The sequence below is a fragment of the Pantoea brenneri genome (genome assembly GCF_038594305.1).
Lineage (GTDB): Bacteria > Pseudomonadota > Gammaproteobacteria > Enterobacterales > Enterobacteriaceae > Pantoea > Pantoea brenneri.
The window spans coordinates 1-56176 of the sequence record NZ_JBCGBG010000010.1 but is presented as its reverse complement, the minus strand read 5'-3'; the positions used below and the strand labels follow the sequence as shown (position 1 = coordinate 56176).

Below are 56176 nucleotides of genomic sequence, written 5' to 3'. Positions count from 1 at the left end.
CGTCACCTCTCACTCGTTCCTGCCTGTCCGTTCACGCTCGCCGTCAGCCTCGCCATTGCCGACGTTGAAAAGCGCCAGAAGGGCAGGGCGGCACGCGGTACGCACCCTTACGCCAGCGCCTTTGTGCGCTATTACTGCGATACCCGTACGATCAAAGCAGACCATCTGCGCCGGGTAATGCCAGAATATTCCCCGCGTGACCGCTTTGCGCCTGCTGCCGTAGAGTACATGACAGCGCTCGATACGCTGATTGCTTCCCGGGGGGAGCGCTGTCCGTCGCCGCTTTCACAGGACACCGGATCCAGGCTGTTTTCGATGACTGCGTTAAGGCTGCGTGAACGCCTCGATAAGCGCAGTTCTCACCGGGTTAACCGCCAAATTAATCAGGAAGGAAGGCTGCATGATCAGAAGCTCAGGCGCTATCAGCAGCGTCTCGCACAGGCTAAAATCGATCTGACGTTTCAGACGCCGCTGACGGTTGGGGCATGGTATACCCGACAGCAGGAACATGAGTTCTTTGAGTTCGACATTCTGCACATGGTGATGGCGTGGTTGCCGCAGTTTGTATCCTGTCAGTATCTCGATCCTGCCTGGTACTGGGAAGAGCCACTCTGGCTGCTCATGCTGGACATTCAGGCAGAGGTAAAAGCCGCGACGCCGGAGGCGCTGAATGCTGACAGGCTGGTTCTGCCAAACCGACTGACGTTTACACGCTGAATCCGGATGTCCCGCGCGCTTTCGGCTTGCGGGGCATTCTGTTGTAATAGCAGAAACTTAGCCTGATATGCAGTTTGTAGAACAGGCAATTTAATCAGGAATTTCTATTTATGAGCTTTTGGCTTCTGGCGGTGGTGCTGAACGGCATCTGGATCGGCATTTTTCAATTTGCGTTACCGGATGCGCTCAGCGTGACCGAGTTTTCGATGGGCATAATAATCTGTTTGCTGCTGGCGCGTGTGATGGCCTCGAAGGCGGAGAAGTCTACGGGCGACAAGATACTAATACCTGTTACCGGGCTGGGATTGCTCGTCTAGGGTATCTTGCTTTCAAGCAGTGGTGAAGCATTGCCGGAGGTAACGGACAGCTTTGAAGCAGTGAACACCACGATGGATGTCTGGTTAGCTTACGTAATGATGGCGCTGGGCATCATGCTGATGGCTATGGGTTACCGAATACTGCGGCGTTAAACCCGGCGGCACTGCGGGTCGTGAAAAACCGGTGCTGACGCACTGGTCGTCCCCCTTCGCCTGCGCTTTCTCTCTCCGGGGCGCTGTCTCATGTTCTTCTCTTTCTGCTACCTGCATCTGTTGATACCTCTGCTGTGGCAGAGCTGATAGTCCTGATTTTCTTTTCTCAAAACTTAAAGCATTAATAACCTGATTGCCCCCTCCGGCTCCCCGGCGTTGCCGGGTCGTCAAGACCCACTCCGCTAACCGGCAAAGCCGGGAAGCTCCGCCGGACCACGCGGCGTTCCGGGCCTTCCGGCTAGGGTCTGATGGCCGCCAGCATGCAGTGAAGATGAAATCTGGTAGTTTAAGGAATGAGTGTATTGATGTATAAAACGTCAACACAGCATGAAGAAAACATAACAATGAGAACGCATTACGATAATTTAAAGGTGTCAATGGATGCACCGATCGAAGTCATTCAGGCAGCCTATCGCACGCTTGCCAAGAAATACCATCCAGATAAAAACCCGAATAATCCCGATGCAGAGCGCATCATGCAGATTATTAATACTGCCTATGAGGTCTTATCGGACCCGGTTAAACGCCGTGAGCATGACAGCTGGATAGGAAAGGAAAACTGGCGACGTAAAGTTGAAGCTGGAAAAGGAACCTCGGAGACAGCCCAGCCTGCTTATGAACCAACCGCCACGGCAGCCCCGAGGCAGGAGCCCAAGGGTAAGCCTGAGGCGCGGTCAGCAGATCCCGGGCCGGTAAAAAAGTATGACGGGGCTTCAAACCTGAAACTGGCGGGATACTGTGTGCTTGGGCTGGTTCTCTTAATGGGCGCAGTGAAGTTTTTGGATGATAAATCCTCAGCGCAACAGGGAAGGCTGGCAGCAAGAGAAAATGATCGGATTATTATCCCTTCAGACCTCAAATTACCCACCCGTGATCCCAGTTGTGCAGGGCAGCAGGTATCCTATGCGGGCGGTGTTCTCTGGCCATCTTTCGCAAGGGTGATGTCTGTCCGTGACAAGCATACAGGTTTATCCAGCCTGACGCTCGATAACTCCCGGAACGATCAGGATCTTTACGTCAAGCTCGTTCATTCTCTGGACAGGATGAATGGCAACTTTGCCCGAGATGTCTTTATTCCTGCGCATCAGCAACTGAAGTTAATAAATATCTCAGCTGGCGATTACATCATCAAAATGATGAACATTGCCGACGGATGTGCCCAGGTATCTCCGGTTATCAGTCTGACAGAGACGAGAACTGACCGGGGGATTGAATACCAGGATCACTCTCTGACTTTCTACCGGGTGGTTAACGGTAATACACACCTTCAGTCTATGCCTTCTTCCCAGTTCTAGCCGCGGTAATCTTGCAGCGGTGGGGAATGTGTATTCAACAAATTTCAAAAAAATCAGAACGGAATTTCTTTAGCTGGCGGCACAACCTTAGGTGATTTCTGATAGGTAAAAGCGTTACCTGCTCCAGCAGCCATGTAAAAATAAAATGAGTCGTGAAAAATCTCAGTATACGTTTGTTCCACTACCTTCTGCTTTACGGCTTTGAGTAGCCCGATATGGATCAAGTAGGTGATGGCTTTGTTCAGAACATGAAGTCTGCAGTGCAGCTTTTCCATAATCGTAAATTTTCTTGCGAGCGTGTAATCGTTTCGGTTGTCTCTGGCATATAGCAGGTAGACATAAAGCTGGAGTGCGACAAGTTCAAAAGGATACCTGTTATGCATCGACTTGAAAGCGACGATAGACCGGTCCTCTGAAACAACACCCGCAAAAGGTAATTTGCACCAGCCATCCAGTAGTTCCCCCGCTACATCTACGGTATATAACTTTTTCCTGGGTGTCGGTGATAAATTTTTAATCATCTCCTTCTGGTACAGAACCTTTAGTCCTTCGTTTACCAGGGCGCGACTCAGCGATGCCGTCTCACTGATTTCAGTAAACGTCATCGCAATCGTTCTGACGCCGTCTTCGCGAGACTTGGAGAATAAAGAGAAAACGATATAGATCTTCAATGCCGCGATTGCATGAGCCGTTTCAAGATCGTTAAAGCTGGCAATACTGTTACCAACCCATAGTGAGGGCATTTTTTTCCAGTAAAGCATAACCATTCCCTCTTCAGGATTTAACGAGGTAATACATCATAATTAAAACGCTCGTCGATAATATGATGTGTGCGAGAGGCAAAGCTACCTTTGCAAGACGTTCCGCAAGCGCCACAAAATCTGATAACTTATTCATCTTTAAGTCCTCATATTTACTGTCCGATATGAGGATTATCTCAGCATCAGATTATCTTGTATCTACTCGACAAAAAACCTATCTAGAAAGATATCAAAACGACCTAAACATACAATATTATGATAATTAAGAACTATTATGAATTTTATGGTTTAGATATTCACTCTAATATGGTTCGCCGTGAACTCTAAATCCAGTGAGTATGACAGATTAACCGATATCTTTAATGAGATCGGCACCTTGATTTTTAGGGCTCCCTACCTTGCAGGAAACAGGATGCCATCTGAAATCGCTTTCCGGCAGCGCGACCTTCTTGGCAATTTCCTCTGCACGTTCCGGCGAGGTGTCTTCACTCAGCCATTCAGCTACGGCTGATGCCTTCAGCACCAGCGGCCTGCGATCGTGTATGTCTACCATGCCTTTGCTGCTGGCAGCAGTGACGATCAGGAAACCTTCTTTCCCGTGAGGGTCGTCATAGGGGGCTTTGCCTATCGCTGCAAAGAACAGCGGCTCATGGCTTTTCTGGTAAATAAAGTAAGGCTGCTTTTTGTCACCGCTTCGCTGCCACTCGTACCAGCCGTCTGCAAACACAACGGCGCGGCCATGGTTCCAGAGTGGCTTAAACATCCGGCTGGAGGCGGCGGTTTCACCGCGTGCGTTAATCAGCGGCTGTTTATCCCACCATTCAGGGCCATAACCTCAGTACACCGGGTCTAGTTTCAGTTCGCCGTCACGCTGGTTCAGCAGTAACACATTCGTCCCTGGCGCGACGTTGTAGCGACCGATGGGTTCCGGATCGTGAACATAGTCGCTGTCGGCTATGCCGAGTGCGTCTAAGTACACGTCCCGACTCTGGTACTGCGCAAATCGTCCGCACATAGTTTGTTCCTCCTCCATTAAGGATAGTGGCTCCTGCAGCGGCGTCCTCATGATGTTATTCAGGATTAATCGCCCTTAACTCATGGCCCCCTCCGGCTCCCCGGCGCTGCCGGGTCGTCAAGCCCGACTCCGCTAACTGGCAAAGCCGGCAAGCTCCGCCGGACCGCGTTGCGTTCCGGGCCATTCGGCTGAGGTCTGATGGTAATAGCCAAATCAACTCCTGCAGCTGGCTGGCACCAGCGCGTTCACTGGCCACGAATGACCGTGGCCGCTGAGGGCCGGACCGGCGATGCGTCGTGCCGTCCGGGGCTGCTTCCTGTTCATCGCCTGCTGTTCTGTTTCGTTTCCCGATGTCCTCTGCCGTGCTGAAACCTGGCACGCGGGCGTCCTCACGCAAGGGTCGCTCACTAAACGGCTGCTCCCGGTCCCGTTGGGCTGCGGCCTTGCCGTTTCCCCTGCGTTCAGCCGGGTTCCCGCGCGCCGGTTATGCGCTTACGGCGACGGAACTCGGAGAAACATCACATGAAACTGAACGGGAGAAACAACATGTCACAGCAGAACGTCAACACCTCGGCTCCAGAATCTGAAGAATCATCACTGGAAAATGTCACGGATAACGTGCGCTTTTTCAGTCGGCTTCACGTGCGCGATACGCAGGGTAATTACGTGATGGCAACAGACAACCAGATCCTGGCCGAAGCGGTGCTGGCGATTGACTATCGTTATCCCACGGGCACCACTTTTGACTCATCTTCAGTGTCTGGCGAGTTTTTCCGGGCGAAACTTGCGGGGCGCTGCCGTGAAGTGTTTGCAGTGGCGTTTCTGAATAACCAGCATCAGCTGCTGGCCTATGAGGAGATATTTGAAGGATCCATCGCGAGTGTTGAAATCCACCCTCGCGAAATTGTTCGCCGGGCGCTTGAGCTAAATGCCGCCGCCGTTATTCTGAGCCACAACCATCCGTCGTTCACGCCAGAGCCATCCAGAGCAGACATCACTATCACGGGGCGCCTCAAAACGGCGCTAGAACTCGTGGCGGTGAGGGTTATCGATCACATTATCGTGGCTGGCAACGACACGGTATCACTGGCGGAGCGGGGGCACCTTAACGGCTGAGTCATCGCCTGGTCATTCCAGCAGGGCGGGGGCTACTCCGCCTTTTTTTGGCGCGCTGAACGGCGGGCGGCACTGCGTGCCGGGGAGAGCCGGTGCTGACGCACCGGTCATTCCCCTTTGCTTGCGCTTTTTCTCCCGGGGAAGTGTTCTTACTCTATTTTATCTTTGCAGCCTGTGGCTGTTTATCTCGCTGTGGGGCGACAACTGCTTATCTGATATTCAGTCACTTAAAGGCAAACGCATTAAAAGCCTGGTGGCCTCCTCCGGCTCCCCGGCAGACCGGGTCGTCAGCCCGACTGCGCTAACCGCCGGGCGGTAAGCTCCGCCGAACCGCGAAGAGATGCGTTTCGGGCCTGCGGCTTGGGTCTGATGGCTAATTCAATAAACAAAGGCACCATAATCAATGCCAAAAGGTTAATGCTTTTTTCATCCGAGTCGTTTGGGGGATTTAGGGCAGTACAAATGGCCGCTATGAGCGCATGCTGTGTGGAAACTGTTTTGGCCGCTTAATCTGCGTAAAACAGGATTGAAAACTGCGCTTATACGTAAATTTGGCTCAGCTAACCTGTCGATTAATTACAGATTTTTCGTAGATGCGCGCACTTCAGTTTTAGGTCAGAGTTTTCACACAGCCTGAGCGAAGAGCGGAAGTTCGCAATCATTACTCATTTCTAATGATTGGAATGACTCCAAGCCCATAGACAAATCTGCCTTAGATTTTGAGCATACAAGAAGTCTAAGGACTTGGTACCATTCCACTATAGCCCAGCATCAACAATTAAAGCCTGTTATTTCATTAGCAGGCTTTTTAATCTTAGCCTTGTGGCTTTTAACTTTCATTAAACAAAAAAATCAACAGCTAATGACTTAAATAACCTTATCCATTGAGATTCGGGGCGAATCTAGGTGTAAATTCACACGCTGGCGTATTTAATTTTCCCATCGTATAACGAGTCTGATTTATCTTTCTTTTTCGTATCGGTTATTATCATGTCTATATCAGAGATATTACAGACGTGTGAAAGCGCCCGATATCCTATTTTTGTTGTATCAGCCAATACAACGCGTTTAGTCGCGGAATTCAGAATGGCTTTCTTAGTGGGTATTTCAATTGCATTGATATTAGTGATCCCCGCTTCAGGATGCACCCCTTCAGCGCCGAGAAATGCCCAGTCGGCATGAACTTCGCTGAATTTCCTCGTGGCATCGGGTCCTACAAGGGTATATGAGTTCCCAACAACAACTCCACCCGTCACGTTCAGATTTATCGCGGGGTATTGGCTCAGCAGCATAGCGATATTGAGATCGTTCGTGATAACTGTCAGATCTTTTTTGTATAACAAACATGCAGCGAGCTCATAAACCGTTGAGCCATTGTCCAGAATAACTGAGTCACCGTCAGCTATCAGTGAAGCCGCAAAAGCGCCAATTGACACCTTCTGCTCATGGTTTCTGCCACGACGAATGCTGTAAGGCGTGTCTTGCCCTTCAGATGACAATACCGGCAATACGCCACCATGCGTCCTGACTATCTTCCGCCCTTTCTCAAGGTACATTAGATCCCTACGGATCGTTGAGCTATCCACCTCAAATACATCTGCTAATTGACTGGCATTCAGATAACCATTTGAAACTAGCATGGAAAGAATTTTTTCCCGTCTCTCAGGTGCAAGCATTCGTCTTCCTCTCACAGATGTGTGCAAAGCGTCTTAAATTTAAAAAATCATTCAAAAGATAATCTATTCATCTAGTTACATCAACAACGTAAAACATAAGTAAAAAGTATTATCACTGTCACATAAACGATATCGTGCATTGACATGCACGATATCGTGCATATACGTTGTAGGTGTTTTTCTAACCTAATGACGAGAATGCTATGAAAACCCCATACGAAAACGACATTTCAATGCAACCAGAAGCCGCTCTTGCGCAACTCAATACGCCGTTACCGGAAGGGCTTAAGTCTTTAAAATTAGATGATTATGACCGAATCATCCTGACCGGTATGGGGTCTTCTGACTATGGTCTGATCCCTATTGAGAGAGCGCTTGCTGCTAGGGGATATCCTGTATGGAGAATTGATGCAGGCCGACTGTTGGATATGCCTTCACTGGTAACTGAAAACACGCTTTTGTGGGCTACATCTCAATCAGGCATGAGCGGTGAAATTGTTGCTCTGCTTGAGCAAGGTATTCAACCACGCACGCTTATTGGATTAACCAATGATCCTAATAGTGTATTGGGTAAAAAGGCTGACATTCTCATCTCACTCAACAGCGGTGACGAAGCGACCGTAAGCTCAAAAAGCTATCTCAATACCTTAATCGCCAGTCACCGTGCTCTGGCTGTTTTGCTTGATGAGGATGAGCATGTAATTTGCAGCACCGTTAAAAACATCGTTCCGGTAATCCGTTCTCTTCTGACGGCTAATCAGCATGTTGCGGGGATGGCAGAATCTCTTTTCAGCCATACGCACCAACGCGTCGCATATATTGGCACCGGTTCATACGCCTCAAGTGCGCTGACCGGAGCACTGATCACTAAGGAAGCTTCAAAAGTTAGCGCGGAAGGTTTTGTTGGCGGAGAGTTTCGTCATGGTCCTTTGGAAACGTCTGGTAAAGGAATGCTTGCCGTTCTCCTTGGAAAGCCAGGCGATGAAACTCTGGAGCGCCTGTCTGCAGAAATGGTGGCGAATGGCACGAGCGTCGTCACAATTGGCGAAGCAGCTTTTGCAGGATCAACGCTGCTTTCCGTTCCTGAAGGTAACGAATTGTGCCAACTGCTGTGTGGCTTTATTTACATCGAACACCTGACTGTTGAATTAGCCGAACAGAATGGTTTTGTGCCAGGGCAGTTCCTGTTCGGTCAAAAAATCACGGTGGCGGTATGACAGAATTAATCAAAATGGTAAAAGCTGGTGTCGATATCGGAGGAACCGGTACTCGCATCATTATTCACGGTGAAGAGGGCACTCTGAGCACTAAAACCATTCCTACGGCTTTATTTAATGCGGTTGAACAGGAACAGCGCTCCGAGCTTCTGGCCTCACACATCCTCTCTTTAATTCCTGAGGGGACGAAACTGGTTAGCCTGGGAATAGGCGCAAGTGGACCTGTAGATACGAGTTCAGGGATTATTAATAACAAAGATACTCTTGAATGTTTTTCTTTTTTTCCTTTGGTTGATGAGCTAAAAAAATTACTCGATGTAGAAGTCGGCATAGATAATGACGCGGTTGCTGCTGTACTTGGCGAGTATTATTTTGGTGCAGGAAAGAATAGCAAACGGCTTTTAATGGTTACGCTTGGGACCGGAATCGGTGTCGCTTTGCTTGATGACGGAAAGCCTTTCCGCACCAGTGATGGTCACCATCCTGAGGCAGGACACATTCCTGTCTCAGGTAACCCTACAACTTGTTATTGCGGTTTACGAGGGTGTTGGGAAATGCTTGCGTCAAGAACATGGCTCCAGCAAAACTTAGAAGCGCTACTGCCTGAACATCCTTATGAAAAAAATGACATCAATTTTTATAAAGAGATGGCGAAAGAAAGAGAAGATATCGCGAGCGTATTTCATCGTTATGGAAATTATCTTGGAAGAGGTCTGGTAACGCTACTGACATTATATGGTCCAGATCTCACCATCCTGAGTGGAAGCGCTGCTCATTATTATCCATTGTTCAAAGAAGGATTGGAAGAATCTCTCACGCGTGCAGATGCGTATGCAATTAATATGAAAATTGTGCCATCAGAATTAGGTGATACTGCTGGGGCTCTCGGAGCAATCGTTATTCCTGCACTTAGTTAATTATAAATCACACACGGGTGGGTATCATGGGGAAATTAAAAAACAAAGAAGTCTCAAGCAGTCATCATGGAACAAAAGTAAGCATATTTATTATCATGTCGGTCATAATATCTTCCGTAGGAGGAATTATATTTGGTTATGACACGGGAATTATAGGAGGAGTAATCCCTCTTATTGGTAAAGAGTTTCAGATCAACGACCTTATGCAAGGCATTGTTGTAAGCATGTCACTCCTCGGCGCGATGTTGGGCTCTCTTGCCGCAGGCCCGCTTGCTGATAAATATGGTCGCAAAATTAACCTACTGGCTTCGGGCCTTTGCTTTGCAGCAGGTGCTGCGATTTCAGGGTTTAGTCACAGCATCGAGCTGCTCATCTTTGCTCGTATACTTCAGGGGATTGGTGTTGGTGCTTCATCCGTACTGGTACCCGTGTATATCGCTGAGCTTTCGCCTGCTAAAATTCGTGGTGTTCTCGTCACCTCATTTCAGCTGATGATCACCGTTGGTATTGTCATGGCTTACGGTGTAAACATGGTCGCAGATAGCCATGCTGAATGGCGTATGCCAGTTGGGATTGCTGGCGTCTTGGGCGTAATTCTTGCAATAGGCGTCATGTTTGTAACGGAATCCCCTCGCTGGTTAATTGCGACAAACCGTAAAGATACAGCGAAGCATACATTGATTAAATTGCGTGGGACCAGCGATGTCGATGAAGAAATCAATGAAACAGAACGGCTGAACGCTATTGAAAGTGTGGATATGCGTTGGCGTGACCTTTTCAGGGGGCATGTCAGACCAATGATTGCTATCGGGGTGTTGGTTGCATTCTTCTCCAATGCTTGCGGCATAAATTTGGTTATCTACTTCGCTCCTCAAATCCTCCAGTCCAGTGGGTTTACTTCCTCGGCATCATGGATTGGAACTTTTGGGCTTGGAATTACAAATGTTCTGTTTACTATTGTTGGCATGCTAATCGTCGAGAAAGTTGGTAGACGTCCATTGCTGATTCTGGGTGCTATCGGTTTGACGGTTAGTCTGGTTATTCTTGCGGTTATCTTTTCTATTCCTGCATTCCCCGGAAGCAACTGGCTTGCATTTAGTTCTTTAGTCTTTTACATCATCATGTATGCAATTAGTCCTGGCATGTTAGGTTTCTTGATTATTTCAGAAATCGCACCTTTGAGAGCCAGAGCTAAGGCGACGAGTTTGTCAATCTTCGTCATATTTGCCACTAACTTAGTCATCGCTATATTCTCCCTGCCGATGTTAAACGGATTGGGGGCGTCTACAACATTCTGGATTTTTTCTGCAATATGCATTGCTTACACCATATTCAGCTTCTTTGTTCCAGAAACTGGAGGCAAGAGTTTGGAGGAAGTTGAACTTTATTTTAAATTTAAGGCGGAAGGAGTGAGTACTGATGACCTCGAAGAAGCGAAAGGCTAAAAACTTTTAAGATAAATGTTAACTAAAGTGGCAAGCTCCGAATCAACGAAGGTGCTTGTCATTTTTATTATTCACCCATGACCTTCTACTCGTTAATTAATAAAAACTAACGGTAGCAACTTCCGTTCCTAGCACTCAGCCGTAGCTGGCTTGTACAAAGGCAGCTTTGAGCGAAAAGCGGACATTTTCAATCTTGATAAAGGTACGACTTACGCACCGGCATAATCCATGTCCCTGTGAGGTATCCCATCATCAAGGTATTCTCCGGATACCGTTTTAAACCCGAATCCTTCATAGAATCTGACGAGGTGAGACTGCGCCGAGAGCTTTATCGCCTTGTCCTGTTCATGATCGCGGACGAAGGACATCGTTTTTTCCATCAGCCTGACGCCCAGCTTCTGCCCTCTGACGGAATCATCAACAATGACACGTGTAATTTTTACCGCATCCGCTGAAGCATCCACATGCAGAACTCTTGTGTAAGCGACAAGCTTTTTGTTCAGGTATCCGGCGACGTGAAGTGTGCTTTCGTGCAGATCCTGTCCGTCAACATCCTGAAACGGGCACGTCTGCTCCACGACAAAGACCGCGATGCGCAGTGCCAGAATATCATGCAGCTGACGTGCGCTGAGGCTGCTGCCCCGCAATCCCTTCCAGCTTATTTCCATCTTTAACCCTCACATTGTTTCTTAACCATTCTGTTACGGCCATGCCGGCGTTAACGCGTCCGGCTGGCTAATGCAAGCAGCACGCCAAAAATCACCAGCAAGCCACCGAAAGTTCTGTCTATCCAGTGACGCACGGCCAGAAAGCGGTCGCGGACCCTGCCTGCAGAAAAGCACAGCCCCACCAGGCTGAACCAGACCATATGTGCCACCGAGATAAACAGTCCATAGCCAATCTGCACCATCAGCGGCGTCTCAGGGTTCACCACCTGCATAAACAGGCTGACGATAAAAATAGTCGTTTTGGGATTCAGCACATTTGTCAGGAATCCGGTGCGCAGAGCTCCCAGATCTGACAGGGGAGCAACCCGGCTGTCAGTCACCTTCCCACCGGCTTTTGTGCGAAGCATTTTTATGCCCAGCCAGATAAGGTAAACGGCGCCGGCCAGCTTGATGGCGTTAAACAGCCAGAGCGACTGCTGTATCAGCAGCCCCACGCCAAGCAGCGTGTACGAAACGTGAACAAGAACGCCCAGTCCGATCCCGAATGCCGTCAGCAGCCCCGCGCGGCGCGACAGCAACAGGCTGTTACGTGAGACCATGGCAAAATCGGGCCCGGGGCTGATGACGGCGAGTAATGTGATGGTGATAACAGCTAGCAGTTCAGTCATAATGTTTTCCGGTATAAATCAATGAATGTGCAGAATTTTACTGTGCGCATATCCGGGTGAATGACGATGTTTTCTGACAAAGATTGTGAGTCTGGCTCACCACTACTTTCTCCGCGTCTGCCCTCACTGATTGCCTTACGCAGTTTTGAAGCCGCGGCGCGGCTTGAGAACTTCAGCCGGGCGGCCGCTGAACTTCATATTACCCACGGCGCGGTCAGCCGTGCAGTACGACTGCTCGAAGACGAACTGGGCGTGCTTCTCTTTGAAAGACGCAGTCGTCGCGTATTTCTGACCGATGCCGGCCACAGGCTTGCCCGTGCGGTTAGCGAAGGGCTTGATGTCATGCAGCAGGCCGTTGACGCCCTGCGCGCCAGCGTGCGACAGCGCCAGCGGTGGGTACTGTCCTGCGAACCCACGCTGCTGATGCGCTGGCTGTTACCGCGCTGGCCGGCCTTTCAGGCGAAGCATGCCGGCACTGACATACACCTGGCAGCCGGTGGGGGCCCTTTTTCATTTGCCAGCGGCCTGGACCTGGCTATCCGGCGCGATGATTTCGACTGGCCGGAAAGCTATCACGCCGCACCTCTCTTTATGGAAAAGGTCGGACCGGTATGCCGTCCGGACAAAGTTTCCCGGTGGTTTACCTCCACAGCATCCGGCCCCGTACCGGCGCCTGATGCTGAGCGCCTCCATACCCGGACTCGCCCGGATGCCTGGCAGTCTTGGGCCAGCGCCGCAGGGCAGCCCGCACCCGGCACGGGGGGGCAGGTTTTCGACCATTTTTACTTCAGCCTGCAGGCCGCCGTGGCCGGACTTGGCGTGGCAATTGGTTCATGGTTCCAGGTCTGTGACGATTTGGAGAGCGGCGTGCTGGCGGCACCGCAGGGTTTTGTCGAGGATGGTACACGCTACTACCTGCTGTCACCGGAACCGTTTGAGCCGGGCAGCCTGCAGACTGAACTGCTTGCCTGGCTCCGCACCCTGATTGCGCCTCAGCAGCCATAGCCTGCGTTTTAATGCAGCGGCCTGAACAGCAGCAGTGCGCTCAGCGTCAGCATAAACAGGGCAATCAGCGCGTCCAGAATCTGCCAGGCACGCGGCCGGCGAAAAACCGGTTGCAGAAAGCGGGCACCACAGGTCAGCGACGTAAACCAGACCATGCTTGCCATGCAGGCACCGAGGCCAAACAGCCACTTTCCTGCATCCGGGTAGCGGGCAGACAGGCTGCCGACCAGGATCATGGTGTCCAGGTAGACGTGCGGATTCAGAAAGGTAAATGCCAGACCGGTCAGCAGCACTTTTTTCCAGCCCGACGCGGCCTCGTCTGCCGGGCGAAGGGCGTCACTCCCCTTAAGGGCTCTTCTGGCTGCCATCAGTCCGTAAGCGGCCAGAAAAACCGCCCCGCCAAAGCGCAGCACCTGCAGCGCGGCCGGCCATGCCTGAACCAGCTTTCCCGTACCGGCCACGCCGGCCAGGATAAGCACAATGTCACTGAGTGAGAAAGCCACAACGACCAGGGCAACATACCGTTGCTGCAGCCCCTGACGCAGTGCAAAGGCATTCTGCGCGCCGATAGCCATGATGAGACCCAGCCCGGTCATAAAACCGGCCGGTATTGCGGACAGGTACATACTTAATCTCTGGTGTCAGGGTAATAGGCAGACCTCCCGGCACCCGCCGGGAGGGCAAAAGTTACGGCGTGCCAGACGACGCATTGCTGATGAGGACGGTCTGACAGCGCGCGCCGGGCATCATTTTTTCCAGGCCCTCTGTCAGCATCCGGCCAGCCTCGTGCAGTGCTTCCAGCGGCATTTCAGGCAGGCTCTCAAGGATGAACCACATGCTGCTGTCAGCCATGCTCAGGCGGGTCCGGACGCCCTGCCGCCAGTTCCACCTGCGGCAGGTCACGCCGGTGTCATCCCGCCAGACAACTTCTCCCGCCTCCGGTGACTCACTGCCCGGCTGACCGTCCTTCATGGTGTCAAAAATTTCAGTTCCGTTAGCCACAACCAGCTGTGGCATCCCGGCGTAAGCCGCAAAATTTTCACCGCCCACCGGAACGGCATACCGGATGCTGACTGCGTTGTACAGATCAACCACCGGATCGAGCGGGGCCATCGTGCCATCCTTGATGACGCGTTTTCTCAGGGCTTCTGCCGAACAGGGCGTACGCTTAGGCTTTGCGCCGAAGGCCCGGTATACATCCGCCCATGCGCTGAGATGGGCCTCTGCCCAGGAAGGCTGCCCTGCCAGTGCGGCCTCGCAGGCTTCCCGCAGCGCGACTTCACCCACCCGCTCATCGGCCACGGGGGCCGCTTCCACGCAGATGCTGAGCGCACGAAAGCCCGGTGCGATGCGATAAATTTCGGGACTGATTGACGGTGAAGCAGCTGACATATAATAATCCTGTAATGACTGATTTATTACATGATAGTGACCGATGACCAGTAAAGTCAATATAACGACCGATGCCGGTGCAGCCAGGGTGAACGAGGCCGTTTCAGCACACATAAAGCTTTACCGCAGCCAGAGAAAAATGTCGCTTGATGAGCTTTCCCGCCGATCGGGCGTCAGTAAGGGAATGCTGGTTGAGATAGAAGGGTGCCGGGCCAACCCCAGCATTGCCCTGCTCTGCCGGCTGGCGTCTGCTATGAACGTATCCGTCGCAGATTTTGTCAACGTAGCAGAGAAGCCTGTAGTCCACCTCATTGATGCCGGTGAAATCCCCGTGCTCTGGAAAGGAGAAAAGGGCGGCAGCGCGCGTCTGCTGGCAGGCACCAGCGGGCCGGACATGGTTGAACTGTGGGAGTGGGTGCTTTACCCCGGTGAAACTTTTGAATCCCCGGGCCATCCGCAGGGCACCAGCGAATTGCTCCATGTTTCCAGCGGAACCCTGACGCTTATCGTCAGTGACACCACTTACGTGATAAGCCATGGAGGGGCCGCCGTTGCGAAAATGGATGCACCGCATGCCTATATAAATAATGGCGCTGACGTGGCCGTGTTTACCATGACGGTGAACGAAAAAAGCCTGTGAAAACAGTGGGATATCGCATTCTGTGGTGCAATACTGCATTGATGAGGCATCTGGCAGCCCATTAAGAATACAGACCCGACCTGTTAAGTCATTCCCGAGCACCCGACCTGCCGTTCAGCAACCCGGCTTTAAGCCGGATCAAAAAGGATAAGTTACGTTCAAAGGTCTCAGCGCGTTTCCGCTTACCCCGTTCACAGCCGGCACCCCTGATGAGAGAGGTTTTCTGAAAATACTGCAGAGGCTGACCGATGCGAAGGTTGATTCTATCGGCGTGCTTGGCTCGACGGGCAGCTACGCTTATATGACGCGTGAAGAACGCGGGCGTATTGCCAGACTGGCCGTAGAGAATGCCGGAGACATACCGGTGATGGTGTGTGTAGGTGCAGTTAGCACAAATGAAGTGCTGCGGCTGGCCGATGACGCCCAGACGGCCGGAGCCAGTGCGCTGCTGCTGCCACCGGTCTCATATCAGGCGCTGCATGATGACGAGGTGTACGGCCTGTGCGAAACGGTCGACCGCCACGTATCGGTGCCTCTTTGCGTCTACGACAACCCGGGCACAACCCATTTTACTTTCTCAGATGAGCTGCACGGAAAAATCGCAGCTCTGCCTGCGGTACATTCGATCAAGATTCCAGGCGTTCCCGCAGATGCTGAGGCTGCCTCTGCCCGGGTCAGAAACCTGCGCGACAGGCTGCCTGCGGATGTAACAATCGGCATCAGCGGTGACAGCTCGGCCTCAACAGGTCTGATTGCCGGCTGTGAAGTCTGGTATTCGGTGTGTGGCGGCTTATTTCCGGTTGAGGCAAAAAGGATCACCGAAGCGGCGGCGGCGGGTGACTACGAAGCCGTACGGAAACATCACGAACGCCTCAGCCCACTCTGGGCACTTTTTGGTCAGCACGGTGGCAGTTTCAGGGTCATGTCAGCAGCAGCTGGTCTGCTTGGCCTGGCTGATGATAACTGCCTGCCTCGTCCACTGTTACCTCTGCGGGCAGATCAGCTTGCTGAGCTGAAGCACGTGATATCCAGTCTGGAGCTGACGTAAATAATGCCAGTTACTACGCCGTTTGCAGCCGCTGTAGCAATATAAAAGAGCGCTTAGCGCTCTTCTGTTTGCTGAACTGCAGGATAATGTCTGGTCCTGATGACCGGCCCAGACATTATTGGTCAGACCGGGACGTAAATCTCCGCCCTCATGAACGTAACCGCCTTACCTTCAATAACGACCCGATCTTCCTTAAGCTCACAAATAAGATGACCGCCTCTGAGCGATGCCTGCCATGCAGACAGTCGATTTTTTTCCAGCTTTTCTGCCCAGTATGGGACCAGGGTGGCATGTATGGAACCTGTCACCGGATCTTCCGGAATGCCAGCGCCCGGTGCGAAGTAGCGCGAGACAAAATCGTACTCACTCCCCGCCCCCTGACCTGTAACTACCACGCCTGTTGGGCCCAGTCCGGCAAGCAGGTGCAAATCGGGCTGACATGCCCTGACCGCGTCTTCTCCGCTCAGCACCACAAAGATGTTTTCAAAATTACGGAACCAGAACTGAGCTTGATCGCGGAATATCGGGCAGATGATTTCCGGCAACTGCGCCATTTCCTCGGGAGGTATGCACGGCAAATCGAGCAGATAGCCATCCTCTTCCACATCAACCTTAAGCTGACCGACGCGGGAGGAAAATGAGAGTGGTCCCTGGATACCGTATTCCGTTACCGCCGTTCAGGATCTGATTGCCAACCTGATGCACCTGTGTGAACAGGAGGAAATCACCGGCGGGGAGGTGACGTTTGCCTCGCTGGTGGGCATGGCGGAAATGCACTATCTCGCCGAGTTGGATGAGAACATCGGACTGTAAGGTGGCGGGACCGGGTCTGGCCCTGCCATTGCCTGTGGGTACGCCGGAAAGGCGGGCGGCCCTGCGGGCCCGGGAGTGCCCGGTGCTGACGCACCGGCCGTTTCCGTCCGCCGTCCTGTAACCTGCTGAGTCACTATCCACTATGGATAGCAAGCGCTCTTTTCAGTGATTAGCTAAACCGGCTGCACGGGTTTTGAAGAGGTTGAGGTAATGCGGCAGGTCTGTTTACCTGGTTTCTGCGTGTTTTATTGTGAGCATTGTGCGATGAGCGCGTGTTGACGCGTGATGTGCATGGCCCCCTTCGGCTCCCCGGCAGGCCGGGTCGTCAGCCCGACTGCGCTAACCGGTAAACCGGCAAGCTTCGCCGAACCGCGAAGGGCTGCGTTTCGGGCCTGGCGGCTGCGGTCTGATGGCGACAGGCAACGTGACGGTGGTGGGGCAGTCATGCGGTCTGCCTGAGCATTATCGTTTGCGTCTGGCCCACTTAAAACATAAAACAGGTTAACCTTATCAGAGCGTTATTGAAGGAGGATGAGATGGGCAAAGGAACAACGTTCAGTGCGCAGATAACCGGGTTGCCTCAGGGTGGGATTTTTCAGCCTCATGAGCAGCTCGATTACGACAGCGACTGGCGCAAGAAGCTCGGGGATGCGTACGCGAATAAAGTGGAAGCCAGAGTGACCTGCCTCTGCAAAGGCAAGCCAGACGATCTGACCCTTCGCAGGCTGGTAGTTCGCTACCTGAAAGATTCAGACCGCTACAGCCTTTCAGGCTGGAAACACAGTGGCGGCCAGCACCGGCATGACTGTCGCTTTTACTCGGTCTGGCCCGATGACACGTCGGCAGGTGCCTATTTATCAAGCGTCGTCAGGGTCAATGATGACGGCACGTTCAGCATCACTTTGCCGGTCGGGCTTTCGCGGCAAAACGGTACCGACAAACCCATATCTGATGTGAATCCGGCAAGACACCCGCGCACGGGTAAATCCAAACCCTCCATGAGCCTGCTGGGGCTGGGGCACTTTATCTGGCAGCAGGCTGAAATCAACACCTGGAAGCCGCAGTACGTGAAGAACCGGCCGCGCAATGCGCTGTGGCTGGCCAGCCGGATCAGCGGCATGGCGCAGAACATCCGCGTCAGCAGGCTGACCCTTGCCGACGTGCTGCTCGTCAGCGCCGCGGGTGAGGGGACCCAGAAGCAGGCCAACCAGCAGCGGGTACGCTATGCGACGGAGAACAAAAAGCGTCTGATGGCCATCGCCCTGCTGAAAGCGGACGCGAAAGATGGCTACACCGCGCTGCAGGCGGGGCGCCTGAGCCTTTCAAGTCCGATCGGGTTCCCGACGCTTAACGTGTCCCCCAATACCTTGAGAGCCTGTGAGCGCAGTTTCGGATCCGAACTCAATGCCTGGAAGGCGGGGCATAAGGTGGTTGCCATCGTTGAAACGGAGCCTCCCACGCTGCGCTTTGAGAGGATAAACGGCCATAATGTTCCCATCAGGGAAGCGGAGGTCATCGGGATCGCGCTGATGCGCGTTACGCCGCGCTTTATCCCGGTGGACTCAGGTTATGAGGCGATTATCGAAGCCCGCCTGTGTGAAGAGGAGCGAAGCTTTATCAAGCCGCTACGCTTTGATGCTGAGGAAGACACCTTGCCGGATTTTGTCCTGACGGACGTGGATGGCAAAGAGTCCGTGCCGATGGAAGTGTTTGGCATGAACACGGATGAGTACAGCGCGCGGCGTGCGGTGAAAACCGAAATCTATAACAAGGAGTTCGGCGCCGACGGATGGTGGTCATGGGACGCTACCGTAAAAAACGCGGAGGACAACATACCGCCTTTTCCGGCACAGAATTCGTCATCCTGAATCGTCTGAATCGTCTGAATCGTCTGAATCGTATAGGCGGTTCAGAGCGTTTTCTGCAGCTGCGGTCCGGAGTTGGCAGGGCTCACAATGCGCGTATCACTGCCGGACATGCTGAGCACATTCGGGCCGGTATCGGACGGGTGATGCAGCTATTTCACCATGCAATACGGGCACATAGATACATCAAGAGTGTAACGTCTTGCCAGGCTGAGCGCCTGGTAGGATATGTACACAGACCCCAGGAAAATGCGGGAATCTTTATTGTCGAGTTTTGCGCATCCCTTCATGTGAAGCATGGCACCTCCCGAGCTGGTCGGGGTCAGGTAGCAGTAATAGGAAGGCTCCATGCTTGCTCTCTCTGTATGGGATGTCGGTTGGATCATCTTTATTAACTATAGAGACTGCTGACGGTAATGCCCGTGACTGTATAGCCGTTATCGTGAGTACAAACTTATCGCGTGCTTGCTTCGCTTCTTTTTTTACCTTCCTTTCCATCTATCTTCTCTCACTCGTTGCCTGGTCTGGTACACCGATGATCAAACCTGCCATGTCGTATGGCCCCCTTCGGCTCCCCGGCAGGCCGGGTCGTCAGCCCGACTGCGCTAACCGGCAGGCCGGTAAGCTTCGCCGAACCGCACAGGCGCGTTTCGGGCCTGCGGCTGGGGTCTGATGGCAACAACAAGGTCAACCCCTGCAGCGGGCATGGGCCCGCGCGTTCACTGGCCACAAACAGACGTGGCCGCTAGGGACGCCCGCCTTGCGGTCGGGTGTGTGCCTGCTCATTTCAGGTGCGGTGGTCATGTTGCGGTCGGTCCACGCGTCGGGCGAAGCCAAGCACAGTCATTCGTCAGTCACCAGGGTGAAATGCACGCCGGAGGCGCCCTGGTCACTGCCGCCTGCCCGTGCTTCTCAGCCCTTTGCCGCGAGGAACTCACCGAAACATGAATTAATCACCTGACAGGAGCACCAGCATGCACACACAAAACATCAACGTCGCCGCTTCAGAATCTTCCAAAACATGGGTTAAGGGCAGGAGCACACAGGCTGAGGAGCGGGTGTTCGTGCGCATCGATACCGGCACGATTTTCAGTGAGGCGATCACGCTGAATGACGGGAGCACCGTGTCCGTGTTCAGTTTTGAAACGCTGGAGGAGTTGCAGGTGCAGTACGCCGACATGGCATTGATGACCGAATCCGAGGCAGATGCCCTGTTCTGTACACGTCTGTTCAGGCCGTGGGAGGAGGTGAGTGAAGCGCGCTGGATGGATCAGCTGACCGTGCTGACGCCGCTGGACTGGCAGTCCTCACCCGCAGGCGAGACGTTCAAGTGTTGTGAAATGTATTCCGGGAAGGTGACGCACATTTTCGCGCATATTCGCGGACGCTATTTCGAGTGCCGGGACTATGCCTGGAAAAAACACGCGGATCTGGTGCTGGGTGCCGTGCTGGCGATGGCGGGGGAAATCGCGCATTAAAAAAGCAGGCGAAAGCCTGCTCTCTTAACGACCGGTTCGAGCGGCAACTCTTATTGGTCACATCAATCACGAAGGAGTAACGACATGTTTGATAACCGAATCGTCGCACAGCCGACACAGGATGTAAACCTGTCCGCCAGTGGGACAGGGCAGGAGCCGTTGCAGGACCTGACAGCGGCGCAGTTTGCGGATCTGTATGCGTACATCTGCGAAGCGGGAACCTTTGCCGGATTCAGCGCGGTGCCGTGGGAAGAACTCGGCATGTGCAGTGTTATCCATGAACCCACCGACGAGCCGGAAGGGCTGCGGATTTACCTGCGCGATAAATGGCCCGTCGCGGTGCTGGAGTACGACGTGGGATACCGACTGATGCCCGGCATGATCACCCATCGCTGGCAGCAGAACTGAACGCAGCAGGGGCGCGGTTGCGCCCTTTATTGAGCAAACCACATGAAGGATTTCACCATGACAGCTCCCGTTATGCCAGTTAAAGAGACTCAGCCCAGCGGTGTTGATTTTGATGCCATTCGTCGCAGCCTGCGCCGCCATCTTTTCGTTATCAACCGGCCCGATTTTAACGTCAACAGCGCCGCGCTGCGCACCGATTTTGCCATGCAGCTTGAATACCTGGCAGCCGCCACGTTTACGCGTGACAAAGCGATTTATGACACGGGCAAGTATGCGTCCTCAACCGATCTGCTGCTGATTAAGCCGCTGGAGCAGCTACAGGTCACCGTCACGGTTTTCGCATCCAAGGCGGGAGCCGCCCCCGATACCTATCAAACGCGGATCGTGCATTCAGCCAATCCCCTCGGCGAGGAGACATACCCGGAAAACAGCGAGTTTCAGACCACCAATGTCTATCAGGTCAGCGGCGTGTTAACCGTGAGCGCGCTGGAGCTGTTCTGGTCAGAGCATGATGGCCTGGAAAAATATGCACGGGCGAACCTGCCTGAAGCGGATGAACTGAGCCCGTTCTGCCACTGGCATTATTCACGCCTGCAAGGGTAAACAGCGATCCCCCGCGGTGCGCTGCGGGGGCAACGGGAGACAGCCATGACTACGCAGAAACGACTGGCGGAGGCGCTAAAGAATCCGCTCAAAGCAGGCTATGTGACCTGGACCGGTCACGTCATGACCGAAGCGGAATGCCGTTCTTACAACCTTTATACCGCAGAAGCGGCGCGACCATGGATAAGCGAACAGACGCGTGAATACCTGCTGGATCAGCGGCACCGCTATTTTGTGCTTATCAGCGAAGAACAGGAGGGCTCGCCTTTGCGTTGATGGCGCTCATTATGTGTTGCCGCCTGCGTGTTCGGGAGTTTGTCCCCGGCACACCAGATCCGAACGGGAGAGCGGCGGCTTTTTCGGACAATGAATACAGGCTATCAGAGGCCGGTGATTAGGCTTATGCCGTAACCGTTACGTATGATTCAGCCGCTATGATCGATTTTGCGGCGTTGGGTGTCTGCCTGCTGCTGATGGCTGTGCAGATGTTCCGCCGCCGTTGAAATCTTGCGGGCCTTCGGGCCCAGAGAAAGGCGGTGCTGACGCACCGCGCATCCCTCTCCGCAGCTTCCTTATCCCGGCAGCCTGTTCTTTCATATTTGCTCTCTTTTCCTTATTACCGCTTCAACGCCGTTTTAAGAGATATCGCTGGCGCATTCCCCTGGTTCTGGTTATGCCTTCCTGTCTCATTGTCAGTCATAACTCAAGACACATGGCCCCCTTCGGCTCCCCGGCAAGCCGGGTCGTCAGCCCGACTGCGCTAACCGGCAGGCCGGTAAGCTTCGCCGAACCGCGAAAAGATGCGTTTCGGGCCTGACGGCTGGGGTCTGATGGCAACGGCAAGGTCAACCCCTGCAGCTGGCTGATGCCAGCGCGTTCACTGGCCACAGACAGACGTGGCCGCTAAGGCCCGGTCCGGCAAAGCCGTCCGGGGTGTGTTCATGTCCTCTTCCCGTTTGGTGAGGCTGTTCCGGTCAACCCAGGCGCGGAGGGCTTTTCGTAGCACTGCCATTCATTCAGTACAAGGGTGAAATGCACGCCGGAGGCGCCCTTGTACTGCCTGCCTGTCATTGCTACTTGGCCCTTTGCCGCGACTGGATCGACCGAAACATGAACCCTCACAGAGACAGGAGAAATGCCATGAACACACACAACGTCAAAACCGCCACGCCAGAATCTCCCAAAACATGGGTGAAAAGCCCTGAAAACCTCTGGATTGCGCGCAAAATTGACCTGCTGGTGGCTCTGGCGAAAATAGAGGGTGAATTGCTGATGTATCAGGCCCTGGACCGCATTGAAGCCGAAATGGATAGTGACCAAATCGAAGATCAGTACCTCTGTCCGCAAACTGCCCCCGAAATTGTCCAGCGCCTTGAAAGCATGGGTGCGATCACCACCCAGTCAGTACTCGATATGGTGTGCTCGGTTGAGTCGTTGGCGAGTTATAGCGAATTCTGGCGGGAAATCTTTTCAGGCGCGCTTCCTGCGTTAACGGTGTTCACTAGTCGCGCGGCGGCAAATCGCGAGCGTTTTCTGGCATCAGCCGCCGAAGGCATGAAACCGTTCAGCGTGGAAGTCGACGGGCGAATCGAATATCCCGAAGACGATCCGATTTTCGGCACCTACTGGCAGGACGGCTCAATTTGCCTCGGGCGTGCCTGGACGGTTGCCCGGACGACGATGACCTGACGTCGCGCTACACCGAAAAGACGCGCAACGCCTTCGCCGCGCAGGGGCTGCGCTTCGTGCGCGCCGACTTCATGCAGCTGCGCAACCTTCTGGCCACGCTGCCGTTTGCGATGGTGAATAAAAAGCTGCGTGATGACTGCCGCAAAACCGGCGGCATTCAGCGCTCGGAGTCGTTTCACGCGGTGAACCTGATGCCGGTCATCGGCGACAACAAGCTGTGCGCCTCGGGCATTCTTATCCCGAGCTACCGCAACCAGGTTGCCTTTATCGACGTGTTTGACGAGAGCCTGCCGAACACCAACTTCAACTGGTTTATGTCCGGTACATCAGGCGCGGGCAAGTCGGTACTGGCGAACTCCATCGCGCGCTCGGTGCTGGACAAGGGCGGGACGGTGGCGGTGCAGGACATCGGGGACTCTTACAAGGCGGCGTGCAGCAGCCTCGGCGGCACCTACATCAACGGTGATTCCCTGCGCTTTAACCCGTTTGCGAACGTCACCGACATTACGCTTGCGGCCGAGCGCATCCGCGATCAGCTCTGCATTCTGGCGAGCCCTAACGGCCTGCTGGACGAGGTGCACGAGTCCATGATCCTGGAGGCCATCACCGAATCGTGGCCGACCTATGAGCAGGACATGCGTATTGACCACGTCATTGACTACCTGAAGAAGAGGCAGGCCGCCATTAGCCGCGAACACTCCTCGCAGATTGGCGGGCGCATTGATGAAATCACCACCCTGCTCGGCAAGTACAGCACCACAGGCATCTACGGGAAGTTCTTTAACTCCTCAGAGCCGACCCTGAAGCCTGACCTGCAGTTCGTGGTCACCGAGCTGGGCGACCTGCGCAAGCAGCAGGACCTGCTGTCAGCGGTGCTGTTCAGCATCATGATCTGGAACGAGAACATGATGTACACCACGCCGCGCAGCATGCGGAAGATGAACATCATCGACGAGGGCTGGAAGCTGCTGGGCGGGTCGAGCACCAAGATTAAAGACTTCATCGAGGAGGGCTACCGCACCGCCCGCCGTCACAACGGCTCCTACGGTACGGTGACCCAGGCGATACGCGATAAAAACCTGTCCACGGCGGCACTCGCGGCCTACGACAACAGCTCGTTCAAGTTTACCTGTATGCAGGACGCCAAGTCGTTCACCACCTTCCAGAAGGAGGAGCCGCACGCGTTTAACGAGCTGGAGTGGGAGATGATCAGGAAGTTCCCGCCGGCGAAAAAGGCGCGCTACAGCTCGTTTCTGCTGAGCGTGGGGGAATTCTCCAGCTTCCACCGCCTCATTCTCGACCCTTTGAGTGACGGGCTGTTCTCCTCCAAAGGCGAGGACTTTACCTATCGTGAGAAGCGCCTGCGCGAGGGCGCTGACATCAAGGACATCCTGTTTGAGATGGCCGACAACGACGCGCACAAGCGCGACATCATCCACATGCTGCGGGAGATGCAACTTTGAATACCAAACACCTTGTGGCGGGCTGCGGCCTGTCGGTTGCGCTGAGCGTGGCCGCATGCGCGGCCGCCTGGTTCCTCTGGCTGAAGCCGCCAGCGCTGGTCACCTTTGACATGAAGGGCACGACCAACGCGCTTATCCGCCAGACCGCGAAGCTGGACCTGACTGACGACCAGCGTAAGGCGCTGCTGACCCGCTTTGACCGCAGCGTCACCACCGCAACGGCGGAATATGCCAGCGAACACGGTGCGGCCATTCTGGTGAGCCCCGCCGTGGTCACCGGCCTGCCGGACGCCACGCCGGAGATTCAGGCGCGCCTCGCCGAGCTGATGAAGGCCGGTAACCCGCAGCAGTAACCCTGTCCGATCACCCCAACGGGAGCCTCCCGATGATACATGCAACTCCGCTGGCGCGCGCAGTCGCCGGCGCGCTGCTCGCCATGCTCAGCCTGCAGGCGGGCGCGGCTGAGCTGGGCACGTACGGCGATACCTGGGACATCCGCGAGCGCAACCTGATCGCGGTCCTGAAAGACAACCTGAAAGAGCATTTTGCCGGCCGGTCGCAGGCCGACATCGAGCGGGACATGCAGAAAAAGGCCGAGGACGAGGCGATGCGCCCGCCGCCGGTGGCGGGACTCACTACGGCGCGCGAGACGCACAGCCGCCTGTTTGATCCGTCGTTCACGGTGCAGCGAGACATTGCCGACCAGAACGGCGTGGTGTTTGCGCATAAAGGCCAGGTGGTGAACCCGTTTGACGTCATTCCGGTGTTTGACGAAACGCTGTACTTCATCGACGCCGATGACGACCGGCAGATTGCCTGGGTGAAGCAGCAGGTGCCGCACACCATGACCTCACGCGTCATTCTCGTTAACGGCAACGTGCGCGACAGCGCAGAGGCCCTCGGCAGCCGGGTCTACTTCGACCAGACCGGCAGCATCACGAAAAAGTTCGGCATCACGCAGGTGCCTGCAGAGGTGAAGCAGGCGCCCGGAAAAAAACTCTTCCTTATTACTGAATTCGGTCTTCCCGACCGCTAACGGAGCCAGACATGAAAAAGCACATCCTCGCCGCCGCCCTGACGCTGATCCTGACCGGTCACGCGATTGCCGCTGACGACGCCTTTAGCGATGCGCAGAAGGCGCAGATCGGCGAAATCGCAGCAGACTACCTGCGCGCCCATCCGGAAATCCTGATTGAAATGAGCCAGAAGCTGCAGGCGCAGTCGCAGGAAAAACAGATGGCCTCCGCCGCCGGCGCGGCGCTGAAGGAGCAGGACGGGCTGCTGAACGATCCGACCTCACCGGTGCTGCACCCGAAGGGCGACGTCGCGGTCATCCAGTTCTTTGACTACCAGTGCATCTACTGCGCGAAGGTCGCCCCGACCGTGGAGCAGTTCATCAGCCAGAATCCGAACGTGCGCTTCATCTATAAGGAATGGCCAATCTTCGGCAGCCGCTGGCCCGCGTCGGTACAGGCGGCAAAAGTTGGCCTGTCTGTGTACAGGAAAGGCGGCGCAGAGGCGTACCACCGCTACCACGCTGCGCTCTACGCGACCGGCCACAACGAAGGGAAGCTGCTGAATGAAGACATCCGCCAGGCGGCGGTGAAGGCGGGCGTGACCACGACGCCGAAAGAAGAGGTCGAGGCGATGGGCGCGGCGCTGGAGAAAAACAACCAGCTGGCCCGCAGCCTCGGCATTCAGGGCACGCCCGCCTTCTTCGTCATGCCGGTCACGGGCGCCACCGCTGAGAACGTCAGCGTTATCCCGGGGGCAGCCGGGCGCATACGTTCCGGAGAACAGCGCAATGGACGGCAGCAGCCTGGCGCAGAAGATGGCCGGGCCTGATGGCGCTGGCGGGAAGGCCGAAAAACCCGACCTGATCGGGATGATTGCCGACGACTATGCTGGCCGGACGCCGGAGGCGCGGGACAATACCCTTATCGTGGCTGAGCTGAACGCTGACCGCGAGGCTATAAACAGCGAGGTACACGCCCGGCTGCAGGCGCAGGGTGCGCTGGGTGACAGCGTCACGGTGCCGTTGCTGGTACGAGTCAACAACAGCAATGCCGATCTGGGCCGGCAGACATTCTGGGCAGAGCAGACCGGCAACGTGGTGCGCCGGGGCGAGCAGTATTTCCGGGTAGGCGAAACCGACGCGGAAAGCGGCGTGGTGCGCATGGAAGGGCTCGACGGCACGGCCGATCGCTGGATACGCCCCGCCGAACTACGCAAGGAGGAGGTGGCGGTATTTAAGGAGGTGGAGCGGGAAATCAGCGCCGGCGAGAAAATCCGTCTGACGGCAACGGACCGCGACCGCAATGTGCGTGCCAGCGACACGGCAGTGGTCACAGGCATAACGGAGGGCGGAAAAATTACGCTCGATACCGGCGATCGCCAGCTGTCTTTTGAGCCGGCCGCACAGTACGCCGACCGTCACATTGATTACGGCTACGCCGTCACTACCTACAGCTCGCAGGGCGCGTCCGTGAAGTATCTCATCGGCCTGTTTGGCGAAGAGGGCGCCAGAGGGCGGATGGCGGCGCTGGACAGTACCTACGTAGAACTCTCAAGGGCAAAGGAGCACGTTCAGACCTACTTCGACAACCTGTCCGGCTGGGCGGCGAAGGTGGAGAGTAAAAGCGGGCGGCGCCAGACGGTGCATGACGTGCTGATGCGGGCAGAGGACGTGCGCGCTGATCGGGAAATGCAGACGTGGGACAAAAGCCTGCCGGTATCCGGCACGCGCCTGGCGGACCGGGTCGATCAGGACCTCACGGCGGACGCGCGCTTTATGGCCGGAAAAACGCCGGAAATGCTGTGGCCGGTTATCAACGAGCACGGCCGGCAGCGCGGGAACTGGCACGTTCCGGTGTCCCCCTCAAGCGGAGAGGTGGACTTTTCGTCCGCCCACTATGAAGGGGCAGCGGACGGCAGCCGCATCGTGCTGCAGCGCGGTGAAAAGCACGGGAAGGTGCTGGAAGCCGCGGATATCGCAGAGGCGATGCAACTGATGAAGGACAACCCGGAGCGCCCGGTGGTGCTCACTACTGACCACAGTGAACGTCCGGAAAACAGCCGCGGCGCGGCGTCTGCAACCGCAGCTGCATCCGGAGGAGAAGAGCTGGACCGTCGCGAAGCCGAGGCGCTGGAGAAAGCCGTTAAAGCCGCGCTGGGTCAGGAGGAGAAAGAGCCGGAGCTTGCGGTGCAGGATGAAGGAAGGGAGGCACCGGAAGACAAAGACCGCGAACACGAAGCCGCACTGGCAGCGGCGCTGGAAGAGCTGCAGGAGGAGGCATTTGATTATCGCGACTACGACATGACGCCGGAGCGCGCCGATCGCGCAATGATGAATGATGAAGTGAACGTGATGCGCCATGAGCGCAGCGAACCTGAGCCGGATTTTGGCCATAAACCTCAAAAAACCCTGGAGTAAACCTTATGACATTACTGCTGATTGCGGCCACCGTGGCCGTTTCCCTGATGATGCTGATGGCCTGGCTGCCTGAGTTCCGGGCGAAAGGGGCGCTGCTTCGCCGCTGGAGTAAGGGGGGCGGTGAGCCTCGCTGCAGCGAAGCAGTGCAGGGTGTCGTGGACGCCTTCATTGAGGATTTTTCAGCGACGCATCGCTTGGCGGACGCTGAAACAGCGCGCATCCGGGAGATGAAAACTCGCCCGGGCATGATGCCGGTGACCCTGCTGCTGCATCCGCAGCTGGTGACGCGGGAAAAAGGGCGCTTTGCCCGCGGGCGAAACCTGACGGCCGTGTTTGTGGCCACAGGCGTAAGCGCGCTTATCATGCCGCCGCTTGCCGGTATTGCCATGCATAACATGAGTCTGTGGCTGCTGCCCTTTCTGAACACGGCGGTATTTTTCGCCGGCCTGCAGCTGCTGCGCTATGTGTATTCAGACCTGGGACTGATGAACGTACTTGTCACAGGAAAAGCTGATTGAATAAAGGGTTGCCGTTCCAGTGCTTATGCGTATGGTTATAAGGTCTGGTGTACAGTTTAAAGGGAGGTTTACTGAGTGAAAGATGCAGAATTTAAGCGGAAAAGAAAAAAGGCCTATGCGCTGATGGCTGCAACCGGCCTGCGCAGAAGCCAGCGTATCCCTGCTACCTATCGGCTACTGTGGTGGCTGGGCATAAAGAAGCGGCCGGCACTTTTTGCCAGTTTTTGGAGCAACCTGATCCTGCTGGGCGGCTACTATGCTGTGTTCTGGGGAGGGATGATGTGGTTTATCACATGGCAATCACGGGGGTACAGCCCGCTGGCCAGCGTAATAACAGCGCTGGCTGCCGGCCTGTTATTTGGGCTCATCATGGCGAGTATTATACGAAGGCGCCGAAAAGCCAAATGTCTGCCGGACTGGGAGCAGCTTTAACTCTCCTTTACCAAGCTTAGAACGGCCTGCCGCCCTGCGGTTGGCCGGTCCGTCGCGTCCAGGATTGAAAATCCCAAACGCTCCCGACCCTCAAATGAGGCATTTAATATGGCTTGGATGAGGGGAAGTTCTTATGCTTACTGCGTACTTAATCAGGTATGTAAACTCCAGACGTGAAAGTAAATCCTGCACGCCCGAAACCATTAAATAGTTGCTGTTTTTTTCTCACATACAGTCAGGTGCTGTTGTTCTTGAGCATAGCCACAGCATCAGTTCCCGCCATCTGAAACTGCACCCGGTGCCGGGCCGCCACGTCCAGCGCAAACATCCGCGTGTATATCTCGGTAGACTTGACACTCTTGCGTCCCAGCAAGCTCTGCAGCGCCTTGAGCGGCGTGCCGGCGTACAGCATGTGCATGGCGTAGCTGTGCCGGAAGGTGTGCAGGGTGACGGGAATGGAGAACGTTACCCCCTCTGACGCCGCGGCCTCCACTGCCTCGTTCAGCCAGGTGCGCGCCGTGCGGTCGGTAATTTCCCACAGCCGCACCCGCTCCGAGCGGCCCGTCTTTTCGCTTCTGCGGTCAATTGGTATGCGCAGGGTCGCGATCATCATCTCCAGTTGCGTCACGTACTGCGCGTCGGAGAGCGGCACCAGGCTGTGAGGCACGACGCCGGCGGCGCGACGTCCGGCCCGGCGCTCCGCCTTATCCTCCCGCTGCTTGAGCGTGGCCAGTTGCACGAACGGGTACTGCTGACGCAGCAGAAAGTCCCCCCGCGTCAGCGCCAGCGCTTCGCTGATGCGCGCGCCGGTGTTCCACAGCGTGGTGAACAGCATCTTGCGCCGCAGGTCGGGCATGAAGTAGAGCAGGGCGCTGACCTCCGGTGCCAGCAGGTACTTCGGCAGGTCGTTGACCAGCGCGGCCCATATGGCGCAGCGCCAGCGCCGCGGGGTAGTCGATGGCCACCGGCAGCTGCTGCGCCTGAAACTGGCCGCCGGCTAGCGCAGGCAGCAATGTGTGGTTCATACGTTTTCTCCAGAATCGGAAGCGTTGTCTGCCGCTTTCTTTCTCATGTCATTTTTTATTTCAAATGCTGCAAGCGCCCGGGCATGAAGCATAGCCTGTAACGACCGTCTCTTTCTTTCACGGCGCCATTCTTCCCATAGCACGCGCTGCGCCGACCAGGGCGTGGCGTTTAGACGGGAATCCGGGAAGCCTGTCAGCTTACGCAGGCGCCGGGCCAGAATTACTGCTTTCAGGCCGAGTCGTGTGTACTCGTACTGCCGGGCTTCAAAGAACTCGTCGTATTCCGGGCCAATAAAATCCGCCGCATCGATAGTCCGGTCCGATTCACTTTTAAGAACCGGCAGCTCCCTGAGCTGGTACATCAGCCGGACGGGCAGGGTGCGCCAGTCACCTGTGACAGCTACATAGTCGAGTTCGGGCAGGGGATAAGAAGGTGCAAAAGCATGCTCATGTTCGAATCCATTATCCCGGGCGACACTCGCACAGCTCTCGGCGAACTGCTCCAGCAGAAATACAAGCTCAGTGGCGATAAAATCACGCTCCCGCTTCTGCTTGTCTTCTGACGCAGACCTCTCTCTCTTAAGAGTGAACTTATGAGTCAGCATCACCGCCACGATTGCCGCCCCGGCGGTGATCAGGCCGGTGGCTACGTTGCCCCAAATTCCCGGCCCCTGATTAATCACCTGCACGCTGATAGGGTGTGATGCCGATAAGTTTACCCCCCCGCCGGTTAGTATTTCACGAAGCATTCTCTACAGTCTCCCACCGTTTTCATTGGTTGGCTTAACTGGAGGAACATAAACATTTTCACAGGGCGGGAGATTATCTCTAATTGTTTCTACTTCCCGAAGAGTGTTGGCATGAACATGTTTTCTGAGAGTGTTTACGTCGAAGCCTGGCTTATTCCTGTACATTTTCTCCGGATCGCCAGTAGGTTGGATAATTGGCTTCTGACGGGAGCCGGGATTCTCGTTAAGTGTGTTTATAGTCGATATGCGACATAGCACATCATCGTCACCGTTCACTGCCACACGCTGAACATTTCCGTCACTGGAAGAAATATCTTTTATCCAGACTTTATCGTCTTCATAAATTCCTTCAATCATTTTTCTGAGTTCTTCAATAGCGTCGGGGTGCAAAAGTTCCATCAAAATTCTCCTTTTAATTATTACTATTAGTAAGCTAATGCTTATATTGATAACAATTACCAATGTAAATTACCGGAACGCCGCATGACTGGGATCCGCTTTCTTCCCGATTTATGCCTTTCGCGGAAGCGTGACATGCCAGGTATGGTGGCTCAAGTTCCTTCCGCTTCCCCACATTTATCTGCTGCATCCCCTATCTTGCACCCATCGCAGCTGAGTGAACCCCTATATATAGTTAGGCGACCAAAAAACCACCATCAACGTAGGCAGATCTGGTTCTTACAGAAAACGGATCTAAAAATGCTTTAATAAATAGCATCAATAGAATCGAATCGATTAATAGCTAAGAACTATAAAAGACGGAGTGAGAACAAAACTTGCGCAACTTAACGATTTAACGTATCCTTTGAAGCATGAAATCGAAAAGGAGGTTTTATGAACACGCCAACCCAAAAACGAAACGCTAATGATCGTTCCTCCACTATGCATAATTTTATGGACAACAGCATTGCTGCAGAGCGTCTTCAGAATTTTTTTCAGGATCTGGCAGAGGAAGTCAGGTCAGGTAAAACGCCGATTGCTCCTGAGAGTATGGGGAAGACCGACGCAATTTTTACCATGGATACCATTCTGAAGTTTCTTGAAAATCGCGCTGTTAACAGCCTAACGCCGGAAAAAAAACGTCAGCAACGACGTTTACACAGTAAGGCCCTTTTCTTTCAGACACTAGAAAATGATGGCGGTGTTTACAACTCAGCTAAAGCTGCTGAAATAGTGGGAAAGAGTAAACCCACGGTTAAGACCTGGAAAGATACCAATCAGTTACTTGCCCTTGATATTGACGGTGAGTTTTACTACCCGGTGTTTCAGTTCACTAATGAGGAAGGGATCTCGGATAAAGGCGTGCTCCGGGGTGTGGCCGAACTACTGCCTATGCTGAGCAGCTTCAGTGATCGACTAAAATATTCTTTCTTTATGGAACAGAGAAATACCGTCCTGGATGGCCTGAACCCTGCAGGACGTGCGTTTACCGTTGCCGAGGTTCTGAAAAGTAATCCGGATGAAAAAGTCATGAATGAATTACGCCGGCTGGCTCGCAACTACGGCACACAGAACGCAGTTTGATGAAAGGGGGTGCTTGCCCCCCCCCTTTATCAATTATTCCTCAACAGGAATTCCCAGATCATAAACAAGAATTTCGGCCGCTTCCCTACCCTGATATTCAAACTGACTGAGACTTGTCTGGCTCCGGGTTGTGGCCAGCCCGGTTCCAGCCGGATCGTCATGCCATAGAACAAGGCATGGGTCACCGGTGACATTTGATGGAAACCCCATTCCTTCAAACCCTGCTGAATGAACCTTTTCAGCCAGATGCTGAGTAACTGCACGTGTTGAGGTTGTCACATCATTCAACCTTAAATCACTGCCTTTAATCAGCTTACTGACCTGAAGGACCCTGATATCTTTCTCAATAGCTACGGTGCCCATCATGTAATTATCGAGATCCGATTCCCTGAGCCCTTTTTTATGCTGAAACACTTCCTTCATTGCCGTGTCAGGAGTTTGGGCCACGTACATGGAGCCATTCTCACCATCATTAAGACTGTAACGGCAATCCTCGCCATTACGATTGAAAAAGACACTGCTTCCGCCGTGACTACCGAGCTGAAGCCGGAACACCTCAGTTCCTGATGGCACGGTCGTTCCGTACCGCTGGAGCTGTTCGTCCTGTAACTTCCCAATTTTATCGAGAACTGCCACGTCTTGTTCATTCATGCCTGCATTTAAAGAAGTTTCAACAATCTGATTAACTTCGTCGTTTAGGTTTACCCCTGATTTTAAACTCATATTGATTACCGCCTTTCTGGTAAGGATTTACATAAGCCATAGGCTTAATCTCCATCGTTTTGATGTTTTGTCCCCCGGACAGTATGCCCTGCAGGACGATGTATCTGTCGCTGTGCTGACAGACCCTCAAAGCATAAACGATTGAGAATGTTAAACAACGGCTTGTAATGCACAGAGGTACAGAAAAATTACGGGATACAGGGAGACAACCGTTCATAAAAGAAAAAGTGCAGATCCGCTTATGTCCTTTTCCGGATCTCAGCTGGAAAAAGAGAAAGCAGACATATGCTGTACATATGCATATACTTTGCATATGCATATGCTTTACATACGCATATACGTACCATCTGCATATGCTTCACCTATACAAATCAGTCCTTCAGACATATACTGCACCCATGCGGGAAAACTCCCTGGCACACTCAGCATATGAGGAAAAACCATGCGCACAGTTTCTATTTTTAAAAACGGCAATAACCGCGCCATCCGCCTGCCCCGCGATCTGGATTTTGAGGGGGTGAGCGAGCTGGAGATCGTCCGGGAAGGAGACAGCATTATCCTGCGCCCCGTCCGGCCGACCTGGAACTCATTTTTTGAACTTGAAAAAGCCGATCCTGATTTTATGGCGGAGCGCGAGGACGTTGTCAGCGACGAAGGACGATTTGACCTGTGAACATAACGTATATGCTGGACACCTGCATCTGCTCATTCATCATGCGCGAGCAGCCGGAAGCCGTTCGTAAGCGCCTCGAGCAGGCAGTGCTGCGCGGAAACCGCATTGTGGTTTCGGCCATCACCTATGCCGAGATGCGCTTCGGAGCGATCGGCAAGAAGGCCTCGCCACGGCATGCCCAGCTGGTTGACGCGTTCTGCGCCCGCCTCGATGCCGTCCTGTCCTGGGATCGCGCCGCGGTCGATGCCACCACGGAGATTAAGGCGGCACTGGCCGCGGCCGGGACGCCGATCGGCCCGAACGACACGGCCATCGCCGGGCACGCGATTGCGACAGGGGCGATTCTGGTGACAAATAACACGCGGGAATTTGAGCGGGTTCCGGGTCTGGCGCTGGAAGACTGGGTTAATTAAAGAAGAAGTGCGTTGGGGTAACGAAACTCCGCTTTGTGCCAGGAGCGGACATTGGTAGCTGGTAAACGCTGTAATGATACTTTGCCGGAAAGAGTAGATCGGACCTGTCCGGTTTAAATATCGAATAATATTTATCTGATTTCGTTTTTTGCAAAACTGCTGTGCAGGCTTTTCAGCACTTCATTGATTCCTCTGCTTACAATCCGGTCCTCCCGCATAACTGCCCCAAGCGTCCGGTGAAGAGAGGGCGTCACAGAGTAAAGATCGAGCCCCGATCTTTACTCTATGCATGCAACGGACATTCGGGGAACAATGCTGTAACCAAGACCTGCACGGACCATTCTTTTAATAGCCTCGATACTGCCAAGCTCCATGACCGCGCAGGCAATATGTCCCGTCTCCCGGAACCACTGATCAATCAGGGCACGTGTCCCGCTTCCCGGTTCAAAGATAATCAGCGGCAGCGGCAGCAAGGCGCCCGGAGTCCATATTTTCGCGCTCTGCTCTGATGCATCCTTTTCCATGATGACAACAAACTCATCCGTACCCAGCGGGATGATGCTCAGGTTTTTACCTGCGGCTGGCAGTGTCACCAGGCCAATATCTATACGATTTTCCTCCACGCCCCGCACAATATCGGAAGTGTTACCTGTGCGTACGTCCACCTTCAGCAGGGGATGGGCCTGCCGCAGTTGCTGCAGTAAGGGGGGCAGTAGATGAATACAGGCCGTTGCGCCTGTGCCGACAGTAACAGTGCCGGTTATCTCATCGGAATGCAGACTCACTGATTCAACAGCTGTACTTACCACGGCATCAATTTTCAAGCTGTGCTCAACGAGAGTCAGCCCGGCAGACGTGGGTCTTACTCCCCGGCTGGTTCGCTCGATAAGGCGGACCTGAAGCGCCTGCTTCAGTTGTCTTATCTGCAGGCTCACTGCCGGCTGCGACAGACCAAGTGCTTCAGCCGCGCCGGAGAAACTGCCCCGGCTGATAACCAGTCTGAAAGGAGCCAGATGATCGAAATTCAGGTTTGCCATCCCAAAATTTCCTTATGCTGCTGATAAGTCCTGCTGCCTGTCTGAAATTCTTCATTCGGGTTAGTCTCTGCTTCTGACCGCAGAAGGAGCCGTATCGATGGAAATAACCGAAGCAGATGAACGACATATTCCTGCCATCCAGCAGATTTATGCTTATCACGTATTGCATGGCACCGCCACTTTTGAAACCGAACCGCCGGATTCGGCTGAAATGACAGCCCGTCTGAAAAAGGTGCGGGCAGCAGGACTGCCCTGGTTTGTGGCGGTTGAGGACGGCGATATCCGCGGGTACTGCTACCTGTCACTCTACCGTGAACGGTGTGCCTACAGATTCACCCTGGAGGACTCTGTATATATTGCCCCTGGCTTTCAGGGTAAGGGGATTGGAAAAAAGCTGTTATCGAGTGCGGTCGTATGGGCAGAGGCCCGTAGCTTTCGCCAGCTTGTGGCCGTAGTTGGCAACAGCGGAAACACCGCCTCTATTGCCCTGCATAGTGCGGCAGGCTTCAGCATTACAGGAACGCTCAAATCTGTGGGCTTCAAGCACGGACGCTGGCTTGATACGGTCATCATGCAGCGTACGCTTGGGCAGGGCGACGCCACATTTCCGGAGAGTACAGGTTGACTGACGGGTATCTAACAGGCCGCACCATTTTCTGCATTGGCATGACGCAGTTTATCAACTGGGGTATCACATTCTATATGCCGGGAGTCTTCGGGAGCGCCATCATGCTGGATACAGGCTGGTCGCCGGTTGTGACATTCTCCGGCCTGACTATTGCCATGCTTGTGATGGGCCTTGTTTCGCCGCTTGCGGGTGCCCTTATAGCCCGTACCGGCGGACGTACGATGATGATGGCGGGAACCTTCGCCATCATCATCGGTTGTTTTTTGATGGCTTTTACCCATTCAACAACATCGTGGGTTGCCGTCTGGCCCCTGATGGGAGCTGGCATGCGACTTGCACTGTATGATGCCGCATTTGCTCTGCTTGTAGAAACCGCAGGCGCAGGGGCCCGCCGGGCAATTACCCTGGTCACACTGCTGGGTGGTCTCGCTTCAGTCGCGTTCTGGCCTGCTGGCGCTGCGCTACTGCACATTACCGACTGGCGGCATGCCATTATCGTTTACGGCTGCGCGGGCATTGTCAGCCTGCTTTTTTGTCCACCGTTCCGGCAGGGCATCGGAGTCAACCTCCCGTTGCCGGGCAGCCCGCTCTTCCGGCGATCGGAACAGCAGAAGACCGAAAAGCATTCATCAGCGGCCTGTGGTACGCCACGCTAATAGCGCTGATAAGCTTTGTTTCCACCGGCGTGTCCGCTCATTTTCCTCAGATACTGGCCGCTTATGGTATGCCCACCGTGGCGGGTATGTTGTGGGGAGTGGGACAGGTGAGCGCCAGACTGCTGGACGTGGCTTCTGGCGCACGTACTTCAGCGATTCGTCTGAGCCTGGTTACTGGCATTATGCTGCCATTTTGCTTTCTGGCCGGCCTTGCGGGTAATGTTACCCCAGTGGCTACAGCCATCTTTATTCTGAGTTACGGAGCTGTGAACGGACTGAGTACGGTAGTTAAGGCCGTACTACCTCTTGTGCTGTTTGATCCGCAGCAGTATGCCCGTAAAACAGGCGTACTGCTGTCACCAGCTTTTTTGCTCGCGGCGCTCGCTCCGTCAGCTTACGCCATACTGCTGGAGCGATACGGCATACCCGGAACGCTGCTTTTATCTGCCATCCTTACCCTGTTCATCACGGCGATTTCCATAGTGATCTGGCGTCGCCATCCTTCCTCTGCTGGACAGAAACGGGATAAGAACGTGCCATCCATTCCGGGGAAAAATATTTGACGCTGACTATATTTCCTTTATTCTAGAAATATAGTTAAAGGAGGCCGCATGGATTTAAATACAGCAGCAAATGCACTCCGGGAGCTGGGGCACCCGACCCGTCTCAGCGTGTACCGGGAGCTGGTGAGAGCGGGTCATGACGGCCTGCCGGTCGGTGTTCTGCAGAAGCGCCTCGGTATTCCGCCCTCCACGCTCAGTCATCATATTTCCGCGCTGATGTCCGCCGGGCTGGTCAGCCAGGAGCGGCAGAGCCGTACCCTGTTCTGCAGACCCTGCTATGCGCAGCTTGAGCAGCTGATGGCCTTTCTGACAGAAGAATGCTGCGCAGGTGGCAGCTGCAGCCTGTCAACCGTGACGACTCATGAAGAGACCTCATTGTGAACAACATGAACGATATCCTGAAAAATATTGATACTTCACTCCTGGACGTGCCGCTGACTGAAGATAAGCTGAGGGCTGCAGAAGTAGCGCACCCGCCCCGCATCCTGATGCTCTACGGCTCGCTGCGGGAACGCTCATACAGCCGTCTAACTACGGAAGAGGCGGCCCGGCTGCTGACGGCAATGGGCGCCGAAGTGAAAATTTTTAACCCGTCCGGCCTGCCCCTGCCCGATGACGCCCCGGAGACGCATCCGAAAGTTGCAGAGCTGCGCGAGCTGGTTCTCTGGTCTGAAGGCATGGTCTGGTGCTCGCCGGAACGGCACGGCGCCATGACCGGCATCATGAAGGCGCAGATAGACTGGATACCCCTGACGTCGGGGGCGGTGCGGCCTTCTCAGGGCAAAACTCTCGCCGTTATGCAGGTCAGTGGCGGCTCGCAGTCGTTTAATGCCGTCAACCAGATGCGCATCCTCGGCCGCTGGATGCGTATGATCACTATCCCGAATCAGTCATCCGTGGCAAAAGCCTGGGCCGAATTTGATGAAGATGGTCGCATGAAGCCTTCGCCATACTACGACCGCATCGTGGACGTAATGGAGGAGCTGATGAAGTTCACTCTGCTGACGCGGGGTCGCAGTGACTACCTGACCGATCGCTACAGCGAAAGGAAAGAGAGTGCCGCGCAGCTGTCTGAGCGGGTTAATCAGCGCAGCATATGAAAAAAAGCCGGCATCTGCCGGCTTCTGTTTTTGCGTCTCCCTTCCTGCCGGCAGCGTACTGAAAAATCAGTGGCTGATCCGGTTTCCGTGTTCATCAATGACTTTTTCGCCATCCTCTTTTGTAAATGCTTTCTGCTGCGGGTCAGGCAGAATATCCAGAACCGCTTCAGACGGACGACAGAGCCTTGTGCCGAGCGGCGTCACAACCACCGGGCGGTTGATGAGGATGGGGTGAGCCAGCATGGCATCCAGCAATTCGTCATCGCTGAACCGGTCTTCTGCCAGCCCCAGATGCTCATAGGGCTCTGTATTTTTGCGCAGCAGGGCACGTGCGCTGATACCCATATCTGCTATCAGCTTTTTCAGCTCGTCGCGGGATGTTGGCGTCTCCAGATACAAAATCACTGTTGGCTCCACGCCGCTGTTGCGGATAAGCGCCAGGGTGTTACGCGACGTCCCGCAGGCCGGATTGTGGTAAATAGTGATGTCAGTCATAAGCGGTACTCCGTAAAGGCGCTGCACAGTCGCAACACCGGGGTTAAGGTTAAACAGACAGGCGCAGGGCCAGCGCGGCCAGCGTCACAAAAAGTACCGGCAGGGTCATCACGATGCCCACGCGGAAGTAGTAGCTCCAGCTGACAGTAATGTTTTTTTGCGCCAGTACGTGCAGCCACAGCAGGGTAGCGAGGCTGCCGATGGGGGTGATTTTCGGGCCGAGGTCGCAGCCGATGATGTTGGCGTAAATCATCGCTTCCTTCACCACGCCCTGTGCGGTGCTGCCGTCAATCGAAAGCGCACCAACGAGCACGGTAGGCATGTTGTTCATGACAGAAGAGAGCGCCGCCGTCAGGAAACCGGTGCCGAGCGTTGCGCCCCAGACGCCGTGCTCTGCAAACCGGTTCAGGGCGGCAGAAAGGTAATCAGTCAGGCCGGCGTTACGAAGACCGTACACCACCAGATACATGCCCAGCGAGAAGATAACAATCTGCCAAGGCGCGCCTTTCAGCACCTTGCCGGTATCAATCACGTGTCCTTTGCGGGCAACCAGCCAGAGAATACACGCCGCCACCGCTGCCACCAGGCTTACCGGCACGCCGAGTGGTTCGAGAGCAAAGAAGCCGACCAGTAGCAGGATGAGAACAATCCAGCCGGTTCTAAAAGTGCGCGCATCGCGAATGGCCTCACGCGGCGCCTTCAGTTTCGTCAGGTCGTAGGTGGCCGGGATGTCCCTGCGGAAAAACAGGTGCAGCATCACCAGCGTGGCGGCCACGGAGGCGATATTTACCGGCACCATCACCGAGGCATACTCGCTGAAACCCAGCTTAAAGAAGTCCGCCGTGACAATGTTCACCAGGTTCGACACGATGAGCGGCAGGCTGGAGGTGTCGGCGATGAAACCTGCTGCCATCACAAACGCCAGCGTGGCGCCGGGGCTGAAGCCCAGCGCCAGCAGCATGGCGATGACGATCGGCGTCAGAATAAGCGCCGCCCCGTCATTAGCGAACAGGGCGGCTACCGCCGCACCCAGCAGAACGATATAGGTGAACAGCAGCCGGCCTTTTCCGCCTCCCCAGCGGGAAACGTGCAGCGCCGCCCACTCAAAAAAGCCGGATTCGTCGAGCAGCAGACTGATGATGATGACGGCAATAAAGGTAGCCGTAGCGTTCCAGACAATCTGCCAGACCACCGGAATATCCCCAATCTGTACTACGCCGGTCAGGAGCGCCAGGGCCGCACCGATGACTGCACTCCAGCCAATACTGAGCCCTTTTGGCTGCCAGATAACCAGCACCAGGGTCAGGACGAAAATCGCACCCGCCAGAAACATACTCTCTCCTTCTTAAATATAACCGCCCGTTAAAGCGGGCTTCTAAGTGTATGCTGCAAAACACATGCGTTTAATCGAATGTGTTTTGATAAAATTTTTACATGCAGACAACCTTGCCGTTGGTGGTTGCGTTATCGCGTTCAGCCTGCTGGCTGAGCTTAAGGATGTCATCCCGCTGGCACAGGTAAGCCTGTTCAATCACTGCTGCTGCCCAGGCTGGCATATGTGGCGATAACCGGTAATGGATCCACTTGCCGTCTCGCCTGTCGATCAGCAGCCCACTCTCCCTAAGAAGTGCAAGGTGACGGGAGATTTTTGGTTGTGATTCCTTTAGCGTGGACGAAAGCTCGCAGACGCAGAGCTCCCCTTTTTCGCGCAACAGCAGCACCAGGCTGAGCCGGGTTTCGTCAGAAAGATTTTTAAAAAGTTGCAGGGGCAGAAGTGACGGCATAATTTCTCCTTCGTGGCGGACAGCAATAAGTCTCGTCTTCTGCAGACGAAAGGTCAATTTTATATTTATAAATTCATATATGTTGTGGCGGGCTGACTGCCTTTTCTGCACAGCTGTATGCGAACATAACTATTAACAGATGAGTTCAGACCTGCCTTAGCTGTGATCTGGACCGCCATGAAGATGGCAGCTTACCGGACGTGAACCTTTTATATAATAATGCCGCCACAGCGGGCGGCATATCACTTACGCTCACACGTTATTGCGCCCCAGTCTGGGGATGAGACGCACGTAAACCAGCTCGCTGATTAGCTCAACCATGGTCTGAGCCACGATAACAGCCGGCAGGACGGGCACCGCGCCCGGAACTGCCAGCGCCAGCGGTAATATGACCAGAGAGTTTCGGGTAGCGCCACTGAAGGCAATGGCTCTTCCTGCCGCGGGCTCCAGACGAAAAACCTTAGCCATGCTCCATCCGCACAAAGGTGCTAACGCAGCAAAAGCCAGATAGACAGGCACTGCCTGAACAGCAACAGACCAGGCTTCACCCAGCTGCGGCAGCATGGCGGCCACAACAATGAAAAGAACTGTCGCAGTTGCCGGAACGGGCAGCAGACCAATACATTCGGAAGCCTTTTGCGCTAAATGAATTTTGCGGGCCATAAACTGGGTTAGTGCAGCAAGGATCAGGGGGACAGCGATAAGCCAGATGAATGCATGAATAAAGGGTGCGGGCTGCACCAGTTCAGAGGCATTTTCGCCAAGAAATAAATGCAGGTATACCGGAAGCAACAGAATCTGCACCATAAGTAATACCGGCGTGGAGGCCAGTAAAAGACGGGCATCAGCACGACCAAGTTGCGAAAATGTCACCACGTAATCTATGCAGGGAGTAAGCAGGACCAGAAGCACGCCGAGGATAAGCACCGGGTTTTGCGGAAGAAAACTGACCAGTACTGCGACCAGAATCGGCACTAAAAGGAAATTAGTCAGCAGGAGAGGCAGAATAAAACGTACTCTCGTGAACGCACCGCCAAGTTCGGCCACGGGCACTTGCAGAAAGGTGACATAAAGCATCAGAGCCAGTGCGGGATTGATGGCACTTTCCAGGCGGTCAGTCCCCGGCAAAAGCATTGCTGAAAAACATCCGGCTGCCACTGCAACGAAATAAATGGCAATTTGACTATGCTCAAGCCGGTCCCTGATCCGTGCTGCTTTATTTGCTGTTTGCACAGGCTAAATCCCTCTGTGTTGGTTATTGTGACTGCAAAAGCGATGTTCAGGCATTATTTTCAGGCCCTGTTGGCATACCGGTACATTTAGAAAATAATTCGATGGCCTGATCGCAATAATGACAATGCCCCTGACAGCAGTCGTGCATCAGAAAGGCCACTAAATCGGCCAGGTCTGTCCAGCAGGCGCTGTAGATAACCGATTTGCCTTCGCGGCGACCGGAGATAAGGCCGGCGTGCTCGAGTTCTTTCAGGTGAAAAGACACTCTGGAGGGGGATGAAGCGTCGAGAGCGGCAGCAATGTCACCTGCGGACATGCCACCTGCGCCCGCTACAACAAGCATTCTGATTATTCAGAGTCGTGATTCATGTGCCAGTGCTGAGAACGCAATAAGTGCTCTGGTTTGCTCCATTATAATTCTTCATTTCATGAATATGTGAAATGAAGGGTATTTTATTCTGGAAACTTTTACCAGAGGCTATGCGATGCGGTTGAACCTTTGATGTTACTTTCCGGCGATCAGGGGCAGTCCTGCCAGGATACGCTACGAAACAAATGGAAAGTGAATGCTGAACGATGTCACACAGATTTTAACGGCAGCACATTTTCAGCTGACTGAATGGCCGGGCATGCCGGAGTAATATGGCAAAAAAAGCCTGTTTATTTAGTGAACCGTCCTGCTGATAGTAGAAAAGCAGCATCAGTATGAATGACTTCCGGCCAGATGACCTGCAGTTATAACCGGCACGATATCCTCAGGCTCTTCTGCCTGCTCCAGTTCGCGCAGAATACCGCAGTCCCGTGTTGCCCGATTGGCATTGCAGTGGCTCCGGAGCTCACAAAGTTGCTTTTCCAGCATATTCAGTTCACGGATGCGAGCCTGAACGTGGTTCAGATGTTCATTTATCAGGACATTGACCGAACCGCAGTCTGCATCAGGCTGGCTACGCGCCTGTAGCAGCACCCGGATTTCTTGATGAGTCATATCCAGCGCCCGACAGCGCCGGATAAACATCATCCTTTCCAGGTGCGCACTGTCATAATGGCGATAGTTATTACCCTGGTCCCGCAACGCGGCCTGCAGCAGGCCCTCACGCTCGTAATAACGCACCGTTTCTACCGGACATCCAGCCAGCCGGGCCAGCTCGCCAATTTTCATAACTCACCTCATCTGATCTTGACCCTGTAGTTACATCAGGGTCTTTAATGCCAGTATACGTTATGAACGGGATAAAGATATGAGTGACTGCTGCAGTAATAAAAAATGTGGTTCTGCCGCAACCGGAGAGGAGGCGTCTGTTAAAAAAAACGTTGCTGCCCCGGCAGAGGTATCCGGTAAAACGCTACAAAAAACGGCTGAGGCCACACCGGCCTGTTGCAGCACCGGCAGCTGCTGCTCACCGGACAGCCTGAGTCAGCCATCCGAATCGGTTACAGAGCATACCCGCAACGATGAAGTTCAGACGCGTCTGCGCATCATGCAGATGGACTGCCCGACGGAGGAGACGCTCCTCCGAAAAAAACTGGCAAAATTACCTGCCATCAGCAATCTTGACTTCAATCTGATGCAGAGGGTGCTCACCGTGACCCATACGCCGCAGGCGCTGGAGCCGGTTCTGCAGGCGGTGCGCTCGCTGGGTTTTGACCCGGAACCGATTGATAAAGCAATGCAGCCTGAAGGCAGCTGCTGTTCAGGCCGTGAGGCGGAAAGCACCGGCGGTTCCTGCTGCGCGCCTGCCCCTGTCACATTTGGTGAGCTGCAGACGCAGCAGGTGACCGCTGACGGGGTGCGTACCAGTATCAGGATCATGCAGATGGACTGCCCGGTAGAGGAGGGCATGATCCGTAAAAAGCTGGACGGCATGTCAGCCGTGAAGGAACTGGATTTCAATCTTATGCAGCGCGTACTGATGGTGGTTCACGCACCGGATGCGCTGGAGCCGGTTCTGGCCGCCATTCGTTCGCTGGGCTTTGAACCTGAACTTCCTGACAGCAATGGCCGGCACGCGGTCACTGAGGGAAAGAAAAAACCCTGGTGGCCGCTGGCGCTTGCCGGTGTGGCGGCAATCGCCGCCGAAGCCATGCACTGGACGGGCATGCCGGAATGGCTGGAAGCGGCTCTTGCTCTGGCTGCCGTTGCGGCCTGTGGCGTGTCCACATACAAAAAAGGCTGGATTGCACTGCGCAACGGCAACCTGAATATCAACGCGCTGATGAGTATTGCCGTCACCGGGGCGCTGGCGCTCGGACAGTGGCCGGAAGCCGCCATGGTAATGGTGCTGTTCACGATTGCGGAACTGATTGAAGCGAAGTCTCTTGATCGCGCCCGCAATGCCATCGGCTCTCTGATGAAGCTGACGCCTGAAACGGCCACGGTTCAGCAGCCGGACGGCTCCTGGAAAGAAACTGAGGCCAGGTCTGTATCCATTAACAGCTTGGTCAGGGTAAAACCTGGCGAGCGTATCGCCCTCGACGGCACGGTGATCCGGGGCAGGACCGCCATTAATCAGGCACCCATTACCGGCGAAAGCCTGCCGGTGGATAAAGGGGAAGGCGACCCGGTCTTCGCCGGGACGGTCAACGGCTCCGGTGGCTTTGAGTACCGGGTAACGGCCGCTGCCGGAAATACCACGCTGGCGCGTATCATTCATGCTGTGGCGGAAGCGCAGGGGGCAAAAGCCCCTACGCAGCGCTTTGTTGATCGCTTTGCGCAAATATATACCCCTGTGGTGTTTGCTATTGCTGTCGCAGTTGCCGTTCTCCCGCCGCTGATTGCAGGTGGAAGCTGGCAGGAATGGATTTACAAAGCGCTGGTGATGCTGGTTATCGCCTGCCCCTGTGCGCTGGTCATTTCCACGCCAGTGACCATCGTCAGCGGCCTGACGGCAGCAGCCCGCCGGGGGATATTGATCAAGGGCGGCGTTTATCTTGAAGAAGGCCGAAAGCTGAAGTGGCTGGCGCTCGACAAGACCGGCACACTGACGCACGGTAAGCCGGTACAGACGGATGCGATTATCTATACCGGTGTGTCAGAAGACGAGGGGCGCAGGCTGGCTGTGAGCCTGGCAGGTTACTCCGATCATCCGGTTTCGCAGGCTGTATCGGCGGCATCAGATGGCATTCAGCGTTATGAAGTAGAAAACTTTGAGGCTCTGCCGGGCCGTGGCGTGCGCGGCGTCATCAACGGTCAAACCTACAATCTGGGGAATCTGAGGCTGGCTGAAGAAACGGTGCGTTGCCCGGAAGCGGTCAGGGCTGCACTAACGGAACTGGAGACCGGGGGTAAAACGGTCATCATGCTCTCTGACACTCATCAGGTGCTTGGGCTGTTTGCGGTGGCTGATACGGTGAAGGAAAGCAGCCGCGAGGCGATAAGGCAGTTGCATAGTCTGGGTGTCAAAACGCTCATGCTGACCGGAGACAATGCGCACACGGCGCTGGCCATTGCCGGTCAGGTTGGTATCGATGAGGCGCGTGGGGATCAACTGCCGGAAGATAAACTGCGTGCCGTGGAAACATTTACGGCGCAGGGCACGACCGGCATGGTGGGCGACGGCATCAATGATGCACCGGCGCTGGCCCGCGCCGATATCGGCTTTGCTATGGGCGCAATGGGCACGGATACCGCCATCGAGACTGCCGATGTGGCCCTCATGGACGATGATTTGCGTAAAATTCCGGCTTTTGTCCGGCTCTCCAGGCAGACGTATAATGTTCTGGTTCAGAATATCGTTATGGCTATTGGGATCAAGGCAGTTTTTCTGGCCCTGACCATTGCCGGTATGGGGACCATGTGGATGGCCGTATTCGCGGATGTGGGTGCAAGCCTGCTTGTTGTGGCAAACGGGCTACGCCTGTTGCGTAAGTAGTCGGTATGGTTCCGTCCTGCCCGTAATCATGCCGCAGTCCAGAGCCCTCGCCACCTGAACAGTTTACAGGGCTCGTTCAGGTGGCCCTGTCTTTTGTTGCGCATTATCTGCTACAACTGCGTTTTTCCCGCGAAGGGCCAGGCAGGGCTGGCGACGCCAATTTACAGCTTTCCGGCGCATGAAGTAGCTGTCCCTTGCTTCGTACCGCAGATGACAGAAAAGTTATGCTGCCATATTTCTGCACTCCTGAGCACAATGATGGCATGCTTCTGCGCATTTTTTACAGTGTTCATGCTCATGTCGGGCGCACTCATCACCACATTTCTGGCAAATTTCTGCACAAACTCTGCAGAGTTCGGGAGCAAATTCGCTTTCAAGCGACATTAAATTTGCCGCTATCCGGCAGATGCTTGCGCACTGCATGTCCAGCCTTATGCATTCACGCATCATCTCCAGCTGAGGTTCTTTAAGGCATGACGTGGCACAGTAATCACAGGTGGCGGCACAGATATAGCAGGCTTCAATGCAGTTGCGATATTGTTCTGACATATTTTCCTCTCTTAACTTAGCTTATTTGCGAATACGTAATAAGCCTGGTACAGAATCTTCATTGCCGCAAAATACCGCTGTATTCAGCATGGGCGGCAGTTTAACGATGCGGAAAGCGGGAAGGCGGTAAAAAGAGCCCGTCGCAGCAAGACGGGCCGGCTCACGTAGGCCTTGAAAGAAGATTTACCGGAAAAAGCATTAACGATGAGGGTAAAACACAACCGCATCCCGGAGCAGTGACAGAAACGGACAGAAGATACCGGGAGAATCTTCTGTCCGGTGCAACCCCTTATTTTTCCTGCTGCATCATCCTTCGGTGCATATCAATGATGCTCTGATGTGCTGCAGAATTTGCATTATCCATACTCTGGTGCGCCAGGATGGCACGCTCATGTTCATTCATCATGGCAACAGCGTTGTTAGTTACCTGACCGTCCGGCTCTGAAACAGGATGCGGCTGTGCCCATACTGATGAGGCAGGAAACAGGGCCAGAAGAGAAACAAACATTAATTTTTTCATGTCGGCTGTCCTTACGAGTAAAAGTTAAATAATGGCGGGCCGGACGCTCTCCGGCTTCAGTCATTTTTATCGTACAGGAGAAAAATGCCTCCGCTCGAAAATGACATAAATGTAATGTAAAAACAGCAAGTTCCAACATTACACAATTGTAATCATGCCCGTCTTTCAGCTGTGATAGCTTTCCGGTAACAAAAAATAAACTTCCTGAACGGTAAGCACGGCTTGTGCTTGCGGAGCGGAGAGATTTTTTCTCCCGGGATACTGTGAATTTTGCCGGAGCTCAGTCATGGAACTTAAAAGTTCACGACGTAATTTTATTAAAGGGATAACCGCCACCGGTCTCGTGGGTGGCCTGGGGCTGAGAACGTTTGATGCGTTTTCGGCGGTAAACCTGATGCAGTCCCGTACGCTGGCCGGGACCGACTTTGATCTGTTTATCGGCGAAACGCCACTGAATATCACCGGTAAGACCCGTTATGCAAAAACCATAAATGCGGGTCTTCCGGGACCTCTGCTGCGCTGGAAAGAAGGCGACACTGTCACGTTAAGGGTAAAAAACCGCCTTTCAGAGCCGACCTCTGTTCACTGGCATGGCATTATCCTGCCGGCAAATATGGACGGCGTGCCGGGTCTCAGTTTTCACGGGATCGAACCGGACGACACGTATGTTTACTCCTTTAAAATAAAGCAGAACGGAACTTACTGGTATCACAGCCATTCCGGCCTGCAGGAGCAGGAAGGGGTATACGGTCCGATTATTATCGATGCCGCTGAACCTGAGCCGTTTCAGTGGGACAGCGAGCATGTTGTGCTGCTGACCGACTGGTCTGATGAAAAAGCCTCAGACATTCTCGCAAAACTGAAAAAACAATCAGATTATTACAACTTCGCTAAACCCACCGCTACCGACTTTTTCCGTGATGCGCGGGAGAAAGGCCTCGCGAATACGCTGGCTGACCGGAAAATGTGGGCCGAAATGAAGATGAACCCGACAGATTTAGCCGACGTCAGTGGTTTCACATACACCTACCTGATGAACGGACAGGGACCCGGTAAAAACTGGACCGGTCTGTTCCGTAAAGGTGAGAAAGTACGCCTGCGCTTCATTAACGGCTCGGCCATGTCTTATTTTGACGTTCGTATTCCCGGTCTGAAAATGACGGTCGTGGCCGCAGACGGGCAGTATGTCACCCCCGTGTCCGTTGATGAGTTCCGTATCGCCGTTGCCGAAACCTACGATGTGATCGTAGAGCCGACTGATGACGCTTACACTATTTTTGCTCAGTCTATGGACCGCAGCGGCTATGCACGTGGCACGCTTGCCGTCCGGAAGGGACTGTCTGCAACGATTCCGAAACCCGATCCGCGTCCCTGGCTGACCATGGATGATATGGGCATGGGCGGGATGGATCATGGCAGTATGGGCGGGATGGATCACAGTCAGATGCAGGGCATGGACGGCGGTGATATGCAGAGTATGGATGGTTCAGCTGTACCAGCCCCCCCAACAGACAGCATGGCGGGAATGGATCACAGCGCTATGAGCGGTATGGATCACGCAAGCATGGCTGGCATGAGTGACATGCAGAAACACCCGGCTTCCGAAACGGGTAACCCTCTGGTAGATATGCAGGCGATGATGCCGGCACCAAAATTAAATGACCCGGGCATCGGCCTGCGTAATAACGGCAGGAAGGTTCTGACTTATGCCGACCTGAAAAGTACGTTTGAAGATCCGGACGGCCGCGAACCGTCCCGCACCATCGAACTGCACCTTACGGGCCATATGGAAAAGTTTGCCTGGTCTTTCAACGGCATCAAATTCTCAGATTCAGAACCGGTTACGCTCCGCTATGGTGAACGCGTTCGCATCGTACTGGTCAACGACACCATGATGACGCACCCCATTCATCTTCACGGTATGTGGAGTGATCTTGAAGACGAGGGTGGCAACTTCCAGGTACGTAAACATACCATTGATATGCCTCCGGGAACCCGCCGCAGCTATCGCGTCACGGCTGACGCGCTCGGGCGGTGGGCCTATCACTGCCATCTTCTTTTCCATATGGAAACGGGCATGTTCCGTGAAGTCCGGGTCATTGAATGAGGTACTGCTGATGTCAGTTTCAGGGTGGAGTGATATGAAAAAGAATGTGTCGCGTTCTGCGGCAGGATTGCTGGTTTGGTCTGCACTTGCCGGAACGACGTTTACACCCGTCTATGCCGCGCCAGCGCATAACATGCCGCAGCATGATATGTCAGGGATGGATCATCCTGCTATGGGCGGGATGGAGCCGATGGATGGTATGGAGTCCATGCAACCCGCTGCGCCAGCAGAAAGCAGAACGCCCATCCCGCCGGTTACCGAGGCTGACCGTAAGGCGGCATTTCCGGATGTCCACGGTCATAAAATTCATGACAGCAGCGTGAATTATTTTCTGCTTGCCGATCAGCTGGAATGGCAGAAAAACAACGATCCTGGCGGGTTTAACTGGGATGTGAGCGGCTGGATTGGGGGTGACATCGACCGGCTCTGGATCCGCAGCGAAGGCGAAACCAGCGACGGTAAAGCTGAATCCGCAGAAGTGCAGGCACTGTGGGGACATGCCATTACGCCCTGGTGGGATGTGGTTGCCGGGGCCCGACAGGATTTCAGGCCCGGAAAGCCCCAGACCTGGCTTGCCGCCGGCCTGCAGGGAATGGCGCTTTACAATTTTGAAACCGAGCTGACAGCATTTGCCGGCGAGAAGGGGCGAACTGCGCTGAGGCTGGAGGCGGATTACGATGTGCTGCTGACCAACCGTCTGATCCTGCAGCCTTCCTTTGAAGCCAGTATTTACGGGAAAGATGATGAAGCGCGTGAAACCGGTAAGGGCCTGTCCAGTACGGAACTCTCACTGCGCCTTCGCTACGAGGTGAAACGTGAGTTTGCTCCATACGTCGGGGTTTCCTGGAGCCAGCTTTACGGTAATACCGCAGATATGGCTGCCCGTGAAGAAGAAAAAGATAACGAAGTGCGTTTCCTTCTCGGGGCACGCATGTGGTTCTGATGCAGTTAATTTAAACAAGACAGGTATTATAATGAAACATTCATCTGCTAAGTATTTCATCGCTGTTGTGGCTTCTGTCACTGCTTTCGCTGTCCAGGCGCATCCTGAACTGGCTTCATCAGTGCCTGCAGACAAGGCACAGGTAGCGGCTCCTTCAAAGGTAGAGCTTCACTTCACCGAAAATCTGGTGACCAAATTCTCTGGCGCACGTCTGATAATGACTGCCATGCCGGGCATGTCATCGCATGCGCCAATGCCTGTTTCAGCTAAAGTTGCGGCCGGCAGCGATCCCAAAACCATGATTATCACGCCGGCAAAACCGCTGCCCGCCGGGACTTATAAGGTGGAATGGCGTGCAGTGTCATCTGACACACATCCCCGTACCGGCAACTACAGCTTTAGCGTGAAGTAATGCCATGAACGATCAGACTTTTATTGTCATCCGGTTTCTTCTTTACCTTGATCTTATGGTTCTTTTTGGCCTGCCTTTATTTGAGCTTTATGCCCTGAAAGGCGTATTGAAAAAACCGGTATCTTTGTTCAGCGTCTGGTCGTTCTTTTTCACGCTCATTTCTGCCGGGATTGTGTTGTCACTGGCAAACATGCTGCTGGTTGCCCAGTCCATGAGCGGCGTCAGTGACCCCGGTGAGCTGACTCTGCACATTATTGAAATGGTGGTCGGCGAGACCGCTGTTGGCATGAGCTGGGTCGTCCGGCTCGTTGCCCTGGCCATCGCCTTTATCGGGCTCGGTCTGCGGCTTAGGAATGCCGTACTTTCACGTTATGTTTTGATGTTGGCAGGCGGTACTGCGCTGGCGACCCTGGCATGGGGCGGTCATGCAGCCATGAATGACGGTGTGAGCTATTACGTCCATTTGTTGAGCGATATTGTTCATCTTTCCGCAGCCGGTGCCTGGGTAGGAGCCCTGACGGCTTTTACCGTTCTGCTGAGTATAAAAAAAGCCAGTAAAGCGGCTTATGCACTGCAGTTGTCCGGGGCATTAACGGGGTTTTCCCGTGCCGGCACGGTTATTGTGATAAGCATCGTGATCACGGCAGTAGTTAATTTCGTGCTCATCACAGAAAAGCCACTGAGCACTTTGCCGGGAAGCATTTACGGCCTGCTGCTGGTAATAAAGACTGCCCTGTTTTTTCTGATGTTATTGCTGGCTGCTGCCAACCGCTTCCGGCTTGCGCCAAAGCTGGAAAATGCCCTGCTTCAGGGCCACTATAAGGCGGGTATTGCACTGATGCGTAAAAGCATTATTACAGAATTTACCGTAGCGGTACTGATACTGGCCATTGTCGCCTGGCTGGGCACCCTGTCCCCTGGCACCGGTATGGAGTAACAATTAACTGCAGGAAAAACGCACCATGACAACCATGCTGATTGTTGAGGATGAACTGAAAACCGGTACTTACCTGAAGCAGGGACTCCAGGAAGCAGGCTATGACGTGACCCTGGTGAACGACGGGCGTCAGGGCCTGGAGCACATTCTGCGTCAGCATTATGACCTGATAATCCTGGATGTCATGCTGCCCTCGATGGATGGCTGGGATATCCTGCAGCAGATGCGCATGGCACGCCACGAAGAGCCCGTCCTGTTCCTGACGGCCAGAGATAACGTCAGCGAAAAAATTAAAGGGCTCGATCTGGGCGCGGATGATTACCTGCTAAAACCTTTCGATTTTGCCGAGCTTCTGGCCCGCATCCGCACGCTGCTCAGGCGTAACCGTACACAGGCTTCAGGAAACCACAGCATTGCAGATCTGATCATGGACGCCTCCCGCCGGACCGTGAGCCGGTCGGGAAAAAAAATTCACCTGTCTACAAAAGAGTTTGTGCTGCTTGAGCTGTTGTTACAGCGAACCGGAGAGGTTTTGCCAAGAAACCTGCTTTCCTCCCTGGTCTGGAATATTAATTTTGAAAGCGATACCAATGTCATTGACGTTGCCGTCAGGCGGCTTCGCAGCAAGGTAGATGACGACTTTACGCCAAAGCTCATTCATACCGTGCGGGGCATCGGTTATGTTCTGGAGATACGTGAAGAGTGAAGCGTAACTGGTCCCTGACTACACGGCTGAGCGTGATATTTGCCGGTGTAATGATGTCTGCCTGGCTTCTTTCCAGCGTCCTGCTTGTTACTGCCCTGAGCAGCTATTTTCGCCATCAGGATGCCGCACTGCTGACAGGAAAGCTTGAGCTGGCAACCGAACTACTGGAAAGTGAAGCTGATTCCGGGCAGCCAGACAGTGCTTCGCTTGCACGCAAGGTTGCCGATGCCATGGTAGGTCACAGCGGGTTGTATCTGTCGATTAAAACGTCGGATAACAGGTTACTTGCCGACTATTCCTCGCCCGGTTTTCCGCTTCCTTACGGACGTTTTGCCAGCGAAGCCGCATATCCGGATACGATGCAGACAGTAGAGGATGAAGGCTGGCGTTATAATGTTATTGTCAGAAAAATCAGTGCGCAGAAAGCAGGCGGACAACATGATGTCCTGATCACAGCCGCTTATGATACCGGCTTTCATGATGAATTTATCAGCCAGCTCAAAAAATGGCTGCTCTGGTTCAATGGCGGGCTGATGTTCATTTCGGTATTACTGGGCTGGTTTGTCACAAGGATGGGTCTCAAGCCGTTGAATGAATTAAACCGTCTGGCCTCCGCTGTCACCATCAACAACCTCAGTAAACGTCTTCCTGCGCGCCATCTGCCGGCCGAGCTGATGGCTACCGCGGCTGAATTCAACAGCATGCTTGAAAGGCTGGAGAAATCCTTCAGGCGCCTTTCTGAGTTTTCATCGGACATTGCCCATGAGCTGCGTACGCCTGTCAGTAACCTGATGATGCAGACGCAGGTTGCCCTGTCCCGGGATCGTGATGCAGCCAGTTACCGGGAGGTACTTTTCTCTAATCTGGAAGAGCTGAGCCGGCTTGCAAGAATGAGCAGCGACATGCTTTTTCTGGCGAAGTCAGAAAATGGCCTGATGATACTGGAGAAGCAGAACGTCTCATTACACGAAGAGCTCGAAGAACTGATTGATTTCTTTGAGCCTCTTGCTGGTGAAAGTCATAAAACGCTGAAGCTTAAAGGTGATGCTCTCGTCAGAGGCGATCGCCTGATGCTGCGTCGTGCGCTGAGTAATCTGATCACCAACGCCATAAAATATTCTCTGCCGGGCTCTGCCATATCCGTATCAGCAGAGCATAACTCGGACAGGGCCTTTGTACATATTTCCAATCACACAGAAGATATTGCACCGGAAAGTCTGGGCCGACTGTTTGACCGTTTTTACCGGGGCGATGCATCCAGGCAGCATAATACGGATGGCGCGGGACTCGGTCTTTCTATTACGCGGTCCATTTTGCTGGCCCATGAAGGCGATCTGCAGGTAGCCGTGAATGATAATGTCATTACGTTCACGGCCATCATGCCGGCAACAGAGGGACCGTAACAACAAAACTTTCCGGGCTAAAATTTCATGATTTGAACTGCTCTGTATCAAGGTTATGTTCCCGGACATATGAAAGGATGCCCGGGAAAACCTGAAGTAAATATCTTACCTATAAAGGAGTTACCTTATGAAAAAACCGCATATGATTCTTGCCTCCCTGCTGTTTGTCCTGCCGGCTGCGGTTATGGCTCAGCAACCGGCCTCAAAAATGACGCATGAGATGAGCATGTCTCCGGCCTCAAAAGAGTACATGTCAGGTATGCAAAAGATGCACAGTAGCATGATGAATGCCCTGAAGGAGCAGGACGCTGACAGGGCGTTTGCCAAAGGCATGATCGAGCATCACAGGGGCGCGATTGCCATGGCTGAAACGGAGCTGAAATACGGGAAAGATCCGGAAATGAAGAAGATGGCAGAAGATGTCATCAAGGCACAGAAAAGTGAGATAGAGCACATGGAAGCGTGGCTGAAAAAATAACGGTCATCCGGCTTTATAAATGCTCTGAAGGGTTCTGCTCAAAGAACCCTTCAGTAAGCTCACATCCATTATACGCTCAGCTAAACCGGTTTAATTTTCCAGCGTCATCATGTAGATATATCTGACGCCACTATGTTAAAGCCTGATTATCACCAACTGATATTCAGGGGTAACCGTGTTTAAATAATCGTACCTCAATCAACCAACTTCATATTTTATTTTGATAACCTTATTAAAGGGAATCTTGTTTTTAATATTATCAAAATTATAAAACACAAATAAAAAAACGAGATGTTTTTGTGTGAATTCTACCGGTTAATATTGCAGTTGTTATCATTTTATTATGTCATTTGAGTATACTCTAATGTCATAGTCATAAATTTGACGTTTTAGGCTTTAAGTCATCATCTATAAGTCATGGCTGCTTGAAAAATGTACATTTTTGCGTACCTTCGCGCATCGACCCGGCAACAAGATGCCGAGCGTGCTAAAAATAGCCTGCAGCAATTTGTAGCTGAGCGCGGCCATCGTGTAGCAAGCTGGTATGTAGAAAATGTTTCTGGTGCTTCACTTCAGCGGCCCGAACTTATGCGGCTACTTGAAAATGCCTCGCCAGGGGATGCCTTACTGATTGAGCAGGTAGATCGGCTATCTCGTCTTGATGATGCTGGCTGGATAAAACTCAAGGAATTGATTAACAGTAAAAGTCTGTCGATAGTAAGTCTGGATCTACCAACCAGTTACGCCGCGCTGGAGAACCAGAGAAGTGATGACTTTACTGCTGCTATGCTCAGAGCAATAAATGCAATGATGTTAGATATGCTTGCAGCTATAGCTCGTAAGGACTATCAGGATCGCAGACGCAGGCAGCAAGAGGGTATTAAAAAAGCTGTTGAGCAAGGAAAGTTCAAAGGAAAGCAGGCTAACCATCAAATGCATAAAAACGTTATAGGGGTTCGCGGTCCAATGATGTAAAAAACCACGTTAAGAGGTTAATTCATTGTTTGTATTGAAATTTAACGGTCTTAACTCGCCCTTCAAAATATCTTCTGGTAACGAAAACGTATAATGCCCCAGCATATTTATATGGCCATGTATCAGCGGCGACAATCTTGCCAGTTGCTCCCCCTCAGGCGTTTCCCCTGATTTGCGAAGATGTGACAACGCCTCCTGCATGTAAAGTGTATTCCACAGCACAACCGCATTGGTCACCAGACCCAGAGCACCCAGTTGATCTTCCTGACCTTCACGGTAGCGTTTTCTAATCTCACCACGTTGTCCGTAGCAAATGGCTCGAGCCACTGCATGCCGTCCTTCTCCCCGGTTGAGCTGAGTGAGTATCCGACGCCGGTAATCCTCATCATCGATATAGTTGAGAAGATACAAAGTCTTGTTGACCCGGCCCACTTCCATAATCGCCTGAGCCAGACCAGATGGTCGGCTACTTCTCAACAGTGAACGAATAAGCTCTGATGCATGGATGGTCCCAAGCTTCAGTGAACCCGCCATTCGCATCATTTCATCCCATTGGGATTCTATTTTTGAAAGTTCAACACATCCCCGGGCCAACTCATTCAGGGCACCATAATGGGCCATTTTATCTGCCCGCCAGAATATCGCCCCACCTGCATCGGCCAGACGAGGGGAAAACTGGTAGCCCAGTAACCAGAACAGGCCAAAAATGATATCGCTGGATCCTGCCGTGTCCGTCATAATTTCTACCGGACACAGCCCGGTTTGCTGCTCCAGAAGCCCTTCCAGTATAAAGATGGAATCACGAAGCGTACCGGGAACGACAATGCCATGGAAACCGGAGTACTGATCTGAGACGAAGTTGTACCAGATGATACCGCGTCCTGAACCAAAGTATTTACGATTTGGTCCGGAATTAACCGTTTTAACCGGTGTGACAAAACGCATACCATCTGCGGAGGCAACCTCCCCACCTCCCCAGTACCCCGCGAGCGGCAGCGTGGACTGAAAATCAACCAGCCGTGCATTAGCGCTAACCAGCGTTTCTGCCCTGAGATAATTTTGTTTAACCCAGCTCAGACGATGGCGAGTAAGCGCGGGAATATTATGCTTTATCAGAGGTTCATGCCCTATATTGCAGGCTTCCGCCAGCAATGTTGCGCACAGACTGACCTGGAGATCCTGCGCCCGTGCACCTGATTCACTGACGTGGCTGAATTCGCGGGTAAAACCGGTTCGGGCATCTATTTCAAGCAACAGCTCAGTCAGATCAACGGGTGGGATCAGTTCTCTTACCCGACGGTTCAATTGTATCAGTGCCGGTGGCTCATCCAGTTTATCCAGACTGCTGATCGTCAGTGAGGGATGCTTACCTTCATTGCTTATGCTGACCGCTGCGTTGCAGGCAAAACGTGAAGCCACTGATTTCCATGTGTCATCAAGCCGCGTAGCCAGTTGTTCTGATGCTTTAGTTCCGTCTGATGGATGACCCAGCGCCCGACATACCGGGATCCGTTGTGCCTGCCATTCAGCTCCCTGAAGCAATTTTTGACGCGGGTCCCCCCACCGGTCACTGTTCTCCAGCCAGAGATCACGACGGCGCAAAGAATCCTGAAGGCGCTCAAGAAGACACAACGAGTAACCCGCTCGTAGAATCCTGCCATCTCTGTCGTAGACCAGACGTTTCCAGGGGCCGGAAATGATTTGCTCTGGTGCATCGTCGAGAATTCGCTTTTTTGGGCACTGTTGCAAATTTCTTGATACTGTAGCCTTTGGAATTACAGAAAGGCCTTAAATTTCAAAAACTCTGCTTACCAGACGCATCTCACCCAGGGGATGGCCGAAGTAAAAGTTTTCCGCCTGTC

At 53.8% G+C, this 56176-nt stretch carries 58 protein-coding genes and 5 pseudogenes (1 of these 63 cut by a window edge); 41 read left to right on the top strand and 22 right to left on the bottom strand.

Annotated features, from left to right (window positions below; translation table 11 throughout):
• The 4 genes from AABB92_RS22150 to AABB92_RS22135 form a co-directional block, all read left to right on the top strand.
• A protein-coding gene (locus AABB92_RS22150) for a plasmid SOS inhibition protein A (RefSeq protein WP_031377971.1) crosses the window boundary here: on the top strand, nucleotides 1-717 show its 3' portion. It extends 15 nt beyond the left edge of the window; the window shows 717 of its 732 coding nt (coding positions 16-732); its start codon lies beyond the left edge, outside the window; its stop codon occupies nucleotides 715-717.
• 110 nt (nucleotides 718-827) lie between these two features.
• A complete protein-coding gene (locus AABB92_RS22145; RefSeq protein ID WP_031377970.1) occupies nucleotides 828-1034 on the top strand; it encodes a hypothetical protein in 207 nt (68 codons plus the stop codon).
• A 30-nt stretch (nucleotides 1035-1064) separates the two neighbouring features.
• Complete coding sequence (locus tag AABB92_RS22140) at nucleotides 1065-1187, top strand: hypothetical protein (RefSeq protein ID WP_255352436.1); 123 nt, start codon at nucleotides 1065-1067, stop codon at nucleotides 1185-1187.
• Nucleotides 1188-1552: 365 nt separating this feature from the next.
• Nucleotides 1553-2542, top strand: a complete 990-nt coding sequence (locus AABB92_RS22135; protein ID WP_031377969.1) for a J domain-containing protein — start codon at nucleotides 1553-1555, stop codon at nucleotides 2540-2542.
• A 53-nt stretch (nucleotides 2543-2595) separates the two neighbouring features.
• Here AABB92_RS22135 and AABB92_RS22130 read toward each other — a convergent pair whose 3' ends face one another.
• A complete protein-coding gene (locus AABB92_RS22130) occupies nucleotides 2596-3303 on the bottom strand; it encodes a hypothetical protein (RefSeq protein WP_031377968.1) in 708 nt (235 codons plus the stop codon).
• Nucleotides 3304-3649: 346 nt separating this feature from the next.
• A pseudogene (locus AABB92_RS22125) lies at nucleotides 3650-4318 on the bottom strand (SOS response-associated peptidase family protein).
• A gap of 546 nt (nucleotides 4319-4864) precedes the next feature.
• Here AABB92_RS22125 and AABB92_RS22120 point away from each other — a divergent pair.
• Nucleotides 4865-5434, top strand: a complete 570-nt coding sequence (locus tag AABB92_RS22120; RefSeq protein WP_082097644.1) for a JAB domain-containing protein — start codon at nucleotides 4865-4867, stop codon at nucleotides 5432-5434.
• Nucleotides 5435-6348: 914 nt separating this feature from the next.
• Here the strand turns inward: AABB92_RS22120 and AABB92_RS22115 are convergent.
• The gene (locus tag AABB92_RS22115) at nucleotides 6349-7110 is read right to left on the bottom strand and encodes a DeoR/GlpR family DNA-binding transcription regulator (RefSeq protein ID WP_031377966.1); all 762 of its coding nucleotides are present in this window, start codon (nucleotides 7108-7110) and stop codon (nucleotides 6349-6351) included.
• Nucleotides 7111-7313: 203 nt separating this feature from the next.
• Here AABB92_RS22115 and AABB92_RS22110 point away from each other — a divergent pair, with 203 nt between their 5' ends.
• From AABB92_RS22110 to AABB92_RS22100, 3 genes are read left to right on the top strand one after another with little or no spacing between them, the layout of a single operon-like run.
• On the top strand, nucleotides 7314-8327 hold the full coding sequence (locus AABB92_RS22110; protein WP_046289570.1) for an SIS domain-containing protein: 1014 nt from the start codon (nucleotides 7314-7316) through the stop codon (nucleotides 8325-8327).
• A complete protein-coding gene (locus AABB92_RS22105) occupies nucleotides 8324-9244 on the top strand; it encodes an ROK family protein (protein ID WP_031377965.1) in 921 nt (306 codons plus the stop codon). Before AABB92_RS22110 ends, AABB92_RS22105 begins: the two co-directional genes overlap by 4 nt.
• 26 nt (nucleotides 9245-9270) lie before the next feature.
• Entirely contained in the window at nucleotides 9271-10689 is a 1419-nt protein-coding gene (locus AABB92_RS22100; RefSeq protein WP_072051048.1) for a sugar porter family MFS transporter, read from the top strand.
• A 209-nt stretch (nucleotides 10690-10898) separates the two neighbouring features.
• On the opposite strand, the gene AABB92_RS22095 is transcribed toward AABB92_RS22100, so the two are convergent.
• Both AABB92_RS22095 and AABB92_RS22090 read right to left on the bottom strand, forming a co-directional pair.
• Nucleotides 10899-11357: a GNAT family N-acetyltransferase gene (locus tag AABB92_RS22095; protein ID WP_031377963.1), complete on the bottom strand. Its 459-nt coding sequence runs from the start codon at nucleotides 11355-11357 to the stop codon at nucleotides 10899-10901.
• 50 nt (nucleotides 11358-11407) lie between these two features.
• Nucleotides 11408-12025 (bottom strand): LysE family translocator, encoded by a 618-nt coding sequence (locus tag AABB92_RS22090; protein ID WP_046289571.1) that lies wholly within the window; start codon nucleotides 12023-12025, stop codon nucleotides 11408-11410.
• 66 nt (nucleotides 12026-12091) lie between these two features.
• Here AABB92_RS22090 and AABB92_RS22085 point away from each other — a divergent pair, with 66 nt between their 5' ends.
• On the top strand, nucleotides 12092-13030 hold the full coding sequence (locus tag AABB92_RS22085; RefSeq protein WP_031377962.1) for a LysR family transcriptional regulator: 939 nt from the start codon (nucleotides 12092-12094) through the stop codon (nucleotides 13028-13030).
• A gap of 8 nt (nucleotides 13031-13038) precedes the next feature.
• On the opposite strand, the gene AABB92_RS22080 is transcribed toward AABB92_RS22085, so the two are convergent.
• Nucleotides 13039-13656: a LysE/ArgO family amino acid transporter gene (locus AABB92_RS22080; RefSeq protein ID WP_046289572.1), complete on the bottom strand. Its 618-nt coding sequence runs from the start codon at nucleotides 13654-13656 to the stop codon at nucleotides 13039-13041.
• 61 nt (nucleotides 13657-13717) lie between these two features.
• Entirely contained in the window at nucleotides 13718-14422 is a 705-nt protein-coding gene (locus AABB92_RS22075; RefSeq protein ID WP_046289573.1) for a B3/B4 domain-containing protein, read from the bottom strand.
• 43 nt (nucleotides 14423-14465) lie between these two features.
• On the opposite strand from AABB92_RS22075, the gene AABB92_RS22070 reads away from it, so the two are divergent.
• Together AABB92_RS22070 and AABB92_RS22065 are read left to right on the top strand one after the other, a co-directional pair.
• Nucleotides 14466-15062 (top strand): helix-turn-helix domain-containing protein, encoded by a 597-nt coding sequence (locus AABB92_RS22070; protein ID WP_031378061.1) that lies wholly within the window; start codon nucleotides 14466-14468, stop codon nucleotides 15060-15062.
• Nucleotides 15063-15219: 157 nt separating this feature from the next.
• Nucleotides 15220-16110: pseudogene (locus AABB92_RS22065) on the top strand (dihydrodipicolinate synthase family protein); the annotation flags it as partial.
• Between the two features lie 122 nt (nucleotides 16111-16232).
• On the opposite strand, the gene AABB92_RS22060 reads toward AABB92_RS22065, so the two are convergent.
• Nucleotides 16233-16715: a PhzF family phenazine biosynthesis protein gene (locus AABB92_RS22060; RefSeq protein WP_238585884.1), complete on the bottom strand. Its 483-nt coding sequence runs from the start codon at nucleotides 16713-16715 to the stop codon at nucleotides 16233-16235.
• A gap of 744 nt (nucleotides 16716-17459) precedes the next feature.
• Here AABB92_RS22060 and AABB92_RS22055 point away from each other — a divergent pair.
• The 13 genes from AABB92_RS22055 to AABB92_RS21995 all read left to right on the top strand — a co-directional run bounded on the left by AABB92_RS22055 (nucleotide 17460) and on the right by AABB92_RS21995 (nucleotide 28812).
• Nucleotides 17460-18791 carry a DUF1173 family protein gene (locus tag AABB92_RS22055; RefSeq protein WP_039390131.1) on the top strand — a complete coding sequence of 444 codons (1332 nt, stop codon included), beginning with the start codon at nucleotides 17460-17462 and terminating at the stop codon, nucleotides 18789-18791.
• Nucleotides 18792-19762: 971 nt separating this feature from the next.
• Nucleotides 19763-20266, top strand: a complete 504-nt coding sequence (locus AABB92_RS22050) for a hypothetical protein (RefSeq protein WP_052259260.1) — start codon at nucleotides 19763-19765, stop codon at nucleotides 20264-20266.
• 84 nt (nucleotides 20267-20350) lie between these two features.
• Nucleotides 20351-20674 carry a hypothetical protein gene (locus tag AABB92_RS22045; RefSeq protein WP_031378066.1) on the top strand — a complete coding sequence of 108 codons (324 nt, stop codon included), beginning with the start codon at nucleotides 20351-20353 and terminating at the stop codon, nucleotides 20672-20674.
• A gap of 57 nt (nucleotides 20675-20731) precedes the next feature.
• The gene (locus tag AABB92_RS22040) at nucleotides 20732-21277 is read left to right on the top strand and encodes a hypothetical protein (protein WP_152610019.1); all 546 of its coding nucleotides are present in this window, start codon (nucleotides 20732-20734) and stop codon (nucleotides 21275-21277) included.
• A 45-nt stretch (nucleotides 21278-21322) separates the two neighbouring features.
• Nucleotides 21323-21553: a hypothetical protein gene (locus tag AABB92_RS22035; protein ID WP_031378068.1), complete on the top strand. Its 231-nt coding sequence runs from the start codon at nucleotides 21323-21325 to the stop codon at nucleotides 21551-21553.
• An 864-nt stretch (nucleotides 21554-22417) separates the two neighbouring features.
• The gene (locus AABB92_RS22030) at nucleotides 22418-22966 is read left to right on the top strand and encodes a hypothetical protein (protein WP_031378069.1); all 549 of its coding nucleotides are present in this window, start codon (nucleotides 22418-22420) and stop codon (nucleotides 22964-22966) included.
• Entirely contained in the window at nucleotides 22921-24429 is a 1509-nt protein-coding gene (locus tag AABB92_RS22025; RefSeq protein WP_052720714.1) for a TraG/VirB4 family ATPase, read from the top strand. Before AABB92_RS22030 ends, AABB92_RS22025 begins: the two co-directional genes overlap by 46 nt.
• Nucleotides 24426-24782, top strand: a complete 357-nt coding sequence (locus AABB92_RS22020) for a TrbI F-type domain-containing protein (RefSeq protein ID WP_031378071.1) — start codon at nucleotides 24426-24428, stop codon at nucleotides 24780-24782. Before AABB92_RS22025 ends, AABB92_RS22020 begins: the two co-directional genes overlap by 4 nt.
• Before the next feature lie 32 nt (nucleotides 24783-24814).
• The gene (traW, locus tag AABB92_RS22015; protein ID WP_046289574.1) at nucleotides 24815-25465 is read left to right on the top strand and encodes a type-F conjugative transfer system protein TraW; all 651 of its coding nucleotides are present in this window, start codon (nucleotides 24815-24817) and stop codon (nucleotides 25463-25465) included.
• An 11-nt stretch (nucleotides 25466-25476) separates the two neighbouring features.
• Nucleotides 25477-26274: a DsbA family protein gene (locus AABB92_RS22010; RefSeq protein WP_046289575.1), complete on the top strand. Its 798-nt coding sequence runs from the start codon at nucleotides 25477-25479 to the stop codon at nucleotides 26272-26274.
• Nucleotides 26234-27862 (top strand): conjugative transfer relaxase/helicase TraI domain-containing protein, encoded by a 1629-nt coding sequence (locus tag AABB92_RS22005; protein ID WP_052720717.1) that lies wholly within the window; start codon nucleotides 26234-26236, stop codon nucleotides 27860-27862. The genes AABB92_RS22010 and AABB92_RS22005 overlap by 41 nt, the downstream gene beginning before the upstream one ends.
• Nucleotides 27863-27867: 5 nt before the next feature.
• Nucleotides 27868-28380, top strand: coding sequence for a hypothetical protein (locus AABB92_RS22000; RefSeq protein WP_031378242.1), 513 nt, complete (start codon nucleotides 27868-27870; stop codon nucleotides 28378-28380).
• A gap of 75 nt (nucleotides 28381-28455) precedes the next feature.
• Nucleotides 28456-28812, top strand: a complete 357-nt coding sequence (locus AABB92_RS21995) for a DUF6404 family protein (RefSeq protein ID WP_039390083.1) — start codon at nucleotides 28456-28458, stop codon at nucleotides 28810-28812.
• A gap of 235 nt (nucleotides 28813-29047) precedes the next feature.
• Here AABB92_RS21995 and AABB92_RS21990 read toward each other — a convergent pair.
• From AABB92_RS21990 to AABB92_RS21980, 3 genes and pseudogenes are all read right to left on the bottom strand, one after another.
• Nucleotides 29048-29825, bottom strand: a pseudogene (locus AABB92_RS21990) (tyrosine-type recombinase/integrase).
• Nucleotides 29826-29833: 8 nt separating this feature from the next.
• Nucleotides 29834-30586, bottom strand: coding sequence for a hypothetical protein (locus AABB92_RS21985; protein ID WP_046289576.1), 753 nt, complete (start codon nucleotides 30584-30586; stop codon nucleotides 29834-29836).
• 3 nt (nucleotides 30587-30589) lie between these two features.
• Nucleotides 30590-30985, bottom strand: coding sequence for a hypothetical protein (locus tag AABB92_RS21980; RefSeq protein ID WP_031378116.1), 396 nt, complete (start codon nucleotides 30983-30985; stop codon nucleotides 30590-30592).
• Nucleotides 30986-31420: 435 nt separating this feature from the next.
• On the opposite strand from AABB92_RS21980, the gene AABB92_RS21975 reads away from it, so the two are divergent.
• Nucleotides 31421-32110, top strand: a complete 690-nt coding sequence (locus AABB92_RS21975) for a hypothetical protein (RefSeq protein WP_031378115.1) — start codon at nucleotides 31421-31423, stop codon at nucleotides 32108-32110.
• A 33-nt stretch (nucleotides 32111-32143) separates the two neighbouring features.
• Here the strand turns inward: AABB92_RS21975 and AABB92_RS21970 are convergent, their stop codons facing one another.
• Nucleotides 32144-32833, bottom strand: a complete 690-nt coding sequence (locus AABB92_RS21970; protein ID WP_046289577.1) for an RES family NAD+ phosphorylase — start codon at nucleotides 32831-32833, stop codon at nucleotides 32144-32146.
• 442 nt (nucleotides 32834-33275) lie between these two features.
• On the opposite strand from AABB92_RS21970, the gene vapB reads away from it, so the two are divergent.
• Nucleotides 33276-33506 carry a type II toxin-antitoxin system VapB family antitoxin gene (vapB, locus tag AABB92_RS21965; RefSeq protein WP_031378113.1) on the top strand — a complete coding sequence of 77 codons (231 nt, stop codon included), beginning with the start codon at nucleotides 33276-33278 and terminating at the stop codon, nucleotides 33504-33506.
• Complete coding sequence (locus AABB92_RS21960; RefSeq protein ID WP_046289578.1) at nucleotides 33503-33919, top strand: type II toxin-antitoxin system VapC family toxin; 417 nt, start codon at nucleotides 33503-33505, stop codon at nucleotides 33917-33919. The genes vapB and AABB92_RS21960 overlap by 4 nt, the downstream gene beginning before the upstream one ends.
• 131 nt (nucleotides 33920-34050) lie before the next feature.
• Here AABB92_RS21960 and AABB92_RS21955 read toward each other — a convergent pair.
• Nucleotides 34051-34956 (bottom strand): annotated as a pseudogene (locus AABB92_RS21955) (LysR family transcriptional regulator).
• Between the two features lie 97 nt (nucleotides 34957-35053).
• Here AABB92_RS21955 and AABB92_RS21950 point away from each other — a divergent pair.
• The 5 genes from AABB92_RS21950 (at nucleotide 35054) to arsH (ending at nucleotide 37903) form a co-directional block, all read left to right on the top strand.
• Complete coding sequence (locus AABB92_RS21950) at nucleotides 35054-35581, top strand: GNAT family N-acetyltransferase (RefSeq protein ID WP_031374856.1); 528 nt, start codon at nucleotides 35054-35056, stop codon at nucleotides 35579-35581.
• Nucleotides 35582-35685: 104 nt separating this feature from the next.
• A complete protein-coding gene (locus AABB92_RS21945) occupies nucleotides 35686-36240 on the top strand; it encodes an MFS transporter (RefSeq protein ID WP_342560941.1) in 555 nt (184 codons plus the stop codon).
• A gap of 107 nt (nucleotides 36241-36347) precedes the next feature.
• Nucleotides 36348-36803 (top strand): MFS transporter, encoded by a 456-nt coding sequence (locus AABB92_RS21940; protein WP_238585885.1) that lies wholly within the window; start codon nucleotides 36348-36350, stop codon nucleotides 36801-36803.
• 48 nt (nucleotides 36804-36851) lie between these two features.
• On the top strand, nucleotides 36852-37184 hold the full coding sequence (locus AABB92_RS21935; RefSeq protein ID WP_007749362.1) for an ArsR/SmtB family transcription factor: 333 nt from the start codon (nucleotides 36852-36854) through the stop codon (nucleotides 37182-37184).
• Between the two features lie 5 nt (nucleotides 37185-37189).
• On the top strand, nucleotides 37190-37903 hold the full coding sequence (gene arsH / locus AABB92_RS21930; protein WP_031374857.1) for an arsenical resistance protein ArsH: 714 nt from the start codon (nucleotides 37190-37192) through the stop codon (nucleotides 37901-37903).
• Nucleotides 37904-37969: 66 nt separating this feature from the next.
• Here arsH and arsC read toward each other — a convergent pair whose 3' ends face one another.
• The 6 genes from arsC to cadR all read right to left on the bottom strand — a co-directional run bounded on the left by arsC (nucleotide 37970) and on the right by cadR (nucleotide 42574).
• A complete protein-coding gene (gene arsC / locus AABB92_RS21925; RefSeq protein ID WP_031374858.1) occupies nucleotides 37970-38398 on the bottom strand; it encodes a glutaredoxin-dependent arsenate reductase in 429 nt (142 codons plus the stop codon).
• Nucleotides 38399-38447: 49 nt separating this feature from the next.
• Nucleotides 38448-39731, bottom strand: a complete 1284-nt coding sequence (locus AABB92_RS21920; RefSeq protein WP_046289579.1) for an arsenic transporter — start codon at nucleotides 39729-39731, stop codon at nucleotides 38448-38450.
• 97 nt (nucleotides 39732-39828) lie between these two features.
• Nucleotides 39829-40182, bottom strand: a complete 354-nt coding sequence (locus AABB92_RS21915) for a metalloregulator ArsR/SmtB family transcription factor (protein WP_031374859.1) — start codon at nucleotides 40180-40182, stop codon at nucleotides 39829-39831.
• Nucleotides 40183-40434: 252 nt separating this feature from the next.
• Entirely contained in the window at nucleotides 40435-41388 is a 954-nt protein-coding gene (locus AABB92_RS21910) for an arsenic resistance protein (protein ID WP_233215904.1), read from the bottom strand.
• A gap of 73 nt (nucleotides 41389-41461) precedes the next feature.
• Nucleotides 41462-41758, bottom strand: a complete 297-nt coding sequence (locus AABB92_RS21905) for an ArsR/SmtB family transcription factor (RefSeq protein ID WP_082097648.1) — start codon at nucleotides 41756-41758, stop codon at nucleotides 41462-41464.
• A 357-nt stretch (nucleotides 41759-42115) separates the two neighbouring features.
• Nucleotides 42116-42574, bottom strand: coding sequence for a Cd(II)/Pb(II)-responsive transcriptional regulator (gene cadR / locus AABB92_RS21900; protein WP_031374861.1), 459 nt, complete (start codon nucleotides 42572-42574; stop codon nucleotides 42116-42118).
• A gap of 319 nt (nucleotides 42575-42893) precedes the next feature.
• On the opposite strand from cadR, the gene AABB92_RS21895 reads away from it, so the two are divergent.
• A complete protein-coding gene (locus AABB92_RS21895; protein ID WP_072051050.1) occupies nucleotides 42894-45284 on the top strand; it encodes a heavy metal translocating P-type ATPase in 2391 nt (796 codons plus the stop codon).
• A gap of 222 nt (nucleotides 45285-45506) precedes the next feature.
• On the opposite strand, the gene AABB92_RS23535 is transcribed toward AABB92_RS21895, so the two are convergent.
• Both AABB92_RS23535 and AABB92_RS21885 read right to left on the bottom strand, forming a co-directional pair.
• Complete coding sequence (locus AABB92_RS23535) at nucleotides 45507-45833, bottom strand: four-helix bundle copper-binding protein (protein ID WP_072051049.1); 327 nt, start codon at nucleotides 45831-45833, stop codon at nucleotides 45507-45509.
• 289 nt (nucleotides 45834-46122) lie between these two features.
• Nucleotides 46123-46353 carry a hypothetical protein gene (locus AABB92_RS21885; RefSeq protein ID WP_031374862.1) on the bottom strand — a complete coding sequence of 77 codons (231 nt, stop codon included), beginning with the start codon at nucleotides 46351-46353 and terminating at the stop codon, nucleotides 46123-46125.
• A 286-nt stretch (nucleotides 46354-46639) separates the two neighbouring features.
• Between AABB92_RS21885 and AABB92_RS21880 the strand changes: the two genes are divergently transcribed.
• The 8 genes from AABB92_RS21880 (at nucleotide 46640) to AABB92_RS21845 (ending at nucleotide 54314) form a co-directional block, all read left to right on the top strand.
• Complete coding sequence (locus AABB92_RS21880; RefSeq protein WP_094121209.1) at nucleotides 46640-48460, top strand: copper resistance system multicopper oxidase; 1821 nt, start codon at nucleotides 46640-46642, stop codon at nucleotides 48458-48460.
• 133 nt (nucleotides 48461-48593) lie between these two features.
• On the top strand, nucleotides 48594-49403 hold the full coding sequence (locus tag AABB92_RS21875) for a copper resistance protein B (RefSeq protein ID WP_143807333.1): 810 nt from the start codon (nucleotides 48594-48596) through the stop codon (nucleotides 49401-49403).
• A gap of 31 nt (nucleotides 49404-49434) precedes the next feature.
• Nucleotides 49435-49815 carry a copper homeostasis periplasmic binding protein CopC gene (gene copC, locus AABB92_RS21870; RefSeq protein ID WP_046289581.1) on the top strand — a complete coding sequence of 127 codons (381 nt, stop codon included), beginning with the start codon at nucleotides 49435-49437 and terminating at the stop codon, nucleotides 49813-49815.
• Between the two features lie 4 nt (nucleotides 49816-49819).
• The gene (gene copD, locus AABB92_RS21865) at nucleotides 49820-50752 is read left to right on the top strand and encodes a copper homeostasis membrane protein CopD (protein ID WP_094121208.1); all 933 of its coding nucleotides are present in this window, start codon (nucleotides 49820-49822) and stop codon (nucleotides 50750-50752) included.
• A gap of 25 nt (nucleotides 50753-50777) precedes the next feature.
• On the top strand, nucleotides 50778-51458 hold the full coding sequence (locus AABB92_RS21860; RefSeq protein WP_031374864.1) for a heavy metal response regulator transcription factor: 681 nt from the start codon (nucleotides 50778-50780) through the stop codon (nucleotides 51456-51458).
• A complete protein-coding gene (locus tag AABB92_RS21855; protein WP_031374865.1) occupies nucleotides 51455-52861 on the top strand; it encodes a heavy metal sensor histidine kinase in 1407 nt (468 codons plus the stop codon). Before AABB92_RS21860 ends, AABB92_RS21855 begins: the two co-directional genes overlap by 4 nt.
• 127 nt (nucleotides 52862-52988) lie before the next feature.
• Complete coding sequence (copM, locus tag AABB92_RS21850) at nucleotides 52989-53339, top strand: CopM family metallochaperone (RefSeq protein ID WP_031374866.1); 351 nt, start codon at nucleotides 52989-52991, stop codon at nucleotides 53337-53339.
• A 432-nt stretch (nucleotides 53340-53771) separates the two neighbouring features.
• Nucleotides 53772-54314: a recombinase family protein gene (locus AABB92_RS21845; RefSeq protein ID WP_031374867.1), complete on the top strand. Its 543-nt coding sequence runs from the start codon at nucleotides 53772-53774 to the stop codon at nucleotides 54312-54314.
• A gap of 9 nt (nucleotides 54315-54323) precedes the next feature.
• Here AABB92_RS21845 and AABB92_RS21840 read toward each other — a convergent pair.
• A pseudogene (locus AABB92_RS21840) lies at nucleotides 54324-56048 on the bottom strand (Tn3 family transposase); the annotation flags it as partial.
• Between the last annotated feature and the right edge of the window lie 128 nt (nucleotides 56049-56176).

Excerpts from the sequence above, each read along its gene's own strand:
- AABB92_RS22135 (WP_031377969.1), top strand. The coding sequence starts at position 1,553 with ATGTATAAAACGTCAACACAGCATGAAGAAAACATAACAATGAGAACG.
- copD (WP_094121208.1), top strand. The coding sequence starts at position 49,820 with ATGAACGATCAGACTTTTATTGTCATCCGGTTTCTTCTTTACCTTGAT.
- AABB92_RS21845 (WP_031374867.1), top strand. The coding sequence starts at position 53,772 with ATGTACATTTTTGCGTACCTTCGCGCATCGACCCGGCAACAAGATGCC.
- arsC (WP_031374858.1), bottom strand. The coding sequence starts at position 38,398 with ATGACTGACATCACTATTTACCACAATCCGGCCTGCGGGACGTCGCGT.
- AABB92_RS22090 (WP_046289571.1), bottom strand. The coding sequence starts at position 12,025 with ATGACTGAACTGCTAGCTGTTATCACCATCACATTACTCGCCGTCATC.
- AABB92_RS22000 (WP_031378242.1), top strand. The coding sequence starts at position 27,868 with ATGACATTACTGCTGATTGCGGCCACCGTGGCCGTTTCCCTGATGATG.
- AABB92_RS21970 (WP_046289577.1), bottom strand. The coding sequence starts at position 32,833 with ATGAGTTTAAAATCAGGGGTAAACCTAAACGACGAAGTTAATCAGATT.
- AABB92_RS21975 (WP_031378115.1), top strand. The coding sequence starts at position 31,421 with ATGAACACGCCAACCCAAAAACGAAACGCTAATGATCGTTCCTCCACT.
- cadR (WP_031374861.1), bottom strand. The coding sequence starts at position 42,574 with ATGAAAATTGGCGAGCTGGCCCGGCTGGCTGGATGTCCGGTAGAAACG.
- AABB92_RS21985 (WP_046289576.1), bottom strand. The coding sequence starts at position 30,586 with ATGCTTCGTGAAATACTAACCGGCGGGGGGGTAAACTTATCGGCATCA.
- AABB92_RS21885 (WP_031374862.1), bottom strand. The coding sequence starts at position 46,353 with ATGAAAAAATTAATGTTTGTTTCTCTTCTGGCCCTGTTTCCTGCCTCA.
- AABB92_RS21920 (WP_046289579.1), bottom strand. The coding sequence starts at position 39,731 with ATGTTTCTGGCGGGTGCGATTTTCGTCCTGACCCTGGTGCTGGTTATC.
- AABB92_RS22010 (WP_046289575.1), top strand. The coding sequence starts at position 25,477 with ATGAAAAAGCACATCCTCGCCGCCGCCCTGACGCTGATCCTGACCGGT.
- AABB92_RS22055 (WP_039390131.1), top strand. The coding sequence starts at position 17,460 with ATGGGCAAAGGAACAACGTTCAGTGCGCAGATAACCGGGTTGCCTCAG.
- AABB92_RS22110 (WP_046289570.1), top strand. The coding sequence starts at position 7,314 with ATGAAAACCCCATACGAAAACGACATTTCAATGCAACCAGAAGCCGCT.
- AABB92_RS21935 (WP_007749362.1), top strand. The coding sequence starts at position 36,852 with ATGGATTTAAATACAGCAGCAAATGCACTCCGGGAGCTGGGGCACCCG.
- AABB92_RS21860 (WP_031374864.1), top strand. The coding sequence starts at position 50,778 with ATGACAACCATGCTGATTGTTGAGGATGAACTGAAAACCGGTACTTAC.
- AABB92_RS22075 (WP_046289573.1), bottom strand. The coding sequence starts at position 14,422 with ATGTCAGCTGCTTCACCGTCAATCAGTCCCGAAATTTATCGCATCGCA.
- arsH (WP_031374857.1), top strand. The coding sequence starts at position 37,190 with ATGAACGATATCCTGAAAAATATTGATACTTCACTCCTGGACGTGCCG.
- traW (WP_046289574.1), top strand. The coding sequence starts at position 24,815 with ATGATACATGCAACTCCGCTGGCGCGCGCAGTCGCCGGCGCGCTGCTC.
- AABB92_RS21905 (WP_082097648.1), bottom strand. The coding sequence starts at position 41,758 with ATGCTTGTTGTAGCGGGCGCAGGTGGCATGTCCGCAGGTGACATTGCT.
- AABB92_RS22120 (WP_082097644.1), top strand. The coding sequence starts at position 4,865 with ATGTCACAGCAGAACGTCAACACCTCGGCTCCAGAATCTGAAGAATCA.
- AABB92_RS22070 (WP_031378061.1), top strand. The coding sequence starts at position 14,466 with ATGACCAGTAAAGTCAATATAACGACCGATGCCGGTGCAGCCAGGGTG.
- AABB92_RS23535 (WP_072051049.1), bottom strand. The coding sequence starts at position 45,833 with ATGTCAGAACAATATCGCAACTGCATTGAAGCCTGCTATATCTGTGCC.
- AABB92_RS22035 (WP_031378068.1), top strand. The coding sequence starts at position 21,323 with ATGACTACGCAGAAACGACTGGCGGAGGCGCTAAAGAATCCGCTCAAA.
- AABB92_RS21875 (WP_143807333.1), top strand. The coding sequence starts at position 48,594 with ATGCCGCAGCATGATATGTCAGGGATGGATCATCCTGCTATGGGCGGG.
- AABB92_RS22040 (WP_152610019.1), top strand. The coding sequence starts at position 20,732 with ATGACAGCTCCCGTTATGCCAGTTAAAGAGACTCAGCCCAGCGGTGTT.
- AABB92_RS22145 (WP_031377970.1), top strand. The coding sequence starts at position 828 with ATGAGCTTTTGGCTTCTGGCGGTGGTGCTGAACGGCATCTGGATCGGC.
- vapB (WP_031378113.1), top strand. The coding sequence starts at position 33,276 with ATGCGCACAGTTTCTATTTTTAAAAACGGCAATAACCGCGCCATCCGC.
- AABB92_RS22045 (WP_031378066.1), top strand. The coding sequence starts at position 20,351 with ATGTTTGATAACCGAATCGTCGCACAGCCGACACAGGATGTAAACCTG.
- AABB92_RS22130 (WP_031377968.1), bottom strand. The coding sequence starts at position 3,303 with ATGCTTTACTGGAAAAAAATGCCCTCACTATGGGTTGGTAACAGTATT.
- AABB92_RS21950 (WP_031374856.1), top strand. The coding sequence starts at position 35,054 with ATGGAAATAACCGAAGCAGATGAACGACATATTCCTGCCATCCAGCAG.
- AABB92_RS22050 (WP_052259260.1), top strand. The coding sequence starts at position 19,763 with ATGCACACACAAAACATCAACGTCGCCGCTTCAGAATCTTCCAAAACA.
- AABB92_RS22080 (WP_046289572.1), bottom strand. The coding sequence starts at position 13,656 with ATGTACCTGTCCGCAATACCGGCCGGTTTTATGACCGGGCTGGGTCTC.
- AABB92_RS21980 (WP_031378116.1), bottom strand. The coding sequence starts at position 30,985 with ATGGAACTTTTGCACCCCGACGCTATTGAAGAACTCAGAAAAATGATT.
- AABB92_RS21880 (WP_094121209.1), top strand. The coding sequence starts at position 46,640 with ATGGAACTTAAAAGTTCACGACGTAATTTTATTAAAGGGATAACCGCC.
- AABB92_RS22085 (WP_031377962.1), top strand. The coding sequence starts at position 12,092 with ATGTTTTCTGACAAAGATTGTGAGTCTGGCTCACCACTACTTTCTCCG.
- AABB92_RS22005 (WP_052720717.1), top strand. The coding sequence starts at position 26,234 with ATGGACGGCAGCAGCCTGGCGCAGAAGATGGCCGGGCCTGATGGCGCT.
- AABB92_RS21895 (WP_072051050.1), top strand. The coding sequence starts at position 42,894 with ATGCAGATGGACTGCCCGACGGAGGAGACGCTCCTCCGAAAAAAACTG.
- copM (WP_031374866.1), top strand. The coding sequence starts at position 52,989 with ATGAAAAAACCGCATATGATTCTTGCCTCCCTGCTGTTTGTCCTGCCG.
- AABB92_RS21915 (WP_031374859.1), bottom strand. The coding sequence starts at position 40,182 with ATGCCGTCACTTCTGCCCCTGCAACTTTTTAAAAATCTTTCTGACGAA.
- AABB92_RS22105 (WP_031377965.1), top strand. The coding sequence starts at position 8,324 with ATGACAGAATTAATCAAAATGGTAAAAGCTGGTGTCGATATCGGAGGA.
- AABB92_RS22100 (WP_072051048.1), top strand. The coding sequence starts at position 9,271 with ATGGGGAAATTAAAAAACAAAGAAGTCTCAAGCAGTCATCATGGAACA.
- AABB92_RS21945 (WP_342560941.1), top strand. The coding sequence starts at position 35,686 with ATGCTGGATACAGGCTGGTCGCCGGTTGTGACATTCTCCGGCCTGACT.
- AABB92_RS22095 (WP_031377963.1), bottom strand. The coding sequence starts at position 11,357 with ATGGAAATAAGCTGGAAGGGATTGCGGGGCAGCAGCCTCAGCGCACGT.
- copC (WP_046289581.1), top strand. The coding sequence starts at position 49,435 with ATGAAACATTCATCTGCTAAGTATTTCATCGCTGTTGTGGCTTCTGTC.
- AABB92_RS22030 (WP_031378069.1), top strand. The coding sequence starts at position 22,418 with ATGAACACACACAACGTCAAAACCGCCACGCCAGAATCTCCCAAAACA.
- AABB92_RS22115 (WP_031377966.1), bottom strand. The coding sequence starts at position 7,110 with ATGCTTGCACCTGAGAGACGGGAAAAAATTCTTTCCATGCTAGTTTCA.